Origin of the sequence: Sphingomonas sp. LH128 (assembly GCF_000293195.2) — a bacterium.
Classification (GTDB): Bacteria; Pseudomonadota; Alphaproteobacteria; order Sphingomonadales; family Sphingomonadaceae; genus Novosphingobium; species Novosphingobium resinovorum_A.
The window spans coordinates 1-41,278 of record NZ_ALVC01000129.1 but is presented as its reverse complement, the minus strand read 5'-3'; the positions used below and the strand labels follow the sequence as shown (position 1 = coordinate 41,278).

Here is a 41,278-nt window from a genome sequence, read left to right as displayed (position 1 = left end):
GCGCGGGCACCCGTGGCGGTGGTGGCGCATGTTGGACCCCAGCGCCACAAGATAGCGATGCTTGCCCATTGACGCCCCCCTCTTCGATCAGATGTGCGGCGCTCAGATATCCTGGGCAACGCGCGTATAAAGCTGCGGCCGCCGATCGCGGAAGAAGCCCATGCCCGCACGATGCGTCGCCGCGCGGTCGAGGTCCAGCGTTGAAACGAGGACGCCGGTTTCCTCGCGCCCGAATTCGGCGATGAAGTCGCCCCATTCGTCGGTGATGAACGAATGGCCGTAGAACGTCTGCGCGCTGCCGCACTCGGTTTCCGCGCCGATGCGGTTGGCGGCGATCACCGGCATGCAGTTGGACACCGAATGCCCCACCATCGCCCGGCGCCACATGCGGCTGGTGTCGAGCGTGGCGTCGTAGGGCTCCGAGCCGATCGCGGTGGGGTAGAACAGCAGTTCCGCGCCCATCAACGCCATGACGCGCGCGCATTCGGGATACCACTGATCCCAGCACACGCCGATGCCGATGCGGGTTCCGAACAGGTCCCAGACCTTGAAACCGTCGTTGCCAGGGCGGAAGTAGTACTTTTCCTCGTAGCCCGGACCGTCAGGGATGTGGCTCTTGCGGTACGTGCCCATGATCTCGCCATCGGCGTCGATCATGGCGAGGGTGTTGTAATAGTGATGCCCGTCACGCTCGAAGAAGCTGGTCGGAATCGCGACCTTCAGCTTCGCCGCCAGCGCCTTCATGGCGATGACCGAGGGATGCTCCAGCGTCGGGCGGGCAAGCGCGAACAGCGCCTCGTCCTCGGTCTTGCAGAAATAGGGGCCGGAGAACAGTTCAGGCGGCAGCACGACCTGCGCGCCCTTCCCGGCCGCTTCCTCCACCAATGCGGAGACGGCGGCGATGTTCTCGGCCTCGTCGGCGGAACCGAGGGCGAGCTGCAGGGCGGCGACAGTCAGCTGACGGGAGGGGATCTGGCGGGTCATGCGGCCCCAGTTATGGACTGGACCGCATGAAGTCCAGAGTTGGCCGTATCAGTCACGCTTGCGAAACAGCAGGGTCATGCGGTCGCTCTCGCCGATGGCCTGGTACTTCGCCTTGTCCCGCTCCTTGAGCGCGTAAGTCGGCGGCAGCGTCCAGACGCCGTCGGGCCAGTTCGCGGTATCCTTGGGGTTGGCGCTGATCTCCGACTTGCCGACGAGGTCGAAGCCGTTCACTTCCATGAAGCGGATCACGTCCGCCTCGCGCAGGTAGCCCTTCGAACCGTCCGTGTAGGAATAAGGCGCGTCGGCCTTGGCGCGGTGCTGCTCGATACCGACGAGGCCGCCGGGCTTGAGCAACCCGCGCATCGCCTTGATCTCGCTGTCGGCGATGTTCCAGTTGAACAGGTTGTGCATCATGCGCGGGATGACGATGACGTCGAAGGTGCCCTTCTCGGCTTCCGGCACGGCGTCGAGGGTATAGGCAGCGAACTTGTCCGCCGACATGCCGGTGAACTTGGCGACATCGGCAGGGTACTGGGCGGCGGCCTTGCGAATGCCGTCCTGCCTGTCCGCCTTGAACGCGCCGCTGGTGGGGTCGAAGTAGAGCCCCACCAGATGCCCCTGCTGGCCGAGGTAAAGGCCGAGGAAGCGCGAGTACCACTCGCCGCCCGGCGCATATTCGCCGACCTTCATCTGCGGGCCGACGCGGAAGAACGACAGCGTCTCGACCGGATGGCGCGCGGCGTCGCGGGCACGGTCGTCCTTGCGCAGCGGGCTGGCGGCGGCGAGTTCGAGCAGCGCCTCGCAGCCCTTGCAGGCTTCGACCGGGGCTTTCTTCTCGGCAGCCTGGACGGAGAGCGGAGCGGCGACGAGGCCGAGAAGCGAGGACAGGGTCAGCAGGGCGCGGCGCATCGGGTTCTCTCCACGTGGATTTGAAGCGGCGCCGAGACTAGCCGACAACAGGCCAATGACAAGCGGACACCGCGTACCTATCTACCTGCCAATCCTTTCGACTTGAGGACATGTGACGAAGATGGAAACGGCAATCGTAGCTGGCGGGTGCTTCTGGTGCACCGAAGCGGTATTCCGCGACGTGGTGGGCGTAAGCACCGTGGAAAGCGGCTATATCGGCGGTGAGGTTGAGAACCCCACCTACAAGGCGGTCTGCTCGGGCACGACCGGGCATGCGGAGGCGATCAGGGTCACGTACGATCCTGCGGTGATCTCCTATGCCGAAATGCTCGACGTGTTCCTCGGCACGCACGATCCGACGCAGCTGAACCGCCAGGGCAACGACATCGGCACGCAGTACCGCTCGGCGATCTTCCCGCTGGACGATGCGCAGGCCGCAGAGGCTCCTGCCGCGATCGCCCGCTGGGACGCGGAGCATTCGGGCGAGAAGGCGGTCACCACGATCGAAGGCCCAGCCCCCTGGTATCCGGCCGAGGATTACCACCAGGAGTACTGGGACGGCGAAGGCCAGCGCAATCCGTACTGCCTCGCAGTGATCCCGCCCAAACTGATGAAGCTGCGCAAGAGCTTCCAGAACAAGGTGAAGGCCTGAACTGAGGCCCGCCCCCGGCCCCTCCCGCAAGCGGGAGGGGAGAATGAAGCGCCGGCCTGCTCCCCTCCCGCTTGCGGGAGGGGTTGGGGGTGGGCCTCTGGCTTGGGGGTGGACCTCACAAATAAACAACCAGACGCTAATTCTTCAAATTTGGTAAATTCGCGAGTAATCGCCCTCCCCTGTTCCACCGAGGGACAGTGCAAAACCCGTGCTTTCCAAAACCCCAAGTAAATATACTGGTCCCGGTCGTCACTCACGCCATTTCGGGACACACGCCGTGGCTTCCATCCGTACCGTTTCGCTTTCGCTGGCCGCCATGGCTGCCGCCCTTTCAGCCACCCCGCTCCTCGCCGATTCCGGCATGATCGCAGGGATAGACGTCCTGAAGACCTGGAACCTCGTGGTGCTGGGCGATCTCACCTCGTCCTCGGAAGTCGAGGGGCGCACGTTCGTCGGCGGCGACCTCAACGGCAATTCGTCGAACTACCAGATCCAGGCCATTCCGGCGTCGAGCACCGGCACCCCCGGCCTCACGGTCGTGGGCGACGTCAACGGCGGCGCGAAGAACCTCAACAACGGTTCGGGCGCGGTCGTCGGCGGCAACGTCAACAGCGGCCTCAACCTCAACGGCGCGGCGCAGACGGTGCTGGTGGGCGGTTCGATCAGCAACACCAACGTCAACAACAACACCGTGACTTCGGGCCTCGCCTCGGGTGATCCGTCGTTCAGCCAGAACCTGACGCAGCAGGCGAGCCTCATCGAGACCTCGATGACCGGCCTCAGCCACGACATGAGCACGCAAACGGCGAACAGCCAGCTGTCGATCAGCGGCAATCGCGGGACTTTCGATGCGCAGCCCGGTGCGAACGGCGTCGCGGTGTTCAACATCTCGGCCGCCGACCTCGACAAGATCGGCGAGATCCAGTTCAACCTCAACGGTGCGGACACTGCCATCGTCAACGTCTCGGGCGGGTCGATCACGCTCAACGACAACTTCCTGGGCGGCACCCAGAACCTCGGCGAGCACGTGGTCTGGAATTTCTACGAAGCCAAGGACCTATCGCTGACCACGGCATGGGGCGGCTCGGTGCTGGCACCCGGGGCTGCCGCGACGACCGGAAACTACATCCAGGGCTCAGCTGTGTTCGGCAGCCTCGTGCAGAACGGCGAGATGCACGTCGGCACCTACACCGGCAACTACACGCCGACCCCGAGCGACCCCGGCACGCCGACCGAGGGATCGTCGTCTTCCTCGTCCTCGGGCGGCACCGAAGTGCCCGAGCCGGGCATGCTGGGCATGCTCGCCGCAGCGGTGGGCGGACTCATGTACTGGCGCCGCCGCCGCGCCAGCGCTGCCTGAGGCCACTACGGGGCGCTACAGTTTTGATCTTGTCTGGATAAAACAGGGGGTCATCCCCGCGAAGGCGGGGACCCATCTGATGCCGAATGAACAGGCACCGTCAGGAGATGGGTTCCCGCCTTCGCGGGAATGACGGCGATCAAACAAGCAGGACCAACATCCAAAAGAAAAAGGCAGGGTTTCCCCTGCCTTTTTCTTTGCCCGGAAGCCGCGCCTCAGTTCAGCGCGGAAACACCCAGGAAGTTCGGCACCGGACCGTTCCAGCTGCCATCGTCGTGCGTTTCGACGGGGTCGCGGCGACGGCTGCGGCGCGGTTCTTCCGCCTTCGGCTCGCGGCGCGGAGCGCGCTCGGCACGGGGCTCCGGACGAGCTTCCCGCTTCGGCTTCTCCTCGCGCACGGGCTTGGCTTCGCGCGCAGGCTTCGCCTCGCGAGCGGGCCTTGCGGCGCGGGCGTGCTTCGCCTCGACGGCCTCGCTCTCGACTTCACCGTCCAGCTGGTAGAGCGGGATCGGACCGCCCGTCAGCTTCTCGACATTGCCGATCGCCTCGGCATCCTCGGGAGCGACGAACGTGAAGGCACGGCCGGTCGCGCCGCCACGACCGGTGCGGCCGATGCGGTGGACATAGTCGTCCGGGTGCCAGGGCGTGTCGAAGTTGAAGACGTGGCTCACGCCCTTCACGTCGAGACCGCGCGCGGCGACGTCGGACGCGCACAGGATGCTGACCTCACCCGCCTTGAAACGCTCCAGCTCCGCGTTGCGCGCGGGCTGGTCCATATCGCCGTGAATCTCGCCGGCGGAGAAGCCGTGCTGCTTCAGGCTCTTCGCCAATTCGCGCACCGTGGTTTTGCGGTTGGCGAAGACGATCGCGGACGTGACGTTGTCCGACCGCAGGATCTGGCGCAGGGCTTCGCGCTTCTTGCGCGCGGGCACCATGACCTTGTGCTGGACGATGTTGAGGTTGGTCGAGGCGGGACGCGCAACTTCGACGTACTTGGGGTTCGTCAGGAAGCGGTCGGCCAGCTTCTTGATCACCGGCGGCATCGTCGCCGAGAACAGCAGCGTCTGGCGGTTGGCCGGCAGCTTCGAGCAGATCGTCTCGATGTCCGGGATGAAGCCCATGTCGAGCATGCGGTCGGCTTCGTCGATGACGAGCAGTTCGCAGCCGGTCAGCATGATCTTGCCGCGCTCAAACAGGTCCATCAGGCGGCCCGGCGTGGCGATCAGCACGTCGACACCGGCGGACAGCGCCTTGAGCTGGTCGCCCATCTGCACGCCGCCGATCAGCAGCGCCATCTTGAGGTCGTGGTTCTTGCCGTACTTCTCGAAGTTCTCGGCCACCTGCGCGGCGAGTTCGCGCGTCGGCTCGAGGATCAGCGAGCGCGGCATCAGCGCGCGGCGGCGACCATGGCCGAGGATGTCGATCATCGGCAGCACGAAGGCAGCGGTCTTGCCGGTGCCGGTCTGGGCGATGCCGATCAGATCCTTCATCATCAGGACCGGGGGGATCGTCTGTGCCTGGATCGGAGTCGGCTCGGTATAGCCCGCAGCCTCCACCGCTTGCAGCAATTCGTCAGACAGGCCGAGATCGGCAAAGCTCATAGGCGTTTGGTTTTTCCGGAAAAATTTCAAGTAAAGCTGCGGAACGAAGCCGGGGCGGGCCAATGCGCCGCCCGCGACACATGCCGCGCGACAGCGGGCCATTTGCGGAAAAAGGCGGGAAAGTCAAGGAAATCCGCTAGGGAGCGCCAGTTCTCCCGATACGGACCGAATGCCCGTTAGCGATCCTGCTCCACCAGTTGCCTTATGCGGGTCAAGGTGCAGCTCATTCCGCTGCGCGACAGCAGCGTGTCGCGATCCACGCAGACCCGCCCGTCCTCGTTACGCTCAATCAGAAAGCCGGAGTAGAAATCGCGCGCACGGCAGGACCGGGCGAGTTCGGCGCTGACCACCCGGCGGTCGCGCATGAACAGCAGCAGCCGGTTGCCGCGATCGGGGCGCACGCTGACGATGCCGGAAGCGGGCAGGCAATTGCCCATCTTGCGCTCGGCGAACTCCACCCCGCCATCGGTCGGCATGCCGAAGAACATGTCTGGCATCGGCACCGACGCGCGCGGCGGCGAGATTCGGATCGTCATGCGCTGCTCGATGCGGACCTGCCAGGCATCCTGCGGCGCGACCTCGGGCAGCAGGCTGATCGCGAACGGCGCATCGGCGGCCAGCACGCCGGCTTCTATCGGGGGCCAGAGCGACACCTCGGCAGGCTCCACGCCCGCATCTTCCGGGCGCGGCACGCCGTCGCCGCCCCCTGCCGCCGGGAGCAGCAGGAGGAACGGATACAGCAGTGCGGAGGCAAAACTCATGTCGTCTTTCGTATCCCCGGAATCGACGCCGCATAGCGATGCCGACATGTCCGCCTTACCGCAAGAGCTTGAACCGACGCTTAACTTGTCCGCCACCGAGCGCCCGAACCGCCTTCGCAATTATCGCGCGTCGGTGATGAAACCCCATGCAGCATGTGCCATATCGCCAGGATGAACGACACCGCACCCGCCGGCTTTCTGAAGGAAGCCGCCGCCCTGCTCGGCCCGCGCGGCCTGACGACCGATCCTGAACTCGTGGCGCCCTGGCTTACCGACTGGCGCGGACGCTTTACCGGCCGGGCCTGCGCCCTCGCCTCTCCTGCCAATGTCGAGGAGGTGTCCGCTCTGGTACGCCTCTGCGCCGAACATGGCGTGCCGATCGTGCCCCAGGGCGGCAATTCCGGCATGTCCGGCGGCGCCACGCCCGACGAGAGCGGCACCGCGCTGCTCCTTTCGCTGCGCCGCATGAACGCGATTCGCGAGATCGACACCGAATCGGGCCGCGCGACATGCGAGGCGGGCGTGATTCTCCAGACGCTCCACGAAAGCGCCGAGGCGCAGGATCTGCGCTTTCCGCTGACGCTGGGCGGCAAGGGCTCGGCGACGGTGGGCGGGCTGATCTCCACCAACGCGGGCGGCTCGCAGGTGCTGCGCCACGGATCGATGCGCGCCTTGGTGCTGGGGCTGGAGGCGGTGCTCGCCGACGGAAAGGTCTTCTCCCAACTCACCCCCCTCAAGAAGGACAACCGGGGCTTCGACCTCAAGCAGTTGCTGATCGGATCGGAAGGCACGCTCGGCATCGTCACCGCCGCGACCCTGCGCCTGCTGCCCGCCGTTGCCGAGCGGGTGGTGATCTGGGCGGGCGTGCCCTCCCTGCCCGCCGCCCGCACGCTGCTGCTTCACTGCGACGCGATGGAGGGCGAGGCGCTCGAAGGCTTCGAGGTCATGCCGCAGGCCAGCATCGACGCCGTCGTCGAACACCTCCCCACCGCGCGCCCCCCGCTGGAGGGGCGCCATGCGTGGCACGTGCTGATCGAAGTCGTCGCCGATCGGGCCCAGGCGGACAGCTTGCGCGACCGCTGCGAGGCGATGATGGCCGAAGCCTTCGAGAAGGATCTTGTCGAAGACGCCGCCCTATCCGCCAGCGAGTCGCAGGCCGAGGCGTTCTGGCTCATCCGCGAGACCGTCCCCCCCGCCGAGCGCGCACGCGGTCCGGCGGTGCAGCACGACATCTCGGTGCCGGTGGAGGCGATGCCCGCCTTCGTGGAGACGACCGCGCCGATGCTGGAAGCCGAGTTCCCCGGCACCGAGGCGATCGCCTTCGGCCACCTCGGCGACGGCAACGTGCACTACCACGTCATAGCCCCGGGAGCTGCCGACGCGCGCGCCTGGAATGCGACCGAAGGCAAGGCGATCAGCCGCAGGGTCCACGATCTCGTGACGCAATGGGGCGGCTCGATCTCGGCCGAGCACGGGATCGGCCAGCTCAAGCGCGACGAACTGGCCCGGCTGGGCGATCCGGTGGCGCTGTCGATGCTGCGCGCGGTCAAGCAGGCGCTCGACCCCCGGGGGCTACTCAACCCCGGCAAGCTCGTCTGACGCGGCAACGAAACCTCCTGCACCGAATCGCCGGATATGGGGAGGTCTCGCGCTTGCGCGGCCGCCCCGCAGCCTCTAAAGCCACGCCCTTCCAAAGACTGACCACCCCTCGCGGAGAGTACCCATGGCCAGCGTGCCTCAGAATCCTGCACTGCCCTTGTTCTACAAGGACCTCATCCCGCTCAACTCGCAGCAGCACGCCAACTGGAAGACCCGTTCGACCGACAAAGCCACCTGGCTGGCCGGCATCAACTCGGTGCCGCTGACGGTCGAGGAATTCCCGCAGGCCCAGCGCAACTTCCCGATCATCTTCACCGCAGGCGAGAACCCGATTCCGCTGGTGCTGATGGGCATGAACGAAGGCACCAACGTGTTCGTCGATGAAGACGGCACGGTGAACACCCCCGTCTACATCCCCGCCTACGTGCGCCGCTATCCCTTCATGCTGGCCAAGCTGCGCCCGGATTCGGATGAACTGTCGCTCTGCGTCGACCCGTCGAGCGACCTCGTCGGCGAGATCGAGGAAGGCGAGCGCCTGTTCGACGACGAAGGCCAGCCGACCGACACCACCACCAACATGCTCAAGTTCTGCGAGAACTTCGAGATCGCGGGCAACAAGACCGCGCAGTTCATGGCCGAACTCGAGAAGCACAAGCTGCTCATGGACGGCGAACTGAACATCGACGTGGGCGCGGCCCAGCCCTTCAACTACCGCGGCTTCCAGATGGTCGACGAGAACAAGCTGCGCGAAGTGCGCGGCGACGTCCTGCGCCAGTGGAATCAGAACGGCCTGCTCGGCCTGATCTACGCGCACCTGTTCTCGCTGGAACTTGTCCGCGACATCTTCGGCCGCCAGGCATCGCAGGGCAAGGTGCCGAACTTCACGCCGCCCGCCGCACCGGTCGCGGACGGCGTCGCGGATGACGTGAACGCCTGATTCACCTTCGTGGAGCGGGCGTTATGACACTTTTGTCACAGTCCCGCTCCATTCGATTAGCGTTACGGATAGTTCGCTGGACATTTCTTATGCGTCCTGCTTCACGAATCGCTTGAATGTCGGATCGGGTCGGCCTATGTAGGTCTTGCCCGGCCGGCGCTACCCTCATGGCCCGTTCGGGTTGGTGCACATTGTGCACCTCCTCCCTGAACCTTGGCCACCTCGTGCATCGCACGAGGTGGTTTTTTAATGCCCTCAGGGAATTACTCGCTGACTGAAGCGTGATCGACTTCAGCGGTATCATCGTCATTCCCGCGAAGGTGGCGATGACGAAGGGTGTTTCAGTCAAACGAAATCACGCTCTACTCCGCCGCCAGCGACCAGTCCTGCGCGCCCGCGTCACGCCCAAGTTCCGCAACGACACTGCCCAGACGGCGCACCAGCCCCGCCAGATCCTCGATCATCCCCCCCATCTGCTCGGACGGTTCGACCAGCGCCGAATCGAGATAGCGGCTGCGATCCACCTCGATCTGCAGCGCGTGAATGCCGCCGCGCGGATCGCCATGCCGTTCCAGCACATAACCACCGGCGTAAGGACGATTGTGCGCCGCCTCGCGCCCGACCTGGGCGAAATGGGCGAAGGCGGAAGCGACGACGCTGCCATGGCTGCTCGCCCCGAAGCGGTCGCCGATCACGACTTGCGCGCTGGCGACGCCGGGCCGCGACGGCAGCGGCGGCATCGAGTGCAGATCGATCAGCAAAGCCGCACCCCACCGCTCGCGCAGCGTCGACAGCGCCTTGGCGATCGCTGCGTGGTAGGGTTCGTGCACTCCGGCGAGCCGCTCGGCAAGATCGGCCGCTCCCAGCCGCCGCCGCCACAGATCGCCCTGCACGGGGAGGCGCCGGGGAATGAGGCCCAGCCCACCCCGAACACGCCGACTTGCCGTGGGAACACCCTCCGATGGCCGAGCCTCGCGCTGGAACATCTCCCAGTCGATGTCGTCCGGCGCACGGTTGAGGTCGATCATCGCGCGCGGTGCGTTGGCCACGATCAGGCTCGCGCCCGTGGCCTCGGCAATGCCGCGCGCCATGAGGTCGACATAACGGTCCTCGAGCTTGAGCGCCGCCGTCGGACCATGGCGAAAATCGGCGAGAAGTGCCCGGGGATAATGACGCCCGCCATGCGGCGCCGCGATCAGGACCGGGATCGCGGAAGGGTTGACCTCGGCGAGAAAGAACGCCGGAACACCGGGAGCGCCGGGAATTCGGCCGCCGCCCGTACCCTGGCCCACACCTTGCCACCCGGCTTGCGAATCGTTCTCACCCAATGCCCCGCTCATCCCTTCAAGCTGTGCGTTTCATACCGTCCTGTCAAAGCGTCCCGATACCGGTCACCTCCGAATAGGGACAAGAAATATAAACGCTTACCCTGTATGCCTACGGACAGACGCACGGCGAAGCCGATGCCAGAACACAACGCACAAGACTGGACACCTGCGATGATCCGCATCCTCCTCGCCGAAGACGACGACGCAATGCGCACCTACCTGGCCCGCGCGCTGCAGAACGCGGGCTACAGCGTGGTCGCGGTCGATCGCGGGACCGAGGCGATCCCCCATCTGAAGAACGACGATTTCGACCTGTTGCTGTCGGATATCGTCATGCCCGAAATGGACGGGATCGAGCTTGCGCAAAGGTGCGCCGAGATTTCGCCCTCGACCAAGGTGATGTTCATCACCGGATTCGCCGCCGTGACCCTGCGTGCCAGCCGCGAGGCGCCCCAGGCCAAGGTGCTCTCGAAGCCCTTCCACCTGCGCGATATCGTGATGGAAGTGCAGCGCGTCTTCGGCCTTGCCGAGCACGCCACGCTCTGAGCGAAATTTTTTCTCACAAGGCCCTTGCCAGCTAAAAGAAGCGCAGCTAGAGGGCCAGTCCTCCGGCGGGGACACTCACCGGAGCGCTCTAATGGAGACCTACGGTTCGCCGCAGGAAACCATGAATGGAATGGGCGTATAGCTCAGTGGTAGAGCACTATGTTGACATCGTAGGGGTCGCAAGTTCAATCCTTGCTACGCCCACCATTCCAGAAACCCCGCCGGTCTTGCGACCAGGCGGGGTTTTTCTTTATCCGCGAATCTTCAGGCCGTAGCGAGAGCGCCCTGCCCTTCCGGAGACGGCACGCCCGGCCAAGCCGTCGTCGTCTCGAAGAAGCGCGAGACGTCGTGCAGCGCCCCATCGACCACCATCAGTTCCGCCGGAGGCGCATGGCCGATGAAGTGGATGGGGCTGGCCGTCAGGCCATAGGCACCGCTGTTGTGGACCGCGATCACGTCGCCTTCGCTCAGCGTCGGCAGCACCACCCCGCCCGCCAGCCGGTCGATCGAGGTGCACAGCGGCCCGGTCACGTCGTAGGTGCCCGTCTCCGCTCCGCCGCCGACACGGTGCATCTTGTAGTTGCGGCGAATCACCATGCCGAAATGCCCGGAGGCAGGCAGGTGGTTGTTCATGCCGCCGTCGCAGATCGCGATGGACACGCCCCGCGACTGCTTGAGCGAAACCACCCGTACGAGGAAATAGCCCGCCTCGGCCACGAGATAGCGGCCCAGTTCCAGCTTCAGCCGGGTACGGGCGAAGCGCGGGTCCGCGCGGAAGCTCGCAATGTCGGGCAGGATCGCGGAGGCTACTGCCTCAAGTGGCAGCGGCGTGTCTCCCTCGTGGTATGGCACGCCCAGCCCCGAGCCGAGGACGAGACTGTCCGGCGTGATGTCCACCGCCTCGCACAAGTCGGTGAAAATCGAGAGGAAGCCCCGGTAGTTCTCGACGATGGCGTCGGGCTTCAGGCACTGGGTGCCGGAATAGATGTGCAGCCCGGCAAGGCGCAGGCCTGGCATTGCGACGATCTGCTCCAGCGCCTCGCGGGCATCGGGCAGGTCAATGCCGAAGGGGCTGGGGCGCCCGGCCATCTGGTCGCCGAACCCGCGCGGGACGGAATCGGGCGCGATCCGCAGCAGCACCGGCTGGACACGGCCTGCGGCGCGGGCAACCTCGTCCGCGATCCCAGCTTCGCGCAAGGATTCGAGCACCAGCAGGCCGACCCCGCCGAGGACTGCCTCGCGAATCTCGAATTCGCGCTTGCCGGGGCCGGTGAAGCTCACGAGTGCCGGGTCCCACCCGGCCTGCAGCGCCAGCCGGAATTCGCCGATGGACGAGACGTCCAGCAGGTCGACCCGCCCGACCATCCATTTCAGCAGTGCCGGGTTGGGGTTGCACTTGACCGCGAAGCTGAGCGCCAACTGGTCGTCGAAGGCATGGCGGAGCGCGGCGATCCTCTCGGCGATGGCCTCGGTGAAGTACACAAAGGACGGGGTGCCGAACTGCTCGGCCGCCGCCGCCAGCCAGGTGTCGCGATCCGCCGCGTTCATACCCGTTCGCCGGCGAAGCGGGTGATGCGCGCGGGCGTGTCGAAGTTCTCCAGCGTCACCTCGTCGGCGCGAATCTCGATCCCGGCCTCCTGCTCGACGAAGGCAATGAGGGAGATCATCGCGATCGAATCGAGCATACCGGACGAGAACAGGCAGGTGTCGGGATCGACGACCCCGTCGTAGCCGGAGATCGCCTGAAGGTTCTGGATGATCCTGTCGGTGGTGAGGGCCATGTGCATTACTCCTAGATCGAAAGTTGCGGACGTTCGGCGCCCGGGGTGCTCAGGCGTACCACCTCCGGCCGGGCCAGTTTGCCGCTGGCGGTACGCGGCATCGGCGCGTTCCAGACATGGATCGCGCGCGGCACCATGTAGGCAGGCATCACCTTGCGGCAGTAGGCCAGCAGCCCCTCGCGCGTGGCGCCGGGGGCGAGCGTGGCGGCGACCTGGACGCTCTGGCCGAGCAGGTCGTCGGCGACACCGAAGACGACCACGTCGGCGGCCATGCCGCTGCGGTGGACGATGTCCTCGACCTCGTCGGGGCTGATGCGGAAGCCGCTGCTCTTGATCAGGGCATCGCGGCGCGAGACGAACCACAAGTCGCCGTCCTCGTCGATGCGCACGATGTCGCCGCTGTAGACCACCGGCTCCTCGCCGATCAGCGCGGCGAGTTCGGGACAGGGCCTGATCTTCTCGGCGGTGGCGTCCGGGCGGTTCCAGTAGCCCTGGCTGACGAAGGCGCCGCGGTGGACGAGTTCGCCCTGCTCTCCCGGTCCGGCGATGCCGATACCTTCACGGATGACGTAGACTTCGTTCTCCGGCACCGCGCGGCCGATCGCGCCCATCTTGGCGGCGAACTTCTCGGGAGGCAGGTAGGTGGAGCGGAACGCCTCCGTGAGACCGTACATGAGATAGATGCGCGTATCCGGCAGCAGCGCAGGCATCCGCTCGAGGATGTTCAGCGGGATCTTGCCGCCCGAATTGGTGACGAGCCGCAGCGAAGGCAGCACCTCGCCCGAGGCGTCGAGCAGGCGGATGAACTGGATCCAGAGCGGAGGCACCGCCGCGAAGCCGGTCACTCGCTGCTCCCGGATGACGCGCACGATCTCGGTCGCCATCGCGACGGGCTGGTGGACCACCGTGCCGCCGACGAGCATCATGGTAGTGAGCTGGTTGAACCCGTAGTCGAAGCTGTAGGGCAGCACGCTGAGCAGCCTGTCATCGCCGCGCAGTTCGAGATAAGCGGTGACCGAACGCGCGCCGCTGACGATGTTCGCGTGCGTGAGCATCACCCCCTTGGGCCGCCCGGTCGAGCCGGACGTGTAGATGATCGCCGCAAGGTCGCCGTCATCGCGCGAGATCGGCACTTCGGGCTCGGCTGCGGGCAGATCGTCCCAGAGTTGCATGCCTGCGGCGGGCGCCCCGCCCGCGACCAGCACCGCCAGCGCATGGCCTCCGGGCAGCGCGGCCGCCGCTCCGCCTTCGAGGATCGCCCCGCGCGCGCCGCTGTCCTCGATGACGTAGTGGAGTTGCTCGCCGGTCCAGACGGTGTTGACGTTGACGAAAACGCAGCCGATCCGGCTCACCGCCAGCATCGCCGCCACCTCGCGCATGCCCTTGCGAACCTGCACGACCACGCGGTCGCCGGGCTGCAGATCGCTCGCCGCGAGGAAGGCGCAGACGCGGCCCACTTCGGCGGCGACCTCGGCGTAAGTCCAGCTGCGGTCGGGATCGACGAGGAACGTCTTGGCCGCGTGTTCGGGCAGGTTGTGCGCGAACAGATCGAAGACGGTGCGGACGGCGCGGCTCACAGGAGCGGCCCCAGGCGAGGATAAATCCGGGCAGGCGAGCCAACGCAGACCGAGTCCGAAGGCACGTCGGTCGACACAGCCGTGTTGGCGCCGATGCGCACCCGGTCGCCGATGCGGATGTTGCCCAGCACCGTCGAATTCGTACCGATGAAGACGTCGTCGCCGATCGTCGGCACGCCCCGCTTCATGTTGGTGCCGATGGTGACGTTGTGCATCACCCCCAGCCGGTCGCCGATGACCGCCTCGGGGTGGATCGAGAGCGACCCCTCGTTGTTGACGATATGGAATGCGTCGCCGATCGTGACCTGCGGCGGAATCCAGATCTTGGTGATGTTGGCCACGAACAGGTTCATGAAGCCATAGACCTTCGAAGCCAGCTTGCGGCCCAAAGCGCTGCGCCGCTGCAGCCCCCATCGGCCGAAGCGATAAACGCACAGCGAGATGAACGCCCCGTTGGTGACCGAACTGCCGTGCCGCCGATAATCCTCGCGCATCGTCTGCCAGGCCGAGGGACGCCGCGCGCGCTCGCCGTGCGCGACGGTGTCAGGCAAGATCGAGCGTTCTATCGATTTCGTCGGTATCCGCGTAAAAAACATCGTCGCCTCCCGTACCCACTACCACCGAATAGTCCTGACCCTGCCGGTCGGTCAGCAACTTGAGCGCCACCACCGCTCGCGAAGGAGGCTGGATCACCAGCGCCCGTGCCTTGGCCGGCATCATCACCAGCCCATGAACAAGATGACTTCCCTCGACCCCCGCGACGACCTGTGCGCCCGCGCAGGCATCGACGATCTCCTCCAGCGTCGCGTTCGAAGGGTCGAGCACGCGAAAGCCGTGCCGCGCCGCCAGATGCTCCGCGACCTGCCGCTCGTTGCCGAGCACCCGCCGGTCGCCGGTCGTGCCGCGCAGGAGGAAGACCCCGCGATGCCCGCTCCGATCGTGACCGACGAGCCGCCGCCGCAGATCGTCCGCCCGGCGCCGCTTGTGATCGTTGTGCGGCACGTCGTCGAACACCACGAGTTCGTCGAACAGCACCGCCCCTGCCCGCGTCGCCGCCATGCCGAGCCTGCGCTCGTAATCGGGCTGGTGCCCCTTCGCGGGCAACGTCGCCATCGGCACGCCTGCGCCTTCGGCCAAGCGGTAGGTCAGGCAGTCGTCGCTCAGCCAGTTACCGAACCACCGATTGCCGACCCAGCTTTCGTAGAAGGCCGATCGCCCTGCCACGCGCCGCACCATGCCCAGCGGCCGGCGACCCGCGCGCGGCCTCAGGTGGCGCGTCGCCGCACCGGCGTAGAGCACGCCGTCCAGCACCAGCGCCTTGCGGAAGGCGTAACCCATCGTCGGGTTCTGCGGCACGTCGAAGCCGCCGCGAAAGTCGCGGACAACCTCGGCCACCGTGGCGAATTCGGCCCCCCGGATGCGCTCGATCTGGTTGGAGAGCATCAGCGCCGGCTTCACGTAGACCGCGCCGCCCGGTGCGACCTCCCACCGATCGCTGGCGCGCACCACGATGTCGTCGGGCTTGCGGCCGAAGAGGCGCGACAATCCCTGCAGGGTCGGGCGAATGGAGGGGCGCATGATCACCGACCTTCCGGCTTCAACGGCAACCCATGCGCAATTCGCGGATCATAGCATTGAAACGGCGTGCATCGATCACTGTCGGGTCCTGTTCAATATTTGCGATATTCTCCCGCAAATACTTCCACACGACCCGCCCTCTGCGTATCCGAGGCGACCGGAACGGAGTATCCCTTAGGCGAAGGCCCTAGTAGAATTGCCCAGCCGCCGACGATGAGACCGGCGCACCGCGCTTATCGGCCTTTCCAGACCGGTGTGCGCTTCTCCGCGAAGGCACGCGCGCCCTCCCTCGCGTCCTCGGACGTGAAGACATGCTCCACATAAGGCGTCTGGTGTTCGTTGATCCGATCAATCGGCCACAGCCATGAATCGCGCACGATCCCCTTGGATGCCGCCAGCGCAAGCGGACCGTTCGCCGCGATCGCCCGCGCCAGTTCACGCGCGACCTCGATCGCCGGGCCATCGGTAACGCGGTTGATGAGGCCCAGTTCGAGCGCCCTCTCGGCTCCGATCGGCTCGCCGGTCAGTGCCAGTTCCATCGCCAGGGCGCGGGGCAACAGGCGCGGGAGTTGCACCAGACCGCCTCCCGCCGCGACCAGCCCACGCTTGACCTCAGGAATGCCGAAGCGTGCATTTTTGTTCGCGACGATGAGATCGCATGCAAGTGCCAGTTCGAAGCCGCCTGCCAGCGCCGGCCCATCGACCGCCGCGATGATCGGCTTGCCGGGGGTCCACGTGCAGATGCCGCCGAAGCCGCCGCGCTCATCCACCGGCAGTTCGCCGTTCAGGAAACCCTTGAGGTCCATGCCTGCGCAGAAGCTGCCACCCGCGCCCGTCAGGATCGCGCAGCGCAGGTGATCCGCCGATTCGAGCCGGTCCATCGCCGCCGCGATTCCCGCCGCCGCCACCTTTGTCATCGCATTGCGCTGCTCGGGCCGGTTGATGGTGACCTCCAGCACGCCATCGCACTCGGCCAGCAACACTTCCTCGCTCATCCTGCCCTCCTCTCCTGCACTTAGTGACAGGCACGGGGACGAACCCGGCCTGCAAAGCCGCTGTCGGTGCTGTCACACCCCAGTCTCGGCCTTGCCATGGGGCGCAGCCGTGCCTAGAGACTGCCGCAATTCTCACCCTAGGGGAGTCCCTTTAGAATGGCAAAGATCAAGGTTGTGAACCCCGTCGTCGAAATGGACGGCGATGAAATGACCCGCATCATCTGGCAGTGGATCCGCGAGCGTCTGATCCTCCCCTACCTCGACATCGACCTCAAGTACTACGACCTCTCGGTCGAGAAGCGCGACGAGACCGGTGACCAGATCACCATCGACGCCGCCAACGCGACCAAGGAATTCGGCGTCGCCGTCAAGTGCGCCACCATCACCCCCGACGAAGCCCGCGTCGAGGAATTCAGCCTCAAGAAGATGTGGAAGTCGCCCAACGGCACCATCCGCAACATCCTCGGCGGCGTTGTCTTCCGCGAGCCCATCGTGATCTCGAACGTGCCCCGCCTGGTTCCGGGCTGGACCGACCCGATCGTCGTCGGCCGTCACGCTTTCGGCGACCAGTACAAGGCCACCGACACCCTGATCCCCGGCGCCGGCAAGCTGCGCCTGGTGTGGGACGGCGAGAACGGCGACAAGATCGACCTCGACGTGTTCGACTTCCCGGCTCCGGGCGTCGCCATGGCGATGTACAACCTCGACGAATCGATCCGCGACTTCGCGCGCGCCTCGTTCAACTACGGCCTCAACCTCGGCTGGCCGGTCTACCTGTCGACCAAGAACACGATCCTCAAGGCTTATGACGGCCGCTTCAAGGATCTGTTCCAGGAAGTGTTCGACAAGGAAGGCTTCGCCGAGAAGTTCGCCGCCGCCGGCATCATCTACGAGCACCGCCTGATCGACGACATGGTCGCCTCGGCGCTCAAGTGGTCGGGCAAGTTCGTCTGGGCATGCAAGAACTACGACGGCGACGTCCAGTCGGACACCGTCGCGCAGGGCTTCGGCTCGCTGGGCCTGATGACCTCGGTTCTGCTCTCGCCCGACGGCAAGACCGTCGAGGCCGAAGCCGCGCACGGCACCGTGACCCGTCACTACCGCCAGCACCAGCAGGGCAAGGCGACCTCGACGAACCCGATCGCGTCGATCTTCGCCTGGACCCGCGGCCTTGCCTATCGCGGCAAGTTCGACGGTACGCCAGACGTCGTGAAGTTCGCCGAGACCGTCGAGCGCATCTGCATCGAGACCGTCGAAAGCGGCAAGATGACCAAGGATCTCGCGCTGCTGATCGGTCCGGACCAGAGCTGGATGACCACCGAGCAGTTCTTCGAGGCGATCGTCGAGAACCTCGAAACCGAAATGGCCACCTGGGCCTGATCCTTCGGTCGGTTGAATGAAAAAGGCCCGCCCCCTCAGACGAGGGGGCGGGCTTTTTCTTTTGTTTCTCCCCGAGACACGCGCGGGGAGAAATCGTTCAGCGCTACTCCACCGCCCAGGGCTCCTCGCCCTCCAACTTGGTGCGGTGCATCATGCGCCCGCACGTCGGGTCGTAAGCCTCCGCGCGGTGCATGGTGCCGGTGTTGTCCCAGATCACGAGATCGCCCACCGACCATTCGTGGCTATAGGTGAACTCCGGCCCCGTCGCCCATTCGCGCAGGCCATGGATGATCCGCGCGCTCTCCAGGTGGTCGACGCCCTGCACGTGATGGCAGGTACAGCCCAGCACCAGCGACTTGCGCCCCGAGGCATGCTTCCACACCAGCGGCAGCACCTTCTCGCCGATGCCCTGCATGATCTTGAGCTTCGTGAGGCTCGGCTCCGGCTCGTAGTAGAACAGCGAGGCCCAGGGTCCATGGAGCACGCGCAAGTCGTCGTAGTACGCCTTGTCCTCGTCCGACAGCGCTTCGTAGGCGGCATAAGTATTCGAGAACCCGGTGTTGCCCGTGCCCTTCGGGCTCGGCACCTTGCACGACAGCAGCGAGGCGAGGATCGGCACTTCGTTGCGGGTGCCGTCGATGTGCCAGTAGAGCGAGCCCTTGAGATACTCGGCGCTGGCCGGATTTTCTTTCACGTCGAGCGTGATCTTGCTCGGGCCACCGTCCGGACCCTCGGGCGCATATTCGCCGAGCGTCTTGGTGAAGGCGATCTGCTCCGCGTCGTCGAAGCCCACTTGCGGGAATACCAGAATACCGCGCGCTTCCAGTTCCTCGCGAAGCTGCGCGGCGAGTTCGCCGGAAAGCAGTTCTTCCTTCGAGTTGAGGATGCGGCTGCCGATCTGAGGCTTGATATGCTCAGTCTTCAACTGAGTCGTCGTGGTGGCGACCGTCATGGTCATGTCTCCCAAGGATGCCGTATGAGAACGCTGTTATCACGTTCTTCGTCCCGCATCCGGGAGAATCAAGCAGGCTTGCGTGCACCGCGCCAAGCGCAGGGCCAATCAGCGCCCGCGCGTTATGTGTCCGGCCCGTATCCAGACGGGTGTATCAGGCCGCCAGCTTGTCCAGCCAGCCTTCGACGATGCGGATCGCTTCGGCATGGCCGGTCTTCACGCCAAGCCCCTGCTCCATCACCACCGCGCGGCCGATGCCCGCAAGGACCACGCTGAACCCGGCGGCATCGAAACCGTCGAGCCGGTCCAGCCTGTCACCAAGCATGTGCTTGAGAATCTCGACCTGCCGGGCGCGCATCTCCTCACTGTGCTGCGCCATGTATTCGCGCACGGCCGGACGGTGGTTTGCGAGCGCCATGAATTCCAGCGCCATCGCCACCCGGCTGGTGTCGATGAAGAAACCCCACAGCGCCCGCAGCGGATCATCGGAGGCCAGCGCTTCCTCGATCATGCGGTCGCTCTGCGCGGCGCCCTGGCGCGAAACTTCGACCAGCAGATCGTCGGTGGTCGGGAAATAGTAATGCACCAGCGAGGGCTTGAGCCCCGCCCGCGCAGCCACGCGCCGCGTGCTGACGGAGGCGTAGCCTTCGTCGCGGATCAACTGATTGGTAGCCTCGACGATAAGCGCCCGTGTCGCTGACGTTTCGGCTCCGACCCTGCGCGCTGCGCCTGCCATGAAATTCCCCTTTCGTGCCCGCCTAAGGGTGCAGCGCAGCAAGATCAACCTGTCAGGGGCAGATTGACTTTTGTTCTTATTTTGTTCACATGTCTTGCATGGAAACGATCAAGGGCAGAGGAGCGGTCAGCGGCGCAGCAAGCACGCGCTTCAACCTGTCTGCGCGCGAAGCGGACGGCGACTGGCTCGATGCGATGGAGACGGTGGATGGCCCGTCCCGCAATCCCGCCACGACGGTGACGGAAGAACACCCGCGCTCGATCCTCTCGTTCAACAAGTCGCCCGACGTTCCGTTCGACCGGTCGGTGAACGCCTACCGGGGCTGCGAACATGGCTGTATCTACTGCTTCGCCCGCCCCACACACGCTTTCCATGACTTGTCGCCCGGCCTCGATTTCGAAACGAAGCTGTTCGCCAAACCCATAGCCGCGAAGCTGCTGCGTGAGACGCTGGCAAAGCCTGGCTACAATCCCGCACCGATCGCAATGGGCACCAATACCGACCCATACCAGCCGATCGAGACGCGCTATCGCATCACGCGAGAGGTTCTGGAACTCTGCCTAGACGTGGGCCATCCGGTGACGATCACCACCAAGTCCGACCGCGTGCTGCGCGACCTCGACCTTCTTGAGAAACTGGCCAGACGCAATCTCATCCACGTCGGTATATCGGTGACCAGCCTCGACCCGGTGCTGTCGCAGAAACTGGAACCCCGCGCCGCCTCTCCTGCCAAGCGCATGGCCGCGCTGGGGCGACTGGCCGAAGCCGGGGTTCCGGCCCATGTCTCGATCGCGCCGGTCATTCCCTCGATCACCGACAGCTTCATGGAAAGCATTCTCGAGGACGCCGCCGAGCGGGGCATTCGCTCGGCCTCATGGATCGTGATCCGCCTGCCGCACGAAGTCGCGCCGCTGTTCCGTGAATGGCTCGAGGCGCATTTCCCGGAGCGTGCGGGCAAGGTTATGGCGACAATCCGCTCGATCCGGGGCGGGCGGGACAATGATCCGAATTTCGTAACCCGCATGAAGCCGCAAGGCGTCTGGGCCGACCTGTTTCGTCGCCGGTTCCGCGTCGCGGCCTCCCGGCTGGGTATGAACACCCCGCACGTCGCGCTCGACTGCACGCAGTTTCGCCGCCCCTCGCTGGACGGGCAACTCTCGCTGCTTTGACAGGCCGATCCGCCCTTGGCCCGCGTTTCAGGCAACTTCGCTGAAAACCGCGCGTTGCTCCTGCCAGAAAGCCTCAAGGGACAGGAGTTCATAATGGCAGAAGAAACCGTCGCCACCGAACAGCCGACGACTGCGGCACCGGGTCACACCACCATCATCCGCGAAACCCGGACCACGGGCGGCGGCACCGGCATCGTCATGGCCCTTGTGCTGCTCGTCGCCATCATCGGCGGCATCTACCTGTTCAGCCAGAACAGCGAGACCGCCAAGGACAACGCGATCGCAGAAGCCGCCAACGATGTGGGCAATGCCGCCACCAAGGTCGGCGATGCCGCTCAGGATGCGGTCAAGACCGACAAGTGACCTCGGCGAAGGCAGCCCCGCGCCGGGGGCTGCCGCCATGTCACGCCGCCATCGCCACCCGCTCCGGCCCGCGCTTGGCGGTCAGCGAAACGTTGGTGATCCCTTCCACGCTCTGAAGGTGCTCGGCAAATTCACCGTCGAGCGCGAAGTCGCGGCCAAGCCGGACTTTTTGCGTCCGCCCGTCGCCGAGGTGCAGCGTCGCGATCACTTCACCCGCACCGCGCTCCCCGGGACGCATCAGCAGAGCCAGTTCCTGCACCGCCTCGACCCGATCGATGTCGAGCTTGAGGACCATGCGCGCATCGGCCTTCACTTCGTTCAGCGGCTTGCCACCCCGCACGGTAATGCGCGGAGGTTCGTCCGGGCTCGGCGAGTCCAGTTCGACGTTGAGCAGGATGCAGGCGCCTTCCTTGGCCCACTTCACGAAGTTCTCGACCAGGCTCTCCTCGAAACACGAAGCCGAAAAGTTGCCTGACGAATCCGAGAAATCGGCCATCACGAAGTCCTTGCCCTTGCGGGTCTTTCGCTTCTGGACGTTCTCGACCATCGCCGCCATCACCGCGCCGGTGCGGCCACCGCCGCCTCCGCCTGCCATGAGACTAGAGTAGGTCCGAGCACCGTTTGCCGATGCTACCGCGCGATACGCTTCCACCGGATGCGCGGCGAAGTAGAAACCGAAGGTCTCGCGCTCCTTGGCCATCTGGTCGGCACGGTCCCACTTGTCCGCTTCGACGAGGCGCAGGCCCTGCTCGACGTGATCCTCGCCGCCAAAGAGGCCACCCTGGGTCGAGTTGCGCTCGCGCGAGGAACGATCCGCTTCGGCCAGCAAGGTATCGGCGTTGGCCAGAACCTTAGCACGATTGGGCTCCAGCGCATCGAAAGCCCCCGCAGCGGCAAGGCTTTCGAGCTGACGGCGGTTCATCGACCCTGCAGGCGCCCGGCGGAAGACATCGTCGAGATCGACGAACGGCCCGTTCGCCTCGCGCTCGGCGACGATCGCATCCATCGCCTTTTCGCCCACGTTGCGGATGCCCGCCAGCGCATAGCGCACGGCGTGGCTTTCCGCCGTTTCCTCGACGATGAACTCGGCTTCGGACTTGTTGATGTCAGGCGCGGCGAGTTCGATGCCGTTACGGCGTGCGTCATCGACGAAGATCGCCAGCTTTTCCGATTGGTGCATGTCGAAGCACATCGCGGCGGCATAGAATTCGTGCGGGTAATGCGCCTTGAACCATGCGGTGTGGTAGGCCAACAGTGCATAGGCGGCGGCGTGCGACTTGTTGAAGCCGTAGCCCGCGAACTTGTCGATCAAGTCGAACAGTTCGTTGGCCTTGGCCGCCTCGATCCCCGAGACTTCCTTGCAGCCGTCGACGAAGCGCTGGCGCTGCTTGTCCATCTCGGCCTGGACCTTCTTGCCCATCGCGCGGCGCAGAAGGTCGGCGTCACCCAGCGAGTAGCCTGCCAGGATCTGCGCGGCCTGCATGACCTGCTCCTGATAGACGAAGATGCCGTAAGTCTCGCCGAGGATGCCCGCCAGCTTGTCGTGCGGATACTCGATCGGCGCGAGGCCGTTCTTGCGCTGGCCGAACAGCGGGATGTTATCCATCGGACCCGGACGATAAAGCGAGACGAGCGCGATGATGTCGCCGAAGTTGGTCGGCTTCACTGCTGCCAGAGTGCGGCGCATGCCTTCCGATTCCAGCTGGAACACGCCCACGGTGTCGCCGCGCTTGAGCAGTTCGTAGACGCCCGGATCGTCCCACGCGAGGGTCGAGAGATTGATGGTGATCCCGCGCCGCTCAAGCAGATCGCAGGCCTTGCGCAGCACCGACAGCGTCTTGAGGCCAAGGAAGTCGAACTTCACCAGGCCGGTGTCCTCGACATATTTCATGTCGAACTGGGTCACCGGCATGTCGGAGCGCGGATCACGGTAAAGCGGCACCAGCTGCGCCAGCGGACGGTCGCCGATCACGACGCCCGCCGCGTGAGTCGAGGAGTTGCGCGGCAGGCCTTCCAGCTGCACCGCCAGATCGACCAGACGGCGCACTTCGCGGTCGTTGTCGTACTCGCGCTTGAACTCCGCGACCGGCGGGTCCTTGGTCACACCGTGCGCCTTGCGGCCCTGAATCGTCTCGGTCAGCGTCCAGGGGTCGGTCGGATGGTTCGGGACCATCTTGCACAGCGAATCGACGCGGCCATACCCCATCTGCAGGATACGGCCGCAGTCGCGCAGCACCGCGCGGGCCTTCATCTTACCGAAGGTAATGATCTGCGCGACGTGGTCATGCCCGTACTTCTTCTGGACGTAGCGGATCACTTCGCCGCGCCGCGTTTCGCAGAAGTCGATGTCGAAGTCGGGCATCGAGACGCGTTCCGGGTTGAGGAAGCGTTCGAACAGCAGGCCCAGTTTCAGCGGGTCGAGGCCGGTGATGGTCAGCGCCCAGGCGACCAGCGAGCCCGCGCCCGAACCGCGCCCCGGCCCCACCGGAATACCGTTGTCGCCCGCCCACTTGATGAAGTCGGCGACGATCAGGAAGTAGCCGGGGAAGCCCATGCCGACGATGATATTGACCTCGAAATCGAGGCGCTCGGCATATTCCAGGAAGTCCTCGGTGACGCCCTTCTCGCGCAGGATTTCATAGGCAGCGCGGCGTTCGTCACCGGTGAGGGCCATTGCCTCGTCCAGTTCCTGCTCGGTCACCTCGGGCCAGTAGGGCGCCAGACGGGCGGCAAGGCCACGGCGCGAATCGTCGGCGAGCATGCGCGCCTCGCCTTCGCGGTCACCGGCAAGGCTGGGCAATAGCGGCTTGCGGCGCGGCGGCACGTAGGCGCAGCGCTGCGCGACGACGAGGGTGTTCGCCAGCGCCTCGGGCAGATCGGCGAACAGCTCCGCCATCTCGGCGGCGGGCTTCACCCAGCGCTCGGACGAGGAGCGCGGGCGATCGGCGGCGTCCACTTGCGTCGAGTTGGCGATGCACAGCAACGCGTCGTGCGCGGCGTGGAAGCTGCGGTCGGAGAACTGCGCCGGGTTGGTGCCGACGAGCGGGATGTCGCGGGTGTAGGCGAGCGCGATCAGGTCTTCCTCGCTCTCGTCCTCCTCGGGCTCGCCGGTGCGGGTGATCTCGATGTAAAGACGGTCCCCGAACAGGGATTGCAGCGTGTCGCAGTAGCTCTCCGCCTGTTCGTGACGGCCCGCCGCGAAAAGGCGCGCCAGCGCGCCCTCATTGCCGCCGGTCAGGCAGATCAGTCCGTCGGTATGGCCGCGCAGCGATTCCAGCTCGACGTGCGGGTCCAGTTCCAGCGGGCGCCCAAGGTGGGCACGGCTGACGTGATCGCACAAGTTGAGCCAGCCCGCCTCGTTCTGCGCGAACAGGGCAAGCCAGTCGATCGCGCGCTCCTGTCCCTGCTTGGCGGCACCCGGACGGGCAACCGCGAGGAAAGTGCCGACGATCGGCTGCACACCCGCGCCCTTCGCCGCCCCTGCGAAGATCGGCGCGGCATAGAGCCCGTTACGGTCGCATAGCCCCGCGGCGGGGAACTTGCGCTCCTTGGCCAGCTTGGCGATCGCCTTCGGGTCGATCGCGCCGTCCAGCATGGTGAAGCTGGAGAAGATGCGGAGCGGTACGAAGGGAGCATGCGGCATCCGGCAAATCTATGCACTGCCCCCCGGCCCGATCAAGGCCATCGCGTGACAAGGCAGGGGATACATCGGGACATGGTTAACCCTGGACGATGAAGCGGCCTTCATCCCACGGCCCGAAACGTTCGAGCGAGCAGCCATTCTCCCGTGAAAGTCCCGTTCGAGCAACGATTTGCAACGCCAGCCTCTTGCGCCGCGCCAACACGAAGCGTTAACGACATTGCGTTAGGTGCATATGTGGACGTCCGGAGAGGCCGGACGTGATTCGACCTTCGGAACGGAGCCGCCGATGACTCATCTGTCGCATCCGCTTCGAAGGCATCGCTGACGCCGCCGATGCCCGATATTACCACGATCGCCGCGTGCAGCACGGCACTCGGCGCAATCATGTGCATTGCCATCCTGCTGTCGTGGTTCAAGGACGGTCGCCCGGTGCAGCGGCGCTGGCAGTTCGCACCGTTCGGGATCGCGGTGTCGGCCGGTGTCCTTCTGACTTATCCGGAAATATTACCCGGCCCGCTTGGCCTGAGGCTGGGCTGGTTCGCGTTGACGCTGGTTTACGGCTCTGCCTGGCTGGCGGCGCGGGTGACGGCGGGACGCAAGCCCCGGCCGCTGCTGATGCTGCTGCCCTGCGTGGCGGTGCTGCTTTTCTCGGCGACCATCGGTGCGGACGATGCCATGGCAGAGCTGCGCATGATGCCGCGCGTCCTGCTCTTCGCGCTGTTCGACGGTCTGGCCGCGCGCGAATTCATGCGGATGCGCCAGCCGCAGTTGCAATCGGCGACGACGCTGTACTGGATCTTCGCGGTGTTCTGCGTGTTCGAACTGCTGCGCACGCCCTTCTCGCTCTCGCTGCCCGCGCCGTTCGGACCGAAGGAAACGCAGGTCTGGTCGATCGCGCTGTTCAACTTCCTGATCGTATTGCAGGGCCTGCTGCTTGGCGTGTTCCTGACCGCGCTGGGGCGTGAGCAACTGGCAGCACAGCACTATCGCCTGGCCTCCATCGACCCACTGACCGGAATCGGCAATCGCCGCGCCCTCGACGATCGCATCGAGGCGCTGGCCCGGTCGCCGCGCGGCGAAGACTGCGTCGCCGTGGCGCTGCTCGACATCGACCGTTTCAAGGCGATCAACGACGAACTCGGCCACGGCTTTGGCGACATCGTGATCGTCGGCGCGGCGATGGTGGCGCGCGAGACGCTGGGTGCCGGAAACGTTTTTCGCGTGGGCGGCGAGGAGTTCGCGGCCATCATCCAGGCGCGCACGCCCGAGGCGGTCATGACCCGCGCCGAAGCCGTGCGCATCGCCTTCGAGGCACGCAGCCATGTCAGCGGAAGCGAATCGCGGCGCTGCACGATCAGCGTTGGCGTGGCGATGATGGAACCCGGCGACGATCACTCTGCGCGCTTCACCGCGGCTGACGAAGCGCTTTACCTGGCCAAGCACCTCGGGCGCAATCGTACGGTATTGGCCACGCCCGGCCAGCGCGCGGCCCCGCCTCCGATCGACTTGCGGGCAGTTGCCGCCGAGCGCCGCGCTTCGGCTTAGCGCGCCGTCAACGGATCGTGGCCGACGCGCGCTTCGCCGTCGACGGCGAAGTCCATGATGATGTCACTGGCCGGATCGTAGCGCGGCCAGACCGGCCGCTTGCCGCCATTGGGATCGCCGCTGGTGGCAAAGGCGACGAGCGCATCACTGATCGTGCCGCCCATCGCATCGTCGCGAGCCGTCGTGACATCGCCATACTTGATCGTCTGTGTATCGAAGAAGAAAGGAATGTCGCTGGCGTGTCTTGCCCCTGGCTTGCCCACCGAGGATGCCACGTAGGAGAACCGATAGGCGTAGACCGGGGCGCCTGCCTGCGACAGCGTTCGCGCCACGTCGCGGGCACCCTTGATCATGAAACCGTCCGGGCCACCCATGTCGGCGCTGGTCGCCCCAATCATCACCGGCACCTTCGTGAACTTGCCATCGGCATAGGCCTTCGCCACATCGACCGCGATGCGGCCATCGACGAAAGGCGAGGAGAACGCCGGACGCTTCGCTGCGAACAGCGCCTCGAGATTCAGACCATCGACCACCTGCTCCGCCGGGAGCGCGCGCAATTTTGCCAGCGCCTGCGGATCGTCGGCCGCGATGCCCTTCGTGGCGGCGAAAGCCGTGCCGGTCTTCTCCGCCTCGGCCAGACCGCCCGCTCCGAGCGCAGTGCCGTCTCCGCCGGACATGACGACCGCCCGGGCGAACAGACCTTGCGTCAGCGGCGAAGTCATCAGCATGTGCACCGACATGCCGCCCGCGCTCTCGCCGATAATCGTGACGTTCGCGGGATCGCCGCCGAAAGCCGCGATGTTCTGATGCACCCACTTGAGCGCGGCGACCTGATCGAGCGTGCCGTAGTTGCCCAGTAGCCCGCCGTCGGCATCGGCCTTGGTCAGTTGCGGGTGAGCGAAAGTGCCGAAACGGCCAACGCGGTAGTTGAAACTCACCACCATCACGCCCTTGCGCGCCAGTTCGGCGCCCGAATAGGTCGGCGGCGAAGCGCCGCCGTTCAAGAAGCCGCCGCCATAGATCCAGAAGACCACCGGCAACTGCGCCTTCGCGCCCTCCGGCTTCCAGACGTTGAGGTAGAGGCAATCCTCGGCGGGCGGCGTGCCGAGCGGTGCGGCGTCGCTGGGAAACGGCTTCTGCATGCAGTCGTGGCCGTAGGCAGTCGCCGGACGCACACCGGCCCATGCCGCGACCGGTTGCGGCGCGCGCCAGCGCAGGTCACCCACCGGCGGCGCGGCGAAGGGAATGCCCTTCCAACTGACCACGCCTTTGTTCGCCTCACCCCGGACTTCTCCGCTGCGCGTCACGGCAACCGGGTCGGCGATGGCGGCCGGTGAACAGGCGGTGGCAGCAAGAATGATGGCCGATAGAAAAGTGGGGGCTTTCAAGAAGGTCTCCTGACGTCGTCGTCCCGGACCTGATCCGGGACCACTGGCCGTGAACAACCCACCTTTCGACAGGGCGTTCGGCGCACGCTCCAGACTAAAGACCGCCATCGGTCCCGGATCAAGTCCGGGACGACGACAGCAACTTAGATATCTCCTTGTCGAGCGCAGCGGGCTTGTCGGTCGGGGCGAAACGGCGCACGACCTTGCCTTCGCGGTCGATGAGGAACTTGGTGAAGTTCCACTTGATCGATTTGGAGCCGAGCAGCCCAGGCGCCTCGGCCTTGAGCCAGTCGTAGAGCGGCACAGTGTCCGGCCCGTTGACCTCGACCTTGCCCATCAGCGGGAACGAGAGGCCAAAGTTCACCTCGCAGAACGCCGCGATCTCGGCGGCATCGCCGGGTTCCTGGCCGCCGAACTGGTTGCAGGGGAAGGCGATGATCTCGAACCCCTGTTCGCGGTACTTGCGCCAGAGTTCCTCCAGCCCCTTGTACTGCGGAGTGAAGCCGCACTTGCTGGCGGTGTTGACCACCAGCACCACCCTACCCAGCCGATCGGCAAGACTGGTCGTCTCGCCGTTGGGAAGGGTCGCGGTGAAATCCGCGATGGTTCGGGGATCTTTAGTCACGAATACCGCTCAAGACGCCGGAAAATCGGCGCGGCGGGACAAGTGCCGGATCTCGCCAATGCGCATCGTGTGATCGCCGTCCTTCTCGATCGCATAGTCGTCCTGCTTCGCCTCGGGCAGTCCCATCACGAAGGCGACCAGTTCCGCCACGGTGCCGCGGCGGATCGTCTTGAAGTTGTGGAACAGCCCGCCGCCGTCCTCGCACTTGTGCAGTTCGGCCGTGTCGTCCCAGCCGAAGCTCCGAGGCGGAGTGCTGCCGGCTGCGATAGTGGACGGGATGTCGCTCATTGGCGGGTTCCTTTCTTATCGCCTGGATTAAGCAATGTGGGAAAGGAAAACCGCGAGTTCAACGGCGGTTCCGGCGAAGAATCAGGAACCTGAGATTGCCCACCCCTGCCCCTCCCGTCAGCGGGAGGGGCATGAGAGAACTGCGCTTGCGCCGCTCAGGTCAGCACCCCGTCATGCAGTCGCACCACCCGGTCCATCGCCGCCGCCAGCCGCTCGTTGTGCGTGGCGACGAGCGCGGCGCTGCCCTCTCCGCGCACCAGCGCGAGGAACTGGGCGAAGACCTTGTCCGCCGTCGCCTCGTCGAGATTGCCGGTGGGTTCGTCGGCCAGCACCATGTGCGGGCGGTTGGCCAGCGCGCGGGCCACGGCGACGCGCTGCTGCTCGCCGCCCGAGAGCTTGCTCGGACGATGCTCCAGCCTTGCGCCGAGGCCCAGCGCAGTGAGCAGTTCGGTCGCTCGCGCATCGCACTCGGTACGCGGCTTTCCGGTGATCAGCTGGGGCAGCACGACGTTCTCGATCGCGTTGAAGTCGGGCAGCAGATGGTGGAACTGATAGACGAAACCGATGTGATCGCGACGCACCGCCGCGCGCTGGTCCTTGCCCAGCTTGCTGGCGTCGATCCCGGCGATCTCGATCTTGCCGCCGAAGCCGCCTTCGAGCAGGCCGATCGCCTGCAGCATCGTCGACTTGCCCGACCCCGAGGGACCGAGCAGCGCGACGATCTCGCCGGGGCGGACTTCGAGGTTCACGCCGCGCAGGACGTCGATCTTTACCCCGCCCTGCTCGAAGCTGCGGGTCACGTCGGTCAGGCGGACGACAGGGTCAACGATATCATTCATAGCGCAGCACCTGCACGGGATCGGTGCTCGCCGCCTTGTAGGCGGGGTAGAGCGTGGCAAGGAAGCTGAACACCAGCGCCATGATGCAGATCGTGGCGATCTCCACCGGGTCGGAGCGCGCGGGCAGCTCGGTCAGGAAGCGGATCGAGGGGTCCCACAGGTTCTGGCCCGTCAGGATCTCCACCAGATGCACGATCGGCTGGCGGAAATAGAGGAAAATGAAGCCGATGATCACGCCCGCCACTGTGCCCATCGCGCCGATGCAGAAGCCGGCGGTGACGAAGACCTTGAGCAGCGAGTGCCGCGTCGCCCCCATCGTGCGCAGGATCGCGATGTCGCGGGTCTTGGCGCGCACCAGCATGATGAGCGAGGAGAGGATGTTGAACACCGCCACCAGCACGATGATCGAGAGGATCACGAACATCGCCACCCGCTCCACCGCCAGTGCCTCGAACAGCGAGGCGTTGATGGTCCGCCAGTCGGTGACGACGGCGCGGCCCGAGAGCTGGCGCGTCAGCGGCGCGAGGATCTCGCCCACCCGGTCGGGGTTGTTGGTGGTGACCTCGATCATGCCGATCGAATCGCCCGTCAGCAGCAAGGTCTGCGCATCGGGGATGGGCATGATGACGAAGGCGTTGTCGTAGTCGTAGACGCCGATCTCAAAGATCGCGGCGACGCGATAAGCGACCGAGCGCGGCACCGTCCCGAACGGAGTGGAGCGACCCAGCGGGTTCATGATCGTGATGACATCGCCCACCTGTACGCCAAGGTTCTGCGCCAGCTGCGTGCCGATCGCCACGTTCTCCGAGCCCGGCTTGAGTTCGGCTATGTTGCCGACCTTCACCTTGTCACGGACGCGGCCGATATCCTCGGCGGTCTGTCCACGCAGTTGGATCATCTCGACGCGGCCGTTGAAGGTCACGGCCAGCGGCTGGTCGATCAACGGCGAGGCACGGACGACGCCCGGCGTGGCGCGCACGTCCTTGAGCACGCCCTGCCAATCGTCGAGGCGGCCGCCGTAAGCCTGGATGATGGCATGGCCGTTGAGGTTGACGATCTTGTCGAAGAGTTCGGCGCGAAAGCCGTTCATCACGCTCATGACGATGACCAGCGCGGCAACGCCGAGCATGACCGCGACGAGGCTGATGCCGGCGACGAGAGCGATGAAGCGCTCGCCCTTTCCGGGCAGCATGTAGCGCTTGGCGATCGTCCATTCGAAGGGGGATAGGATCAAGCGAGGGGGTCCGTCTTGAAAAGGTGAAGAGGCATTAGGATGCGCGGGCGGTGCTGGCAAGCTGCGGGCGGACGGATGGTTCCCGAGGGGGTGGTACGAATGCGGGAGGTCTGCAGGGTTTACACTGTCTGATGGGTGAACCGTTGATGTCCGAGTGCAGGTGAGGCGCGGATTTGCGCGGGTTTTGAGCGTAGCGCGAGGTGACAGGTGTGACCTTACGAATGCGATGTGTCACCTTGTGGGGTGGAGGTGTCACCTTGTGGTGTAAACTTGTGCTGCCGGGAGTGAACGGGCTGGCCATGAACACATGGTATGGGATTGCGGGTACTGTAGGAAAGTGGACTGTCTGGAAGCGCCTCAAAGTCGTCGTCCAAACATCATCGTCATCCCAGCGAAGGCTGGGACCGCTCTCGTCATCATGCTGCTTCTCGGCGAGGCCGGGATAAAGTTCGCACTGCCCTGCCGATAGGGCTCATCATGGTCACAACGGTCCCAGCCTTCGCTGGGATGACGGTCCGTTTCTGAAGCAGCAACTTCCCACCCAAACCCGTCATCTTCCCGTCACCAAACGGGCGCAGGAACCACCGCCCTCAACGGCCCATCCCTTCCCCCTTGCTTTTCGACGCGATCGCAGCCAAATGCGCGTCGCGTTTGGACGCGCCAGTCGGGCTGGAAAAATACCATGAACATGACTCACCCCTTCCTTGATGTCGACGGGGACAAACTGCGCGAAGAGTGCGGTATTTTCGGCGTTATCGGGGCAAAGGAAGCTGCGGCCATCACTGCAGCCGGACTCCATTCGCTCCAGCATCGCGGGCAGGAGGCGGTGGGCATCACCAGCTTCTCCGGCGCGGAGTTCCACTCGCACCGCGGCATCGGCCACGTGGCGCAAGTGTTCCGCCAGAAGGAAGTGGACACCCTGCCCGGCTCGATGGCCTCGGGTCACGTGCGCTACGCCACCACCGGCGGCTCGGGGCTTCGCAACGTCCAGCCGCTGTTTGCCGACCTTGCCGACGGCGGCTTCTCGATCGCCCACAACGGCAATATCTCCAACGCGATGACGCTCAAGCGCGATCTGGTTTCCAAGGGCTCGATCTTCCAGTCGACCTCGGACACCGAAGTCATCATCCACCTGGTCGCCACCAGCCGCTATCCCACGCTCGTCGATCGCTTCGTCGATGCCCTGCGCATGGTGGAAGGCGCCTACTCGCTGATCTGCATGACCACCGAGGGCATGATCGCCTGCCGCGATCCGCTGGGCATCCGCCCGCTGGTGATGGGCCGCATCGGCGACGCCATCGTCTTCGCCTCCGAAACCGTCGCGCTCGACATCGTCGGCGCCGACTTCGTGCGCACGATCGAGCCGGGCGAAATGGTGCAGGTCGATCACAAGGGTACGATCTCCAGCCACCGCCCCTTCGGCAATCCCTCGCCGCGCCCGTGCATCTTCGAGCACGTCTATTTCTCGCGCCCCGACTCGGTCATGGACGGCCTTTCGGTCTACCAGGTGCGCAAGCAGATCGGGGTCGAACTGGCCAAGGAATCCTTCGCCGACGCCGACGTGGTCATCCCCGTACCCGACAGCGGCGTTCCCGCCGCGATCGGCTATGCGCAGGAATCGGGCATCCCGTTCGAGCTGGGCATCATCCGCTCGCACTACGTGGGCCGCACCTTCATCCAGCCCGGTGACGCCGCCCGCCATGCCGACGTGAAGCGCAAGCACAACGCCAACCGCGCCGTCGTCGAAGGCAAGCGCATCATCCTCATCGACGATTCGATCGTGCGCGGCACGACCTCGAAGAAGATCGTCGAGATGATGCGCGATGCCGGCGCTGCCGAAGTGCACATGCGCATCGCCAGCCCGCCGACCGAGCACTCGTGCTTCTACGGCGTCGATACGCCCGAGCGCTCCAAACTGCTCGCCGCGACGATGGACACCGAGGCGATGGCCGATTTCATCAAGGCCGACAGCCTGGCCTTCGTCTCGATCGACGGCCTCTACCGCGCCGTCGGCGAATCGGAGCGCAAGAAGAGCTGCCCGCAGTTCTGCGACGCCTGCTTCTCGGGCGAATACCCGACCAAGCTGACCGACTTCTCGGACCGCTTCCCGGAACTCGATGCAGCGTGACCTTCAAGGATCAGGTCGCACTCGTCACCGGCGCCAGCCGGGGTATCGGCGAAGCCACTGCCGTCGCGCTGGCCGCTGAGGGCGCGCATGTCGTCCTGACCGGGCGCGATACCAAGGCGCTCGAACGCGTCGAGGAGCGCATCTACGAGGCGGGCGGATCGGCCACGATCGCGCCGGTCGATCTGGTCGAGCCCGACGGCATCGCCCGCCTTGCCAGTGCCGTGCAGGACCGCTGGGGCCGGCTCGACGTGCTGGTAATCAATGCGGCGATTCTGCCCGAACTCACCAGCGTCGCCGACATCGACCAGCGCGCCTTCAACAAGGCGCTGACCACCAACGTCCTCTCGACGCAGGCGCTGATCGCGAACTTCGATCCGCTGCTGAAGAAGAGCCCGAACGCGCGCGTGGTCGGCCTGACCACCACCGTCGCGCAGGCACCGCGCGCCTACTGGGGTGCCTACGGCGCCACCAAGGCCGCGTTCGAAGTGCTGCTGGACTGCTACGCGCAGGAAACCGCCAAGACCTCGAACATTCGCGTCGCCATCGTCAACCCCGGCGCCACCCGCACCGCCATGCGCGCGCGGGCCTATCCGGGCGAGGCACCGGCCTCGGTCAAGCCGCCCGAAGTCGTGGCGGACCGCCTCACGGCACTGCTCGGAGAGAGTTTCGCGACGGGCCACCGGGAAACCGTTAACCAGCCGCAATAACCGGATCGTAACCCCAAACTGGGACACATCGGGCAAATTGGCGTTGTAGACACGTCGTAATTTGCGCGAGGTCGCCCATGGATCACACCCAGCAGGAACGCTACGCCGCCGCCGCGCAGGAAGATCGCAGCGCGCATCGCAACCGCATTTCGATCCCTGCCACGCTGCGCCCCTCCGGGTCCAAGAGCTTCCAGACGGCGGTGCGCGACTTGTCGCTCTCGGGCTTCTCGGCGACGGCGATGAGCCACATCGCGCCGCGTACGATGTGCTGGCTGACGCTGCCCGGCAGGGAAGAGGCGCTGCCCGCGAAAGTGGTGTGGTGGGACAACGGGCTTGTCGGCTGCGCTTTCGAGCAGTTGCTGGAGCCGCACGAACTGGATGCGGTCATGACGCGCTGGAACCGCGATCGGCGCTAACCGTCATCCCAGCGAAGGCTGGGATCGCTCTCGGCATATTTGGAGATTTCGGCGAGGCTCTGCTGAAATCAGCAACGCCGTCCCGATGGCACACATCATGGTCATAACGGTCCTAGCCTTCGCTGGGATGACGGGCTTTTGATCTCGACGGTCGCCCCTCAACCCATCGCCTTTACCAGCGTCACTTGCGCCACATCGATCCCTCCGCCGAGGAATCCTCCCTCGCAGTACATCAGATAAAACCGCCAGAGCCGCACGAATCGCTCGTCGAAACCCGAGGGCAAACGCCCTTCCTCCACCGCGAGATCGAAGTTCGCCCGCCATTCGCGCAAGGTGCGCGCATAGTCCGCCCCGAAACCGACGCGATCTTCCCAGACCAGCCCCCTCTCCTCGGCCAACGCGCGGAACTCGCTCTCGCGTATCAGCATGCCGCCGGGAAAGATGAAGGTCTGGATGAAGTCGGCGCTGCGGGCATAACCTTCGAAGATCGCATCAGGCATCGAGATCAGTTGCAGCGCCGCCAGCCCGCCCGGCTTCAGCTTGCGCGCGATGCAGTCGAGGAACTCCGGCCAATAAGCCTGCCCGACAGCCTCGACCATCTCCACCGACATGATCGCATCGTACTGGCCGATAACGTCGCGATAGTCCTGCTTGCGGAAATCGACGCTGCCGCGCCCGTCGCTTCGCTCGAACGTCCAGCGCTCGCGCGCATAGGCAAGCTGCTGGTCAGAGAGGCTGATCGCATCGACATGCACCTCGGCATGGCTGGCGACGAAGGCCGCCAGCGTACCCCAGCCGCAGCCGATCTCCAGCACCCGGTCGCCCGGTTCCAGCTCCAGCCGCTCGACGATGGCGCCCGCCTTGGCCGACTGCGCGACGTCCAGCTCTGTCACGAACTGGGCATAAGGGTTCGGCCCCGACACGACTTCGGAATAGAGCGCACTGGAATAGAGCATCGTTTCGCCCAGCCACTGCCCATAGAAGTCGTTGCCGAGGTCGTAGTGCGCGTGGATGTTCTTCAGCGAGCCCTTGCGCGTGTTGCGATGAAGCGCATGGAGCGCGCGGGTGAGCAGCCGCCACGGGCCATGCGCACGGCCGGTGTCTCCCAGCGCCATGGCATTGTCCATGAACAGCGCGAAGAGCGGCACCGGGTCCGGGCTGTCCCACTCGCCAAGGTCCCAGGCCTGATACCAGCCGACCGAGCCCGCCGTCGCCAGCCGCAGCAGCGCGCGCCAGCTGGTGATCTCCACCACGGCGTCGAAACCGGATTGACGACCGCCGAGCAGCCGGGTCTGACCGCCGGGCAGCGTCGCCATGATCGAACCGCGCTCCAGCCCGCGATCAATGCGGTCGAGAATCCGGTGCACCCCGCCCGACCACAGCCGCGCCAGCAACTGGGAGCCGACGCCGATCGCGCGTCCTCCCCCCACAAGTTCCCCACCTCTGCCCGGCGCCTGTGCGTTCATGGCGCGATGATGGACTCGATTTTGCGCCTGGGCAATTGCTCAAGATGCGAAGCCGATTGCCCAAGAACGTCGTCCCGGACTTGATTCGGAACCGGTGACGGTTTGCGCCTAGGGGGCTTGGACAAGCTCAGCCTGAGCGGTATTCCAAGCAGATTTTTAAATTCCGCTCAGGCTGAGCTTGTCGAAGCCCCAGAGACGAGGCGCGCGCCTAAAGACAGCCACCGGTCCCGGATCGAGTCCGGGACGACATCGCTTCAGCTACCCTTCGCCTGCTGCCACGCCGACAGCGCCCGCTCACGCGCGTCGCGATGCTCGATCAACCGGTCCGGGTAGCCCTTCGGCCGCTTGCCCGAGGGCGGATCGTGGATATCCGCGTCGGACAGGTCCGCCAGCTCCGGCACCCATTCGCGGATATAGCCTGCCGCGTCGAACTTCTCCGACTGCGTGAGCGGGGCCATGATCCGCACGAACATGTTGGCGTCCACCCCTGATCCGGCGGTCCACTGCCAGTTCACCGCATTGCTGCCGTAGTCCGCATCGACCAGCGTGTCCCAGAACCACTGCTCGCCCGCGCGCCAGTCGATGAGGAGATGCTTCACGAGGAAACTCGCCGCGATCATCCGCACGCGGTTGTGCATCCAGCCGGTGTGCCACAACTGCCGCATCCCGGCATCGACGATGGGATAGCCGGTGCGCCCCTGCTGCCACGCCTCCAGATCGCGCGTGCTGGTGCGCCAGGGGAACGCGCCGAAGGGATCGCGCGCGTAGCGGCCGCCGTAGTCGGGATACTGCAAGATCACGTTCTGCGCATAGTCACGCCAGCCGATCTCGCCGAGGAACGTCGCGACCGATCCTCCCGCGTCCGCCACCGCATGCCAGACCTGCGCGGGCGAGATCTCCCCGAAGTGCAGGTGCGGCGAGAGCATGGAGGTGCCCTCCACACCCGGCAGGTTACGCTGCCCCTCATAGGCAGAGGCTTCCTCGACGAAGGCGTGCAGCCGCTTGCGCGCGCCCTTCTCTCCCGGTTCCCACATCGCGCGCATGCCGCCCGCCCAGTCGGGCGTGGTGGGGAGTAGTTTCCAGTCGGGCAGCGTATCCGACTCCGGCCACTTCGACGGCACAGCAATCGTCTGCGGCCGCCGCTGCGGATCATGCGGCGGCATCCGCTCGCGCAGGGCGCGCCAGAACGGCGTGTAGATCTTGTAGAGCCCGCCCGAGCCGGTCGTCACCGAGCCCGGCGGGGCGAGGTAGTTGCCGTGGTGCAGGCAAAGCGTCAGCACCTTGCCCACCGCCTTTTCGGCATTGCGCCACCACGGTTCGTAGTGATGCAGCGCGTGGACCTCCTGCGCGCCGGTTTCCTCGGCGAGCTTTGCCAGCACCTCGTCGCTCCGGCCCCGCCGCAGGATCAACCGCGAGCCCTTCTCCTGCAAGGCCGCGCCAAGACTCTCGAGCGAATGGTGCAGCCACCAGCGCGAGGCGCCGCCCATGGCGCGATGCCTGGGCGTCTCGTCGTCGAGGATGTAGACAGGTATCACCGGCCCCTTGCGCGCGGCCTCGGCGATGGCAGGTTGATCGGAAAGGCGCAGGTCGCGCCGCAGCCAGACGATGACAGGAGAACTCATGAGCGGGGCAACGTCCTTCGATAACCGGCGTTCCCTAGCGCGATGACACATTCGATGCACCGGCCCATGAACCGAAGAGTCCTGATCCCTGCCGCCGCCTTGTGCTGGCTGGGCGTCGCCGCGATTGCGATCGCGGTTCACGGCGGCAATGCCGATGCCCTTGATCGGGCGGGCCTGCTGTTCTGGCGTGGCGACACTATGCAACCGCTCGGCCCGAAGGGACTGCTCGAAGCCGTGCGCGACGTGACGGCACTCGGCGGCGTGTTCTTGCGCAACCTATTTGCCATAGGCGCGGTCGCAGCGCTGCTGTTCCTGCGCCAGCGGCGCGACGCTGCCCTCTTCGCGCTGACCGTGATGAGCGGATGGCTGGTCAACAGCGGCCTCAAGGCGCTGGTCGGGCGGGCGCGCCCCGAGATCGTCCCCCACCTCACCGAAGCGGGCGGCAACAGCTTTCCGAGCGGGCACAGCTTCAACGCGGCGGTCGTCTATATCGCTATGGCACTGGCCTTTGCGGCGATGAGCAACCGTTCGTCGGTGCACCGCACGCTGGTCGGCGCAGCGATCGTCGGCACCCTTGCAATCGCCTGGAGCCGCGTCTGGCTCGGCGTCCACTGGCCGAGCGACGCGATCGCCGGATGGCTGGGCGGTGCCGGCTGGGCTTTCCTCGCCTGCGCCCTGTTCCAGCGCCCCGCGCAGCTTGCTGCCGAAGCGATCAGCGACTTGGACAGTCCACCGGAACCCTCGCCGAAACATTGAAGTTGCGGCTGAGACGCGGCCCCGTGAACCGCGCGTCGCCGAAAGTCACCACGGCGCTGCACCCCTGCCGCTCGATCCGCGCCATCGGCAGCTGGGACCACGCGAGGAACTTGACGACCTCCGGCGTGGCGAAGGCGGCCTTGCGCGCCAGCGGGTCGGCCATGTTGTCGGCTATCGACGGCTCGGCGGACACCAGCCCCACCGGATCACGGAGCGGATCGTAACGGCCGTAGGAGATGCGCCCCTCCTGCCGCCAGATCATGTCGCGCCGCCAGAACAGCACAGGCTCGGGCGAGGCGAATATCCGGTCGGGATTGAAGGCCGAGTCCTTCTGCCGCGGCGCACACCATGCCATGGCGGAAATCCCGATGTTGAGCGCAATGAAGCCGATCACGCCCGCCAGCGCCCCGACGGCGGGCTTCGGCGACTTCCAACGGCGCGCCAGCCAAAGCCCCGCGCCCATCATTGCCAGCAACCAGGGCGAGACGATGAACAGCCCGTCGGTGTGGAACCAGCGCCCGCTGGCCGGGGAAAGCAGCTGCACCGCATAAGTGTTCTGCAGGTCGAGCAGCGGATGGGTCAGCGCGCCGAGATAGCACAGCGCCAGCAGCCATCCGAACCGCATCGGCAACCCGCTGCGGAAGGTGGTACCGCGAGACGCCTGCCAGCGGTCGAGCAGCCAGAGCAGTCCCGCCAGCAGCGGCGGCATCAGCAACACCCCGCCGACCAGCCCATGCGTGAAACCCCGGTGCATCGCCAGCGGTGCCCAGGAAGCCCTGCCGAAGAATACGTCGATATCCGGCATGTTCGCCGCGAGTACGCAGGCCGCCAGCCCCTTGCGCGTCCGGTGCTTGAGCCCGGTTTCGGCGAGCGTCCAGCCGACCAGGCTGTGCGTCAGATTATCCATGAATGGCAGGTATTTGCATCGCGAACCTTATCGGGTTTGCGATGCGACATTACAAGCCTCACTCCACCGTCCAGGTCTGCCCCTTGCCCAGCAGCTTGCCGAGGTCCGCGCTCTTGCCCGCCGTAAGGCTCGCCCGCTCGGCGACGACGGCGCTTTCGAACGTCGGCGCGGGATCGTCGTAGATCACCCCCAGCGCCATCGGGAACGGACCGAAAGGCATCTCCACCAGCATATGCGCGAGGCCCCGGTTGTGCACATTGTGAACCGCGACTCCCGCCGCCCGCCAGTCGCCATCGCCCACATCGACGACTTTTAGCGAAAGGGTCTCAAGATCGAGTGACAATCCTTTGGTTTTCTTTGCGAACAAAAGCGGTTCGCCGTCCTGGCAGACGATCTGCATATCCGATGCGACGGCCTTGGCCGTGAAGTCGTCGAAGCGATCCTTGTTATAGACGATGCAGTTCTGGAAGATTTCAAGGAACGCCGCGCCCTTGTGCGCATAGGCGGCCTTGAGAACGTCCGGCAGGTCCTTGGACACATCGTAGCCGCGCGCCACGAACCTTGCGCCAGCCCCCAGCGCGAAGGCGCAGGGGCTCGCCGGACGATCCACCGAACCGATCGGCGAGGTCGGCGACGGCGTTCCCACCCGACTCGTCGGCGAGTACTGCCCCTTGGTCAGCCCATAGATCTCGTTGTTGAACAGCAGGATCTGGCAGTCGAGGTTGCGGCGCAGGACGTGCATCGTGTGATTGCCGCCGATCGACATGCCGTCCCCGTCACCGGTGACGATCCACACGTCGAGTTCGGGATTGGCCAGCTTGATCCCCGTCGCGACGGCCGGGGCGCGGCCGTGGATGGTGTGGAAGCCATAGCTCTCGACGTAATACGGGAAGCGGCTGGAGCAGCCGATGCCCGATACGAACACGGTGTTCTTCGGGTCCGCACCGACCATCGGCAGGGTGCGCTGCACCGCCTTGAGAATCGCATAGTCGCCGCAGCCGGGGCACCAGCGTACTTCCTGGTCGGTTTCCCAGTCCTTCAGCGTGGTCTGGATCGGGGTCATGTCGTTCATGATGAGATCTATCCTGACGAATTGGGCCTAAGCGCTCAGGGCTTTTCGATTTCCGGTGCCGGAAGCTGCGTCTCGTTGACCGAGACTTCGCCGCCCTCGTTGCCGGGGACCGCATCGAAGAAGGTCGCGATGGCGGCCTCGATCTCGGCGATGGCGAAGGGCTGGCCGCTGGTCTTGGACAACGGCACCGCATCGATCAGGAAGTGGTCGCGCAAGACCGTCTTGAACTGCCCGGTGTTCATCTCCGGCACCACGACCTGCTCGAACCCGGCCAGCAGTTCGCCAAGGTTCCGGGGTAGCGGCCAAATGTGGCGGACATGAATGTGGCTGACGTCCAGCCCCTTGCGCCGCGCCCGCCGCACCGCCTGATGGATCGGCCCGAAGGTAGAGCCCCAGCCGACCACCGCCAGCTTTCCCGACGCCGCCCCGAGCGCCACCTCCTGCGGCGGCACGGCGTCCGCGACGGCGTCCACCTTGGCCTTGCGCGCGTCGGTCTGGGCCTGATGGACGTCGGGGGCATAGTCGATATTGCCGGTATCCACGGCCTTCTCGATGCCGCCGATGCGGTGCATCAGCCCCGGCGTCCCCGGCCTGATCCACGGCCGCGCTCCGCGCCGGTCGCGCCTGAAGGGCAGGGGCTTGCCTTCCGGGTTGTTGGTCTCGGTCAGGAATTCCACCGGGAACGGGCTGAAGCCGCCGGGATCAGGCACCTTCCACGGCTCGGAGGCATTGGCGATGTAGCCGTCGGTCAGCAGGATCACCGGCGTCATGAATTGCGTGGCGATGCGGCAGGCCTCGATCGCGCATTCGAAGGCATCGGCAGGCGAGCGCGCGGCGATCACCGGCAGCGGGGCATCGCCGTTGCGCCCGTAGACTGCCTGATAGAGATCCGATTGCTCGGTCTTGGTCGGCAGCCCGGTGGACGGCCCTCCCCGCTGCGAATTGACGATGACCAGCGGCAGTTCGGTCATGATCGCCAGCCCCATCGCCTCCCCCTTGAGCGCGATGCCCGGCCCCGACGAGGACGTGACGCCGAGCTGCCCGGCATAGGACGCGCCGATCGCCGCACAGATGGCCGCGATCTCGTCCTCGGCCTGGAAGGTGGTGACGCCGAACTCCTTCATCTTCACGAGGTGATGCAGCACCGCCGAAGCTGGCGTGATCGGATAGCCGCCGAAGAACATCTCCAGCCCCGCCAGTTGCGCCCCCGCCACCAGCCCGAGCGAAATCGCCTCCGCGCCGGTCACCGTGCGGTAGAGCCCCGGCTCGGTCGGCACCGGATCGATATGCAGCTTGCGCAGCGGGCCGGTGAGTTCCGCCGTCTCGCCATAGGCATGCCCGGCGTTGAGCGCGGCGATGTTCGCCTCGGCCAGCACCGGCGCCTTCGCGAACTTGGCATGGAGCCAGTCGACCAGCGGCCGGCGGGCGCGGGCG

General features: G+C 65.6%; 37 protein-coding genes and 1 tRNA gene. 14 read left to right on the top strand and 24 right to left on the bottom strand.

Translation table 11 applies throughout. The features are described 5' to 3' along the window. Nucleotides 1-102: 102 nt before the first annotated feature. On the bottom strand, nt 103-984 hold the full coding sequence (gene aguB / locus LH128_RS11300) for an N-carbamoylputrescine amidase (RefSeq protein ID WP_008829758.1): 882 nt from the start codon (nt 982-984) through the stop codon (nt 103-105). A gap of 48 nt (nt 985-1,032) precedes the next feature. Further along, nucleotides 1,033-1,893: a class I SAM-dependent methyltransferase gene (locus tag LH128_RS11295; RefSeq protein ID WP_008829757.1), complete on the bottom strand. Its 861-nt coding sequence runs from the start codon at nt 1,891-1,893 to the stop codon at nt 1,033-1,035. A gap of 121 nt (nt 1,894-2,014) precedes the next feature. On the opposite strand from LH128_RS11295, the gene msrA reads away from it, so the two are divergent. Continuing rightward, nucleotides 2,015-2,545: a peptide-methionine (S)-S-oxide reductase MsrA gene (msrA, locus tag LH128_RS11290; protein ID WP_008829756.1), complete on the top strand. Its 531-nt coding sequence runs from the start codon at nt 2,015-2,017 to the stop codon at nt 2,543-2,545. Nucleotides 2,546-2,822: 277 nt separating this feature from the next. Continuing rightward, nucleotides 2,823-3,905: a choice-of-anchor A family protein gene (locus LH128_RS11285; protein WP_008829755.1), complete on the top strand. Its 1,083-nt coding sequence runs from the start codon at nt 2,823-2,825 to the stop codon at nt 3,903-3,905. A gap of 215 nt (nt 3,906-4,120) precedes the next feature. On the opposite strand, the gene LH128_RS11280 is transcribed toward LH128_RS11285, so the two are convergent. Both LH128_RS11280 and LH128_RS11275 read right to left on the bottom strand, forming a co-directional pair. Further along, on the bottom strand, nt 4,121-5,506 hold the full coding sequence (locus LH128_RS11280) for a DEAD/DEAH box helicase (protein WP_008829754.1): 1,386 nt from the start codon (nt 5,504-5,506) through the stop codon (nt 4,121-4,123). Between the two features lie 176 nt (nt 5,507-5,682). Next, on the bottom strand, nt 5,683-6,267 hold the full coding sequence (locus tag LH128_RS11275; RefSeq protein WP_036523835.1) for a hypothetical protein: 585 nt from the start codon (nt 6,265-6,267) through the stop codon (nt 5,683-5,685). Between the two features lie 171 nt (nt 6,268-6,438). Between LH128_RS11275 and LH128_RS11270 the strand changes: the two genes are divergently transcribed. Beyond that, nucleotides 6,439-7,866 (top strand): FAD-binding oxidoreductase, encoded by a 1,428-nt coding sequence (locus LH128_RS11270; RefSeq protein ID WP_036523833.1) that lies wholly within the window; start codon nt 6,439-6,441, stop codon nt 7,864-7,866. Nucleotides 7,867-7,990: 124 nt separating this feature from the next. Then, nucleotides 7,991-8,803, top strand: coding sequence for a SapC family protein (locus LH128_RS11265; RefSeq protein ID WP_008829751.1), 813 nt, complete (start codon nt 7,991-7,993; stop codon nt 8,801-8,803). 362 nt (nt 8,804-9,165) lie between these two features. Here the strand turns inward: LH128_RS11265 and LH128_RS11260 are convergent, their stop codons facing one another. Further along, complete coding sequence (locus LH128_RS11260) at nt 9,166-10,143, bottom strand: N-formylglutamate amidohydrolase (RefSeq protein WP_036523831.1); 978 nt, start codon at nt 10,141-10,143, stop codon at nt 9,166-9,168. A gap of 159 nt (nt 10,144-10,302) precedes the next feature. Here LH128_RS11260 and cpdR point away from each other — a divergent pair, with 159 nt between their 5' ends. Together cpdR and LH128_RS11250 are read left to right on the top strand one after the other, a co-directional pair. Beyond that, nucleotides 10,303-10,677, top strand: a complete 375-nt coding sequence (gene cpdR, locus LH128_RS11255; protein WP_008829749.1) for a cell cycle two-component system response regulator CpdR — start codon at nt 10,303-10,305, stop codon at nt 10,675-10,677. Nucleotides 10,678-10,809: 132 nt separating this feature from the next. Next, nucleotides 10,810-10,884 (top strand) — tRNA-Val (locus tag LH128_RS11250). Nucleotides 10,885-10,941: 57 nt separating this feature from the next. On the opposite strand, the gene LH128_RS11245 is transcribed toward LH128_RS11250, so the two are convergent. The 6 genes from LH128_RS11245 to LH128_RS11220 all read right to left on the bottom strand — a co-directional run bounded on the left by LH128_RS11245 (nt 10,942) and on the right by LH128_RS11220 (nt 16,608). Beyond that, the gene (locus LH128_RS11245; RefSeq protein ID WP_008829748.1) at nt 10,942-12,225 is read right to left on the bottom strand and encodes a decarboxylase; all 1,284 of its coding nucleotides are present in this window, start codon (nt 12,223-12,225) and stop codon (nt 10,942-10,944) included. Further along, on the bottom strand, nt 12,222-12,458 hold the full coding sequence (locus LH128_RS11240) for an acyl carrier protein (protein WP_008829747.1): 237 nt from the start codon (nt 12,456-12,458) through the stop codon (nt 12,222-12,224). The genes LH128_RS11245 and LH128_RS11240 overlap by 4 nt, the downstream gene beginning before the upstream one ends. Before the next feature lie 11 nt (nt 12,459-12,469). Beyond that, nucleotides 12,470-14,035 carry an AMP-binding protein gene (locus LH128_RS11235; protein ID WP_008829746.1) on the bottom strand — a complete coding sequence of 522 codons (1,566 nt, stop codon included), beginning with the start codon at nt 14,033-14,035 and terminating at the stop codon, nt 12,470-12,472. Then, nucleotides 14,032-14,586, bottom strand: coding sequence for a serine O-acetyltransferase (locus LH128_RS11230; protein ID WP_008829745.1), 555 nt, complete (start codon nt 14,584-14,586; stop codon nt 14,032-14,034). The genes LH128_RS11235 and LH128_RS11230 overlap by 4 nt, the downstream gene beginning before the upstream one ends. Beyond that, complete coding sequence (locus tag LH128_RS11225) at nt 14,579-15,613, bottom strand: glycosyltransferase family 61 protein (protein WP_036524074.1); 1,035 nt, start codon at nt 15,611-15,613, stop codon at nt 14,579-14,581. Before LH128_RS11225 ends, LH128_RS11230 begins: the two co-directional genes overlap by 8 nt. Before the next feature lie 233 nt (nt 15,614-15,846). Beyond that, nucleotides 15,847-16,608 (bottom strand): crotonase/enoyl-CoA hydratase family protein, encoded by a 762-nt coding sequence (locus tag LH128_RS11220; RefSeq protein ID WP_008829743.1) that lies wholly within the window; start codon nt 16,606-16,608, stop codon nt 15,847-15,849. 156 nt (nt 16,609-16,764) lie between these two features. On the opposite strand from LH128_RS11220, the gene LH128_RS11215 reads away from it, so the two are divergent. Beyond that, nucleotides 16,765-17,988, top strand: coding sequence for an NADP-dependent isocitrate dehydrogenase (locus tag LH128_RS11215; protein WP_008829742.1), 1,224 nt, complete (start codon nt 16,765-16,767; stop codon nt 17,986-17,988). 103 nt (nt 17,989-18,091) lie between these two features. Here the strand turns inward: LH128_RS11215 and LH128_RS11210 are convergent, their stop codons facing one another. Continuing rightward, nucleotides 18,092-18,940 (bottom strand): TauD/TfdA dioxygenase family protein, encoded by an 849-nt coding sequence (locus LH128_RS11210; protein ID WP_036524068.1) that lies wholly within the window; start codon nt 18,938-18,940, stop codon nt 18,092-18,094. Nucleotides 18,941-19,094: 154 nt separating this feature from the next. After that, complete coding sequence (locus LH128_RS11205; protein ID WP_008829740.1) at nt 19,095-19,676, bottom strand: TetR/AcrR family transcriptional regulator; 582 nt, start codon at nt 19,674-19,676, stop codon at nt 19,095-19,097. A 98-nt stretch (nt 19,677-19,774) separates the two neighbouring features. Between LH128_RS11205 and LH128_RS11200 the strand changes: the two genes are divergently transcribed. Together LH128_RS11200 and LH128_RS11195 are read left to right on the top strand one after the other, a co-directional pair. Continuing rightward, entirely contained in the window at nt 19,775-20,845 is a 1,071-nt protein-coding gene (locus LH128_RS11200; protein ID WP_008829739.1) for a PA0069 family radical SAM protein, read from the top strand. Nucleotides 20,846-20,938: 93 nt separating this feature from the next. After that, complete coding sequence (locus LH128_RS11195; RefSeq protein ID WP_008829738.1) at nt 20,939-21,208, top strand: hypothetical protein; 270 nt, start codon at nt 20,939-20,941, stop codon at nt 21,206-21,208. Between the two features lie 40 nt (nt 21,209-21,248). Here LH128_RS11195 and dnaE read toward each other — a convergent pair whose 3' ends face one another. Continuing rightward, entirely contained in the window at nt 21,249-24,851 is a 3,603-nt protein-coding gene (gene dnaE, locus LH128_RS11190; protein ID WP_008829737.1) for a DNA polymerase III subunit alpha, read from the bottom strand. Nucleotides 24,852-25,235: 384 nt separating this feature from the next. Between dnaE and LH128_RS31365 the strand changes: the two genes are divergently transcribed. Next, nucleotides 25,236-26,396 (top strand): GGDEF domain-containing protein, encoded by a 1,161-nt coding sequence (locus LH128_RS31365; protein WP_327195136.1) that lies wholly within the window; start codon nt 25,236-25,238, stop codon nt 26,394-26,396. Here LH128_RS31365 and LH128_RS11180 read toward each other — a convergent pair. From LH128_RS11180 to LH128_RS11160, 5 genes are all read right to left on the bottom strand, one after another. Further along, nucleotides 26,393-27,784 carry a carboxylesterase/lipase family protein gene (locus LH128_RS11180; RefSeq protein ID WP_008829735.1) on the bottom strand — a complete coding sequence of 464 codons (1,392 nt, stop codon included), beginning with the start codon at nt 27,782-27,784 and terminating at the stop codon, nt 26,393-26,395. The genes LH128_RS31365 and LH128_RS11180 overlap by 4 nt on opposite strands. 118 nt (nt 27,785-27,902) lie before the next feature. Beyond that, the gene (locus LH128_RS11175) at nt 27,903-28,409 is read right to left on the bottom strand and encodes a glutathione peroxidase (protein ID WP_008829734.1); all 507 of its coding nucleotides are present in this window, start codon (nt 28,407-28,409) and stop codon (nt 27,903-27,905) included. 9 nt (nt 28,410-28,418) lie between these two features. Then, nucleotides 28,419-28,697 carry a hypothetical protein gene (locus LH128_RS11170; RefSeq protein ID WP_008829733.1) on the bottom strand — a complete coding sequence of 93 codons (279 nt, stop codon included), beginning with the start codon at nt 28,695-28,697 and terminating at the stop codon, nt 28,419-28,421. A 155-nt stretch (nt 28,698-28,852) separates the two neighbouring features. Beyond that, nucleotides 28,853-29,536, bottom strand: a complete 684-nt coding sequence (locus LH128_RS11165) for an ABC transporter ATP-binding protein (protein ID WP_008829732.1) — start codon at nt 29,534-29,536, stop codon at nt 28,853-28,855. Continuing rightward, on the bottom strand, nt 29,529-30,770 hold the full coding sequence (locus LH128_RS11160) for a lipoprotein-releasing ABC transporter permease subunit (RefSeq protein WP_008829731.1): 1,242 nt from the start codon (nt 30,768-30,770) through the stop codon (nt 29,529-29,531). Before LH128_RS11160 ends, LH128_RS11165 begins: the two co-directional genes overlap by 8 nt. A 682-nt stretch (nt 30,771-31,452) precedes the next feature. Here LH128_RS11160 and purF point away from each other — a divergent pair. The 3 genes from purF (at nt 31,453) to LH128_RS11145 (ending at nt 34,021) form a co-directional block, all read left to right on the top strand. Next, nucleotides 31,453-32,898, top strand: a complete 1,446-nt coding sequence (purF, locus tag LH128_RS11155; RefSeq protein WP_008829730.1) for an amidophosphoribosyltransferase — start codon at nt 31,453-31,455, stop codon at nt 32,896-32,898. After that, nucleotides 32,895-33,605: an SDR family NAD(P)-dependent oxidoreductase gene (locus LH128_RS11150; RefSeq protein WP_008829729.1), complete on the top strand. Its 711-nt coding sequence runs from the start codon at nt 32,895-32,897 to the stop codon at nt 33,603-33,605. The genes purF and LH128_RS11150 overlap by 4 nt, the downstream gene beginning before the upstream one ends. Nucleotides 33,606-33,682: 77 nt before the next feature. Further along, a complete protein-coding gene (locus LH128_RS11145) occupies nt 33,683-34,021 on the top strand; it encodes a PilZ domain-containing protein (protein ID WP_008829728.1) in 339 nt (112 codons plus the stop codon). A gap of 158 nt (nt 34,022-34,179) precedes the next feature. Here LH128_RS11145 and LH128_RS11140 read toward each other — a convergent pair whose 3' ends face one another. Both LH128_RS11140 and LH128_RS11135 read right to left on the bottom strand, forming a co-directional pair. Then, nucleotides 34,180-35,487, bottom strand: a complete 1,308-nt coding sequence (locus tag LH128_RS11140; protein ID WP_037519070.1) for a class I SAM-dependent methyltransferase — start codon at nt 35,485-35,487, stop codon at nt 34,180-34,182. A 254-nt stretch (nt 35,488-35,741) separates the two neighbouring features. Continuing rightward, on the bottom strand, nt 35,742-37,109 hold the full coding sequence (locus LH128_RS11135; RefSeq protein WP_008829726.1) for a cryptochrome/photolyase family protein: 1,368 nt from the start codon (nt 37,107-37,109) through the stop codon (nt 35,742-35,744). Between the two features lie 66 nt (nt 37,110-37,175). On the opposite strand from LH128_RS11135, the gene LH128_RS11130 reads away from it, so the two are divergent. Continuing rightward, complete coding sequence (locus LH128_RS11130) at nt 37,176-37,865, top strand: phosphatase PAP2 family protein (RefSeq protein WP_231958200.1); 690 nt, start codon at nt 37,176-37,178, stop codon at nt 37,863-37,865. Here LH128_RS11130 and LH128_RS11125 read toward each other — a convergent pair. The 3 genes from LH128_RS11125 to LH128_RS11115 form a co-directional block, all read right to left on the bottom strand. Next, nucleotides 37,822-38,772, bottom strand: a complete 951-nt coding sequence (locus LH128_RS11125; RefSeq protein WP_008829724.1) for a metal-dependent hydrolase — start codon at nt 38,770-38,772, stop codon at nt 37,822-37,824. The two genes, LH128_RS11130 and LH128_RS11125, sit on opposite strands and share 44 nt — an antisense overlap. Nucleotides 38,773-38,830: 58 nt before the next feature. Continuing rightward, entirely contained in the window at nt 38,831-39,844 is a 1,014-nt protein-coding gene (locus tag LH128_RS11120; RefSeq protein WP_008829723.1) for a 2-oxoacid:ferredoxin oxidoreductase subunit beta, read from the bottom strand. Nucleotides 39,845-39,879: 35 nt separating this feature from the next. Next, the coding region (locus LH128_RS11115) for a 2-oxoacid:acceptor oxidoreductase subunit alpha (RefSeq protein ID WP_008829722.1) at nt 39,880-41,278 on the bottom strand (1,399 nt) is incomplete at its 5' end.

Excerpts from the sequence above, each read along its gene's own strand:
- LH128_RS11240 (WP_008829747.1), bottom strand. The coding sequence starts at position 12,458 with ATGGCCCTCACCACCGACAGGATCATCCAGAACCTTCAGGCGATCTCC.
- LH128_RS11145 (WP_008829728.1), top strand. The coding sequence starts at position 33,683 with ATGGATCACACCCAGCAGGAACGCTACGCCGCCGCCGCGCAGGAAGAT.
- LH128_RS11140 (WP_037519070.1), bottom strand. The coding sequence starts at position 35,487 with ATGAACGCACAGGCGCCGGGCAGAGGTGGGGAACTTGTGGGGGGAGGA.
- LH128_RS11270 (WP_036523833.1), top strand. The coding sequence starts at position 6,439 with ATGAACGACACCGCACCCGCCGGCTTTCTGAAGGAAGCCGCCGCCCTG.
- LH128_RS11120 (WP_008829723.1), bottom strand. The coding sequence starts at position 39,844 with ATGAACGACATGACCCCGATCCAGACCACGCTGAAGGACTGGGAAACC.
- LH128_RS11260 (WP_036523831.1), bottom strand. The coding sequence starts at position 10,143 with ATGAGCGGGGCATTGGGTGAGAACGATTCGCAAGCCGGGTGGCAAGGT.
- LH128_RS11130 (WP_231958200.1), top strand. The coding sequence starts at position 37,176 with ATGAACCGAAGAGTCCTGATCCCTGCCGCCGCCTTGTGCTGGCTGGGC.
- LH128_RS11275 (WP_036523835.1), bottom strand. The coding sequence starts at position 6,267 with ATGAGTTTTGCCTCCGCACTGCTGTATCCGTTCCTCCTGCTGCTCCCG.
- LH128_RS11210 (WP_036524068.1), bottom strand. The coding sequence starts at position 18,940 with ATGACGGTCGCCACCACGACGACTCAGTTGAAGACTGAGCATATCAAG.
- LH128_RS11225 (WP_036524074.1), bottom strand. The coding sequence starts at position 15,613 with ATGCGCCCCTCCATTCGCCCGACCCTGCAGGGATTGTCGCGCCTCTTC.
- LH128_RS31365 (WP_327195136.1), top strand. The coding sequence starts at position 25,236 with ATGTGCATTGCCATCCTGCTGTCGTGGTTCAAGGACGGTCGCCCGGTG.
- LH128_RS11135 (WP_008829726.1), bottom strand. The coding sequence starts at position 37,109 with ATGAGTTCTCCTGTCATCGTCTGGCTGCGGCGCGACCTGCGCCTTTCC.
- purF (WP_008829730.1), top strand. The coding sequence starts at position 31,453 with ATGAACATGACTCACCCCTTCCTTGATGTCGACGGGGACAAACTGCGC.
- LH128_RS11205 (WP_008829740.1), bottom strand. The coding sequence starts at position 19,676 with ATGGCAGGCGCAGCGCGCAGGGTCGGAGCCGAAACGTCAGCGACACGG.
- LH128_RS11280 (WP_008829754.1), bottom strand. The coding sequence starts at position 5,506 with ATGAGCTTTGCCGATCTCGGCCTGTCTGACGAATTGCTGCAAGCGGTG.
- msrA (WP_008829756.1), top strand. The coding sequence starts at position 2,015 with ATGGAAACGGCAATCGTAGCTGGCGGGTGCTTCTGGTGCACCGAAGCG.
- aguB (WP_008829758.1), bottom strand. The coding sequence starts at position 984 with ATGACCCGCCAGATCCCCTCCCGTCAGCTGACTGTCGCCGCCCTGCAG.
- LH128_RS11125 (WP_008829724.1), bottom strand. The coding sequence starts at position 38,772 with ATGGATAATCTGACGCACAGCCTGGTCGGCTGGACGCTCGCCGAAACC.
- dnaE (WP_008829737.1), bottom strand. The coding sequence starts at position 24,851 with ATGCCGCATGCTCCCTTCGTACCGCTCCGCATCTTCTCCAGCTTCACC.
- LH128_RS11295 (WP_008829757.1), bottom strand. The coding sequence starts at position 1,893 with ATGCGCCGCGCCCTGCTGACCCTGTCCTCGCTTCTCGGCCTCGTCGCC.
- LH128_RS11220 (WP_008829743.1), bottom strand. The coding sequence starts at position 16,608 with ATGAGCGAGGAAGTGTTGCTGGCCGAGTGCGATGGCGTGCTGGAGGTC.
- LH128_RS11200 (WP_008829739.1), top strand. The coding sequence starts at position 19,775 with ATGGAAACGATCAAGGGCAGAGGAGCGGTCAGCGGCGCAGCAAGCACG.
- LH128_RS11195 (WP_008829738.1), top strand. The coding sequence starts at position 20,939 with ATGGCAGAAGAAACCGTCGCCACCGAACAGCCGACGACTGCGGCACCG.
- LH128_RS11165 (WP_008829732.1), bottom strand. The coding sequence starts at position 29,536 with ATGAATGATATCGTTGACCCTGTCGTCCGCCTGACCGACGTGACCCGC.
- LH128_RS11245 (WP_008829748.1), bottom strand. The coding sequence starts at position 12,225 with ATGAACGCGGCGGATCGCGACACCTGGCTGGCGGCGGCGGCCGAGCAG.
- cpdR (WP_008829749.1), top strand. The coding sequence starts at position 10,303 with ATGATCCGCATCCTCCTCGCCGAAGACGACGACGCAATGCGCACCTAC.
- LH128_RS11215 (WP_008829742.1), top strand. The coding sequence starts at position 16,765 with ATGGCAAAGATCAAGGTTGTGAACCCCGTCGTCGAAATGGACGGCGAT.
- LH128_RS11265 (WP_008829751.1), top strand. The coding sequence starts at position 7,991 with ATGGCCAGCGTGCCTCAGAATCCTGCACTGCCCTTGTTCTACAAGGAC.
- LH128_RS11170 (WP_008829733.1), bottom strand. The coding sequence starts at position 28,697 with ATGAGCGACATCCCGTCCACTATCGCAGCCGGCAGCACTCCGCCTCGG.